The 57,671-nt window shown below is 51.9% G+C and carries 49 protein-coding genes (2 of these 49 running past the window's edge); 24 read left to right on the top strand and 25 right to left on the bottom strand.

Annotated elements, in window-relative coordinates; genetic code table 11:
• From kdpA to ACZ481_RS15380, 5 genes are all read right to left on the bottom strand, one after another.
• A protein-coding gene (gene kdpA, locus ACZ481_RS15360) for a potassium-transporting ATPase subunit KdpA (RefSeq protein ID WP_464766227.1) crosses the window boundary here: on the bottom strand, nucleotides 1-228 show its 5' portion. Its footprint begins 1,479 nt before the window's first position; the window shows 228 of its 1,707 coding nt (coding positions 1-228); it begins with the start codon at nucleotides 226-228; the stop codon falls past the left edge of the window.
• A gap of 1 nt (nucleotide 229) precedes the next feature.
• The gene (locus tag ACZ481_RS15365) at nucleotides 230-316 is read right to left on the bottom strand and encodes a potassium-transporting ATPase subunit F (protein WP_464770638.1); all 87 of its coding nucleotides are present in this window, start codon (nucleotides 314-316) and stop codon (nucleotides 230-232) included.
• Between the two features lie 187 nt (nucleotides 317-503).
• Complete coding sequence (locus tag ACZ481_RS15370; RefSeq protein WP_464766228.1) at nucleotides 504-1,193, bottom strand: response regulator; 690 nt, start codon at nucleotides 1,191-1,193, stop codon at nucleotides 504-506.
• On the bottom strand, nucleotides 1,159-3,918 hold the full coding sequence (locus ACZ481_RS15375; protein ID WP_464766229.1) for an ATP-binding protein: 2,760 nt from the start codon (nucleotides 3,916-3,918) through the stop codon (nucleotides 1,159-1,161). The genes ACZ481_RS15370 and ACZ481_RS15375 overlap by 35 nt, the downstream gene beginning before the upstream one ends.
• 262 nt (nucleotides 3,919-4,180) lie before the next feature.
• Nucleotides 4,181-4,735, bottom strand: a complete 555-nt coding sequence (locus ACZ481_RS15380) for a lytic transglycosylase domain-containing protein (RefSeq protein WP_464766230.1) — start codon at nucleotides 4,733-4,735, stop codon at nucleotides 4,181-4,183.
• 334 nt (nucleotides 4,736-5,069) lie between these two features.
• On the opposite strand from ACZ481_RS15380, the gene ACZ481_RS15385 reads away from it, so the two are divergent.
• On the top strand, nucleotides 5,070-6,554 hold the full coding sequence (locus ACZ481_RS15385) for an MFS transporter (RefSeq protein ID WP_464766231.1): 1,485 nt from the start codon (nucleotides 5,070-5,072) through the stop codon (nucleotides 6,552-6,554).
• On the opposite strand, the gene ACZ481_RS15390 is transcribed toward ACZ481_RS15385, so the two are convergent.
• Nucleotides 6,541-7,434, bottom strand: coding sequence for a MerR family transcriptional regulator (locus ACZ481_RS15390; protein WP_464766232.1), 894 nt, complete (start codon nucleotides 7,432-7,434; stop codon nucleotides 6,541-6,543). The genes ACZ481_RS15385 and ACZ481_RS15390 overlap by 14 nt on opposite strands.
• A 597-nt stretch (nucleotides 7,435-8,031) precedes the next feature.
• On the opposite strand from ACZ481_RS15390, the gene ACZ481_RS15395 reads away from it, so the two are divergent.
• The 5 genes from ACZ481_RS15395 to ACZ481_RS15415 all read left to right on the top strand — a co-directional run bounded on the left by ACZ481_RS15395 (nucleotide 8,032) and on the right by ACZ481_RS15415 (nucleotide 12,430).
• Entirely contained in the window at nucleotides 8,032-9,243 is a 1,212-nt protein-coding gene (locus ACZ481_RS15395) for a GNAT family N-acetyltransferase (RefSeq protein ID WP_464766233.1), read from the top strand.
• A 132-nt stretch (nucleotides 9,244-9,375) separates the two neighbouring features.
• Nucleotides 9,376-9,453, top strand: a complete 78-nt coding sequence (locus ACZ481_RS15400) for a CxxC-x17-CxxC domain-containing protein (protein WP_464770639.1) — start codon at nucleotides 9,376-9,378, stop codon at nucleotides 9,451-9,453.
• 162 nt (nucleotides 9,454-9,615) lie between these two features.
• Nucleotides 9,616-10,674 carry a permease gene (locus tag ACZ481_RS15405; RefSeq protein ID WP_464766234.1) on the top strand — a complete coding sequence of 353 codons (1,059 nt, stop codon included), beginning with the start codon at nucleotides 9,616-9,618 and terminating at the stop codon, nucleotides 10,672-10,674.
• The gene (locus ACZ481_RS15410; RefSeq protein WP_464766235.1) at nucleotides 10,667-11,521 is read left to right on the top strand and encodes a TIGR03943 family putative permease subunit; all 855 of its coding nucleotides are present in this window, start codon (nucleotides 10,667-10,669) and stop codon (nucleotides 11,519-11,521) included. Before ACZ481_RS15405 ends, ACZ481_RS15410 begins: the two co-directional genes overlap by 8 nt.
• Before the next feature lie 387 nt (nucleotides 11,522-11,908).
• Nucleotides 11,909-12,430, top strand: a complete 522-nt coding sequence (locus ACZ481_RS15415; RefSeq protein WP_464766236.1) for a metal-dependent transcriptional regulator — start codon at nucleotides 11,909-11,911, stop codon at nucleotides 12,428-12,430.
• Between the two features lie 93 nt (nucleotides 12,431-12,523).
• Here ACZ481_RS15415 and ACZ481_RS15420 read toward each other — a convergent pair whose 3' ends face one another.
• From ACZ481_RS15420 to ACZ481_RS15435, 4 genes are all read right to left on the bottom strand, one after another.
• Nucleotides 12,524-13,648 carry a metal ABC transporter permease gene (locus tag ACZ481_RS15420; RefSeq protein ID WP_464766237.1) on the bottom strand — a complete coding sequence of 375 codons (1,125 nt, stop codon included), beginning with the start codon at nucleotides 13,646-13,648 and terminating at the stop codon, nucleotides 12,524-12,526.
• Nucleotides 13,542-14,549 carry a metal ABC transporter permease gene (locus tag ACZ481_RS15425; RefSeq protein WP_464766238.1) on the bottom strand — a complete coding sequence of 336 codons (1,008 nt, stop codon included), beginning with the start codon at nucleotides 14,547-14,549 and terminating at the stop codon, nucleotides 13,542-13,544. The genes ACZ481_RS15420 and ACZ481_RS15425 overlap by 107 nt, the downstream gene beginning before the upstream one ends.
• 165 nt (nucleotides 14,550-14,714) lie before the next feature.
• Nucleotides 14,715-15,425: a metal ABC transporter ATP-binding protein gene (locus tag ACZ481_RS15430; protein WP_464766239.1), complete on the bottom strand. Its 711-nt coding sequence runs from the start codon at nucleotides 15,423-15,425 to the stop codon at nucleotides 14,715-14,717.
• A gap of 8 nt (nucleotides 15,426-15,433) precedes the next feature.
• Nucleotides 15,434-16,381 carry a metal ABC transporter solute-binding protein, Zn/Mn family gene (locus ACZ481_RS15435; protein ID WP_464766240.1) on the bottom strand — a complete coding sequence of 316 codons (948 nt, stop codon included), beginning with the start codon at nucleotides 16,379-16,381 and terminating at the stop codon, nucleotides 15,434-15,436.
• 474 nt (nucleotides 16,382-16,855) lie between these two features.
• On the opposite strand from ACZ481_RS15435, the gene ACZ481_RS15440 reads away from it, so the two are divergent.
• The 3 genes from ACZ481_RS15440 to ACZ481_RS15450 all read left to right on the top strand — a co-directional run bounded on the left by ACZ481_RS15440 (nucleotide 16,856) and on the right by ACZ481_RS15450 (nucleotide 21,917).
• Nucleotides 16,856-17,482: a TetR/AcrR family transcriptional regulator gene (locus ACZ481_RS15440; protein WP_464766241.1), complete on the top strand. Its 627-nt coding sequence runs from the start codon at nucleotides 16,856-16,858 to the stop codon at nucleotides 17,480-17,482.
• Nucleotides 17,483-17,700: 218 nt separating this feature from the next.
• Entirely contained in the window at nucleotides 17,701-18,831 is a 1,131-nt protein-coding gene (locus tag ACZ481_RS15445) for an efflux RND transporter periplasmic adaptor subunit (protein WP_464766242.1), read from the top strand.
• Nucleotides 18,828-21,917, top strand: a complete 3,090-nt coding sequence (locus ACZ481_RS15450) for an efflux RND transporter permease subunit (RefSeq protein WP_464766243.1) — start codon at nucleotides 18,828-18,830, stop codon at nucleotides 21,915-21,917. Before ACZ481_RS15445 ends, ACZ481_RS15450 begins: the two co-directional genes overlap by 4 nt.
• A 94-nt stretch (nucleotides 21,918-22,011) precedes the next feature.
• Here the strand turns inward: ACZ481_RS15450 and ACZ481_RS15455 are convergent, their stop codons facing one another.
• The 5 genes from ACZ481_RS15455 to ACZ481_RS15475 all read right to left on the bottom strand — a co-directional run bounded on the left by ACZ481_RS15455 (nucleotide 22,012) and on the right by ACZ481_RS15475 (nucleotide 25,499).
• On the bottom strand, nucleotides 22,012-22,365 hold the full coding sequence (locus tag ACZ481_RS15455; RefSeq protein ID WP_464766244.1) for a hypothetical protein: 354 nt from the start codon (nucleotides 22,363-22,365) through the stop codon (nucleotides 22,012-22,014).
• A 133-nt stretch (nucleotides 22,366-22,498) separates the two neighbouring features.
• On the bottom strand, nucleotides 22,499-22,912 hold the full coding sequence (locus ACZ481_RS15460; protein WP_464766245.1) for a hypothetical protein: 414 nt from the start codon (nucleotides 22,910-22,912) through the stop codon (nucleotides 22,499-22,501).
• 24 nt (nucleotides 22,913-22,936) lie between these two features.
• Nucleotides 22,937-23,467 (bottom strand): RNA polymerase sigma factor, encoded by a 531-nt coding sequence (locus ACZ481_RS15465; RefSeq protein WP_464766246.1) that lies wholly within the window; start codon nucleotides 23,465-23,467, stop codon nucleotides 22,937-22,939.
• A gap of 660 nt (nucleotides 23,468-24,127) precedes the next feature.
• Nucleotides 24,128-24,523 (bottom strand): sirohydrochlorin cobaltochelatase, encoded by a 396-nt coding sequence (locus ACZ481_RS15470; RefSeq protein ID WP_464766247.1) that lies wholly within the window; start codon nucleotides 24,521-24,523, stop codon nucleotides 24,128-24,130.
• A 46-nt stretch (nucleotides 24,524-24,569) separates the two neighbouring features.
• Nucleotides 24,570-25,499 (bottom strand): NAD-dependent epimerase/dehydratase family protein, encoded by a 930-nt coding sequence (locus ACZ481_RS15475; RefSeq protein ID WP_464766248.1) that lies wholly within the window; start codon nucleotides 25,497-25,499, stop codon nucleotides 24,570-24,572.
• Between the two features lie 214 nt (nucleotides 25,500-25,713).
• Here ACZ481_RS15475 and ACZ481_RS15480 point away from each other — a divergent pair, with 214 nt between their 5' ends.
• The 9 genes from ACZ481_RS15480 to ACZ481_RS15520 all read left to right on the top strand — a co-directional run bounded on the left by ACZ481_RS15480 (nucleotide 25,714) and on the right by ACZ481_RS15520 (nucleotide 38,008).
• Nucleotides 25,714-26,364, top strand: coding sequence for a TetR/AcrR family transcriptional regulator (locus ACZ481_RS15480; RefSeq protein WP_464766249.1), 651 nt, complete (start codon nucleotides 25,714-25,716; stop codon nucleotides 26,362-26,364).
• 161 nt (nucleotides 26,365-26,525) lie between these two features.
• Nucleotides 26,526-26,759, top strand: a complete 234-nt coding sequence (locus ACZ481_RS15485; protein ID WP_464766250.1) for a hypothetical protein — start codon at nucleotides 26,526-26,528, stop codon at nucleotides 26,757-26,759.
• 123 nt (nucleotides 26,760-26,882) lie between these two features.
• Nucleotides 26,883-28,199 (top strand): lipase family protein, encoded by a 1,317-nt coding sequence (locus tag ACZ481_RS15490; protein ID WP_464766251.1) that lies wholly within the window; start codon nucleotides 26,883-26,885, stop codon nucleotides 28,197-28,199.
• A 369-nt stretch (nucleotides 28,200-28,568) separates the two neighbouring features.
• Nucleotides 28,569-29,132, top strand: a complete 564-nt coding sequence (locus ACZ481_RS15495) for a TetR/AcrR family transcriptional regulator (RefSeq protein ID WP_464766252.1) — start codon at nucleotides 28,569-28,571, stop codon at nucleotides 29,130-29,132.
• A gap of 162 nt (nucleotides 29,133-29,294) precedes the next feature.
• Entirely contained in the window at nucleotides 29,295-29,516 is a 222-nt protein-coding gene (locus tag ACZ481_RS15500) for a hypothetical protein (protein ID WP_464766253.1), read from the top strand.
• Between the two features lie 4 nt (nucleotides 29,517-29,520).
• A complete protein-coding gene (locus ACZ481_RS15505; RefSeq protein WP_464766254.1) occupies nucleotides 29,521-30,648 on the top strand; it encodes an efflux RND transporter periplasmic adaptor subunit in 1,128 nt (375 codons plus the stop codon).
• Entirely contained in the window at nucleotides 30,645-33,749 is a 3,105-nt protein-coding gene (locus tag ACZ481_RS15510) for an efflux RND transporter permease subunit (protein WP_464766255.1), read from the top strand. Before ACZ481_RS15505 ends, ACZ481_RS15510 begins: the two co-directional genes overlap by 4 nt.
• A 383-nt stretch (nucleotides 33,750-34,132) precedes the next feature.
• A complete protein-coding gene (gene glgA / locus ACZ481_RS15515) occupies nucleotides 34,133-35,569 on the top strand; it encodes a glycogen synthase GlgA (protein WP_464766256.1) in 1,437 nt (478 codons plus the stop codon).
• A 48-nt stretch (nucleotides 35,570-35,617) separates the two neighbouring features.
• Nucleotides 35,618-38,008 carry a glycogen/starch/alpha-glucan phosphorylase gene (locus ACZ481_RS15520; RefSeq protein ID WP_464766257.1) on the top strand — a complete coding sequence of 797 codons (2,391 nt, stop codon included), beginning with the start codon at nucleotides 35,618-35,620 and terminating at the stop codon, nucleotides 38,006-38,008.
• A 247-nt stretch (nucleotides 38,009-38,255) separates the two neighbouring features.
• On the opposite strand, the gene ACZ481_RS15525 is transcribed toward ACZ481_RS15520, so the two are convergent.
• Nucleotides 38,256-39,083 (bottom strand): MerR family transcriptional regulator, encoded by an 828-nt coding sequence (locus tag ACZ481_RS15525; protein WP_464766258.1) that lies wholly within the window; start codon nucleotides 39,081-39,083, stop codon nucleotides 38,256-38,258.
• 184 nt (nucleotides 39,084-39,267) lie between these two features.
• On the opposite strand from ACZ481_RS15525, the gene ACZ481_RS15530 reads away from it, so the two are divergent.
• From ACZ481_RS15530 to ACZ481_RS15555, 6 genes are all read left to right on the top strand, one after another.
• Nucleotides 39,268-40,512: an MATE family efflux transporter gene (locus tag ACZ481_RS15530; protein WP_464770640.1), complete on the top strand. Its 1,245-nt coding sequence runs from the start codon at nucleotides 39,268-39,270 to the stop codon at nucleotides 40,510-40,512.
• Nucleotides 40,513-40,723: 211 nt separating this feature from the next.
• Nucleotides 40,724-41,905, top strand: a complete 1,182-nt coding sequence (locus tag ACZ481_RS15535) for a class I SAM-dependent methyltransferase (protein WP_464766259.1) — start codon at nucleotides 40,724-40,726, stop codon at nucleotides 41,903-41,905.
• Nucleotides 41,906-41,957: 52 nt separating this feature from the next.
• On the top strand, nucleotides 41,958-42,413 hold the full coding sequence (locus tag ACZ481_RS15540; RefSeq protein WP_464766260.1) for a NanQ anomerase/TabA/YiaL family protein: 456 nt from the start codon (nucleotides 41,958-41,960) through the stop codon (nucleotides 42,411-42,413).
• 406 nt (nucleotides 42,414-42,819) lie between these two features.
• Entirely contained in the window at nucleotides 42,820-43,278 is a 459-nt protein-coding gene (locus ACZ481_RS15545; protein WP_464766261.1) for a MarR family winged helix-turn-helix transcriptional regulator, read from the top strand.
• A complete protein-coding gene (locus tag ACZ481_RS15550) occupies nucleotides 43,265-43,741 on the top strand; it encodes a DUF169 domain-containing protein (protein WP_464766262.1) in 477 nt (158 codons plus the stop codon). The genes ACZ481_RS15545 and ACZ481_RS15550 overlap by 14 nt, the downstream gene beginning before the upstream one ends.
• A gap of 445 nt (nucleotides 43,742-44,186) precedes the next feature.
• On the top strand, nucleotides 44,187-45,410 hold the full coding sequence (locus ACZ481_RS15555) for a metallophosphoesterase (RefSeq protein WP_464766263.1): 1,224 nt from the start codon (nucleotides 44,187-44,189) through the stop codon (nucleotides 45,408-45,410).
• Between the two features lie 144 nt (nucleotides 45,411-45,554).
• Here ACZ481_RS15555 and ACZ481_RS15560 read toward each other — a convergent pair whose 3' ends face one another.
• The 9 genes from ACZ481_RS15560 to ACZ481_RS15600 all read right to left on the bottom strand — a co-directional run.
• The gene (locus tag ACZ481_RS15560; RefSeq protein ID WP_464766264.1) at nucleotides 45,555-46,853 is read right to left on the bottom strand and encodes a nitrogenase component 1; all 1,299 of its coding nucleotides are present in this window, start codon (nucleotides 46,851-46,853) and stop codon (nucleotides 45,555-45,557) included.
• A complete protein-coding gene (locus ACZ481_RS15565; protein WP_464766265.1) occupies nucleotides 46,843-48,150 on the bottom strand; it encodes a nitrogenase component 1 in 1,308 nt (435 codons plus the stop codon). Before ACZ481_RS15565 ends, ACZ481_RS15560 begins: the two co-directional genes overlap by 11 nt.
• 134 nt (nucleotides 48,151-48,284) lie before the next feature.
• Complete coding sequence (locus ACZ481_RS15570; protein ID WP_464766266.1) at nucleotides 48,285-49,223, bottom strand: GGDEF domain-containing protein; 939 nt, start codon at nucleotides 49,221-49,223, stop codon at nucleotides 48,285-48,287.
• Complete coding sequence (locus ACZ481_RS15575) at nucleotides 49,220-49,729, bottom strand: V4R domain-containing protein (protein WP_464766267.1); 510 nt, start codon at nucleotides 49,727-49,729, stop codon at nucleotides 49,220-49,222. The genes ACZ481_RS15570 and ACZ481_RS15575 overlap by 4 nt, the downstream gene beginning before the upstream one ends.
• A gap of 127 nt (nucleotides 49,730-49,856) precedes the next feature.
• Nucleotides 49,857-50,378, bottom strand: coding sequence for a poly-beta-1,6-N-acetyl-D-glucosamine biosynthesis protein PgaD (gene pgaD / locus ACZ481_RS15580; protein ID WP_464766268.1), 522 nt, complete (start codon nucleotides 50,376-50,378; stop codon nucleotides 49,857-49,859).
• Between the two features lie 18 nt (nucleotides 50,379-50,396).
• Nucleotides 50,397-51,629, bottom strand: a complete 1,233-nt coding sequence (pgaC, locus tag ACZ481_RS15585; protein WP_464766269.1) for a poly-beta-1,6-N-acetyl-D-glucosamine synthase — start codon at nucleotides 51,627-51,629, stop codon at nucleotides 50,397-50,399.
• 45 nt (nucleotides 51,630-51,674) lie between these two features.
• On the bottom strand, nucleotides 51,675-53,531 hold the full coding sequence (gene pgaB / locus ACZ481_RS15590) for a poly-beta-1,6-N-acetyl-D-glucosamine N-deacetylase PgaB (protein ID WP_464766270.1): 1,857 nt from the start codon (nucleotides 53,529-53,531) through the stop codon (nucleotides 51,675-51,677).
• A 16-nt stretch (nucleotides 53,532-53,547) separates the two neighbouring features.
• The gene (locus ACZ481_RS15595) at nucleotides 53,548-55,803 is read right to left on the bottom strand and encodes a tetratricopeptide repeat protein (RefSeq protein WP_464766271.1); all 2,256 of its coding nucleotides are present in this window, start codon (nucleotides 55,801-55,803) and stop codon (nucleotides 53,548-53,550) included.
• A gap of 478 nt (nucleotides 55,804-56,281) precedes the next feature.
• Nucleotides 56,282-57,671, bottom strand: the 3' portion of a protein-coding gene (locus ACZ481_RS15600; RefSeq protein WP_464766272.1) for a PAS domain-containing protein. 1,061 nt of this gene lie beyond the right edge of the window; the window shows 1,390 of its 2,451 coding nt (coding positions 1,062-2,451); the start codon falls outside the window, past its right edge; its stop codon occupies nucleotides 56,282-56,284.

The raw sequence follows: 57,671 nt of genomic DNA on the forward strand, positions 1-57,671 counted from the left end.
CCCCATAATATGAAAGCAGATAAGCGCTGCGGCATATTGTCGCCAATTCATTTCCTGTGCCGGAGTGATCCCCGCCAGCCGATAAAGCAGCCCTTCCAACGGCTGCAGCACTCGATCAAGGAAGGTCTTTTCCATTGCAAACACTTTTGCCAGGTACTTGCTCAACGGCCAAGCCAGCAGCAATACCACAGCGATGAACAAGCCAAACAGTACAATATCTGTGATCATGTTAAAATCCCTCCGGTTTCCACAAAGCGTAAAGTAAGTATATCAGTACTAGGACGGCAGTGATTCCTGCCAGCCATAAGTCAGCCATTTGCTTTTCCTCCTATTGCCTTTGGACTTCAAGCTTATTGTATCCCCAATGGAGGTAAAGATGTCGCTAAAAGATTGGCCCAAGGCATAAAGAAAAAGTAAAGATCAGGCCCCGCTGCTTACTTGGCACCAATAAGAAACAGACTGCTTGCCATAAGCAGTCTGTTTCTTATTGGCAGCAAGACCGTCTAACGCCCCATCAGCCGGTAGCCAATGCCCGATTCGGTGACAATATAATGGGGCTGAGCCGGGTCCTGCTCAATTTTGCGCCGCAACTGACTAATGTAGATGCGGATGTAGTGCGTATCCTCCCCGTAGGAATTGCCCCACCCCGCCTTTAGCAATTGCTTATGCGTCAGCACCCGTCCGGCGTGCTGGATCATAAACTTGATCAATTCATACTCTGTCGGCGTCAGTTTAATTTCCCGGTCATCCACAGTGACCCGCCGCTGCAGCAGGTCGACAGCCAAACCACCGCAGCGCAATACCGGTTCGTTGTCGCTGGCTGCTATCCGCCGCAGGCAGACCCGCAGCCGGGCCATGAGTTCGCCTATGCCAAACGGCTTGGTAATATAGTCATCGGCACCGGCATCCAGGGCAGAAATTTTTTCCTGTTCCTGATCACGGGCTGTCAGTATAATAATGGGCATTACCGACCAGTCACGGATTTGCCGGATGACTTCTTTGCCGTCCATATCGGGCAGCCCCAGATCCACAATCGCCAGATCAGGTTTAAAAGCCGCCGCCTGCTGAATTCCTTCCCGGCCAGTTGCCGCCTCGCTTATTTGATAGCCATGGGCCTGTAGGGAAACATTCAGCAGTTTTCGTATTTGCGGCTCATCATCAATCACCAAAATTCTGAGACCCTTTTCTGTCATTCCACTCACCCTCCTTTACCACAGTCCGATTGTCGCTATCCGGGACAGGTATAGCAAAGATAACACTTGCTCCGCCACCCGGATTATTCTTGGCCCAAATCCGTCCGCGGTGGGCTTCCACGATACTCTTGCAAATGGATAAACCCAGGCCTGTGCCGGCAATCTGCACTGCCTGCTGCGGCGTACGGTAAAATTTCTCAAAAATTTTTGCCAGATCCTGCAGGGGAATACCGCAGCCCCTGTCCTTCACCGCCACAATAATTTCCGGCCCGTTTTGCTCGGCGGCAATCGTGATTTCCGTGCCTGGAGGCGAATACTTAATCGCGTTATCCAGCAAATTGACTAAGACATGCTCTAATAAGACGCAATCGGCCCGCAGCAGCGGTAATTCGGGGGTTAGCCGGGTCCGCAGGACATGATTTTTTGTTATCTCGCCCATGCGGCGAATCGCCGTGCCCACAATATCCTCCACATCACACCAGTCGATTTTCAGTTGCAGCATCCCGCTTTCCAACCGGGCCGTATCCAGCAAATTGGCCACTACCCGTTCCATTCGGTCGGCGCTGTCTTTGACTGTCTCCAGCAGTTCCCGCCGGATTTCGGCGCTATATTGCGCCCCCGTATCCAGTAAGGTGGCAACGGCCGCACTAATCGCCGCCAGCGGTGTCCTAAGTTCGTGCGATACCGAATTAAACAGCGCTGTGCGCAACTGATCGGATTCTTTTAATAGTGCCGCCTGGCGGGCATCTTCCGTTAGCTTTCCCCGTTCCACGGCAATGGCCGCCAATCCTGCCCAGGCATAAATGAGCCGCCGTTCTTCCTGCGTCATTTTTTGCTGGCCCAGTTCAATGCCAAACACCCCCACCGTCCGGCGGTCGACGGTCAGCGGTACGAATAAAAAGTCGGCCCCCGGCAACGTCTCGGTGGATCGTCCCGCTACCTGGCCATTGGCCCACACCCAGTTGGCCACAGCATGTTCTGCGGCTGGCAGTTCCAATCGGCCGCCCCGGCCATCCGGTGCAGCGGCATCATACCGTGCTTCTACTTTTAGCTGTCCCTGCGCCTCCGGCAAAAGCAGTACGGTATTGCGGCCAATCGCTGCGCCGGTGTGTTTCACAAACGTCCAGGCAATCTGGTTTACGTCAATAATCGCTGCAATCTGGCTGCTAAAATCATACAAGGTTCTTACGCTGGTTTCCCGCTGCCGGGTAAGCCGCACTTCTTTTTTCAGCATTTCCGTCCGGCCGCCGATCACAAAGGAAATGACCAGAAAAATGATAAAACTCCATAAATAGCGGATATCGCTCACCGTAAACGTCAATAGCGGCGAAATAAACAAAAAATCGAAGGTTAGAACACTGGCCACGGCTGTAATATAGGAGGGCCAACGCCCCCACCGGACGGCACTGAACAAAACCGGCAGCAAGTACAGCAGGGCAATATTCACCTGCTCCAGTTGCTCCCGCCCAAGCCAGCCTACCGCCGTTACCGACGTCGTCATTAACAGACCCTCAAGAATAGGCAGCCAGGGTATCGCCGGCACGTCATTCCGGGCCGTACTGATGGCGGAATGCGCTTCCGCTTCGGCCTTGCTTTGAATGACATAGACGTTAATGCCCTCACTCTGCCGGATTAGCTTATCCACCAGCGATCCCTGCCAAAATTCCCGCCAGCGGCTGTGGCGCGGTTTGCCAATCACAACAGCCGTTACATTTTCATTGCGGGCAACCGTTATCATTTCCTCGACAATGTCGTTGCCGACCACCGTGACAATTTTCCCGCCCAGTTCCTCTGCCAGGCGCAAATTACGCCAAACCCGGTCCCGCTCCTTCTCGCCCATCGGAAAACGGCGGGCCGGGGTGTCCACATAGACAGCCAGGAAATCAGCCCGTAATCCTTTTGCCAGCCGGTGGGCCGCCCGGATAAGCTGAGCCGAAAATGGACTGGCGCTGACGCAAACCATCACCCGGCCAGCAGCCGGCCAGGGACCGTCAATATGATTCTGCCGCATGTATTCCGCCATATCCTGATCGACCCGGCTGGCGGTAAACCGCAGGGCCAGTTCGCGCAGGGCATTGATATTGCCCGGACGAAAGAAGCTTTTTAATGCCTGCTGGGCCTGACCGGAAATATAGACCTTGCCATCCTTTAGGCGTTTAATCAGGTCTTCCGGCGGTATATCAATCAATTGAATATTATCGGCCTGCTCAACAAACGAATCAGGCACCGTTTCCCGGACAATGACACCGGTAATCTGGGCAACCACATCGTTTAGACTTTCTATATGCTGAATATTCAGCGTCGTATACACGTCGATCCCGGCGTTTAATAGCTCCTCTACATCCTGAAAGCGCCGCACATGACGGGAGCCTGACACATTGGTATGGGCCAGTTCATCCACCAAAACCAGTTCCGGTTTTTGGTCCAGGATGACATCGATATCCATTTCCATTAGATTTTTGCCACGGTATGTTAGCGTTTTAGGAGCAATGCGGGGCAAACCTGCCACCAGTTTCTCCGTCTCCATTCGTCCATGCGTTTCCACCCAGCCAATGGCTACCCGCACTCCTTCTGCCAGACGGTCATGGGCGGCTTCCAGCATGGTGTAGGTTTTGCCGACCCCGGCGGCCGCCCCCAGAAAAATCGTCAACTTGCCGCGATGTTCTTTATGAAATTGCAGCAGCAGCTCTTCCGGATCAGGCCGATGGTCCTCCTCTTTTTTCATGTATTATACCAACTCCTTATCGACAGACACTTATACTATTCCCAATATATTCAATCTCATCTTTGCCGTCAAAGCACAGTCATGTATTATTGTACCTCTAATCGTTGTAAAAACGATATAAAAAAACAGCAACCCGCTATCAGCAAAAAGTAAAAAGTGCATGGATAGATCATTTTCTACACATGCAGCTTAAAAACCATTTTGTATTGTATTTTATTTATTTTGGCAAAACAAGAGAACTGTGGCAACGGCCACAGTTTTATTATAAATCACGGTCGTGCAATTCCTGGTATCTTTTTTTATTCCAAAGTACTTCACCGATAAATTCTCTGGTTTCGGGAAAAGGAATTTGCTCTGAATCACGGAAGGACATTGTCCAGCCGTATTGTTCCATCCATTGTTTTACAGTGCCTCTGCCGGCATTGTAAGCAGCTAACATCAGCACTTCATTCCCATTAAACTCTTGTGTTAATGATGCCAAATACCAAGTACCAAACCGGATATTAACTGCCGGAGTTTCTAAATCATTTAGCTGAAAATCAGGGTATTCCAGCTGGTCCGCAATCCACTCGGCAGTTTCAGGCATTAGCTGCATTAAACCTATTGCGCCTACGGGTGACCTAGCCGCTAACAAAAACTTGCTTTCTGCCTTGATTACGCCAGCTACCAGCCACGGATCCAAGTCATATTCATCGGCATACTTAAACACTAATCCTTTATAAAGCAAAGGATAAGCATATTTTTTTTGAAACCACTCGCCCGTATATATAAAACTCGCCCCAAACGTTAGTAACAAACTGACTACCAGGACCTTCATCCAGGTATAATACACTATAATATCACTCCGTTGCTAAGACTTACAGCCAAGAAAAGCAGCCGGCACTTTCTGGTCGGCTATGAATTCTGTACCTGCTATGAAAGATTGGCAAACGACGAACTCCGCAATGAAACAACCGCTTACTGTATTGCTAATAGAGCAGCAACACTGTTATTCTACCCTTAAACACTGTAAAAACGTTGTTAAGAAACAGCCTATTACTGTAAAAAAACAGTAAAGATGTTGACTATATTCTAAAAATATAGTTTACACTAAAAGCTGTCAAAAAACGCCACTGGCGGTGTTTATGCATCCGGCTTATTAAGGAGGAACTATGCTCACACAACTGCAACGCTGGCTGATTCTCGCCATCGTTTCCAGTGCACTTTTCCTGATTACCATCGATATGACCGTACTGTATACGGCCTTGCCACGGCTGACGCACGATCTGGCCGCTACCGCCTCAGAAAAGCTCTGGATTGTCAATGCCTATCCGTTAGTTATGGCAGGTTTGCTGCCGCCCTTTGGCACACTGGGAGATCACTTGGGTTACAAGCGACTGTTTGTTGCCGGTCTGGCCGTCTTCGGCACCGCATCGGCGGCGGCGGCTTACGCGCCGACGGCGTATGCCCTGATTGCCGCCCGTGTCCTGCTGGCTGTAGGGGCGGCAATGATGATGCCGGCGACACTTTCGATCATCCGGGTCACCTTTGCCGACGAGCGCGAGCGGTCCATGGCGATTGGCATCTGGGCTGCAGTGTCTTCGGGCGGCGCGGGCATCGGCCCTCTTATTGGCGGTGCTTTGCTGGAGCATTATTGGTGGGGATCGGTATTTCTGATTAATATTCCCGTGGTTTTGGCCGCCCTGGCCTGTGCCCTACCCCTTATTCCCCCCGGTTCGGTGCAAACAGGCAAGCAGTGGGACTGCCTTGGCTCGGCCCAAATTATGACCGGTCTGGTTGCGCTTGTTTACGCGATCAAGGAAATGGGCAGGCGCAATGGCTCTGTTGAAACGGCACTGGCTACTGCTGTTATCGGCCTGATAGCCATAACCATTTTCGTCCGCCGCCAAAACCGGCAAGCCGATCCCTTGATTGATTTTTCCCTTTTTCGCAACCTCCGCTTTAGTCTGGGAACGCTGACAGCCCTTGTGTCAATGTTCGTACTGGCCGGTTCGGAACTGGCCTTTACTCAGCAATTTCAACTTGTCCGCGGCCTTTCGCCTTTAGAAGCCGGCCTATTCACCATGCCGCTGCCGGTCGCCGCCTTTTTCTCCGGCTTATTGGCCGGCTGGATTGTGCATCGAGTCGATACCCTAACCATTCAATGGGTCTCGCTGCTGACTGCGGGAGTAGGAATAGCGGGCTTTCTGCTCGCTCACAATGCGGAACAAAGTGTGCAGGTCGGCTGCTTGCTAATTATCGGCACCGGTATTGGTGGCGCAATGACCGCCGCTTCCAACGCGATTATGAATAATGCTCCGCTGGCCAAAGCAGGCACGGCAGCTTCCATTGAAGAAGTATCCTATGAACTCGGCAGTACCATCGGTATTGCCGTTTTGGGCAGTCTCCTGGCAGCGGTCTATACCACGACGCTAACGCCCGGGGATTTGTCCGTCCCCGCGGTCGTACGCGACAGTTTGGACGAGGCGCTGGTAATTGCTGAAAGCCTGCCTGCTGTTGCTGCTTCAGTCCTGATAGCGGCAGCGAAAGCCGCGTTTAACCAGGCTTTTCTGGCTGTCCTCGCCGCCGCGGCCGGCATTCTGTTTTTGAGCGCCCTGATAATCAGCCTGGCAGCCCAGCAGACTAAAACCCCCTAATGCCTGACACATCAGCCCGGTGGCTTCGCGGCCGGTTATTGCCAGGCTTTAAGTTGTCCGGCAGCGACTCTGCGCAATTGACGATTGCGACCGAAATCTCTGTAATATAGCTATTTTCATCCTCGGTGGCGAGGCTGTTGATGATGTAGTTTTCATAGATATCGCCTATCCGAATTAAGTGATTTGATTTTATACAGGCAAACAGCTTATCATAAGTAGTGTTAAGAGTATCATAAAGTCCGTAATGATAAGTACACAGGTAGTTGCCGGCCGGCTTCAATTTAACATATTGATCCGCTATCGCGCTGTCTAAAACAACGAACATTTCCTCTTTGCCGTCTTCCGGCGGTTCAAGTGCTGTTATACAGCCTACTTTCCATGAAAACGGCGTGGAATGATTGGCCATACGCTCTGTTATTTTCAATAGTGTTAAATTATAATCGGGAAACCCGTCGACATACTGAACAGGCATTGCCAACAGCTGCTGCGCAGGTACAGCCTGCACCCTAAATTCTGCAAAATCTTTGACTGCGCCGATCTCTTTAATTTGTGCAAGGTTTTTATCCAATCTGTTTTTAGCTGTCTGGAGATTCACAATTTTGTTTTGAATTTCAGTGATTTGATTTGCCAGGATAGTAATCGTTTTATTTACCGTGCGCTGCGCCAGAAGGCTTTTGATCTCCCTTAGCGGTACTCCGGTTTCCCGGAGTGAAAGAATTAAATATAAAAGGTCGAACTGGCCTAGCGTATAGTAACGGTATCCATTGCTCCTGTTTATATATCTTGGCTTCAGGATATCGGTCTTATCGTAAAAAAGCAGCGTCTGTTTGGTAATCCCAAATATTTTGCATATCTGACCTGATGTAAATCGCAATTCCATTTTGTTCTCCCATCGTTTCCTAAACAACATTGACTATATTCTAACAATATAGTTTATACTCAATCATGTCAATACAAAGCTAGTACCTTGGCAAAGTTAGATATTAGTTTTAGACAGCGTAGATTTTTTCGCAATGCAAGGCGGAGGAGCCGCGCAGATCGGCAATCTGTAAGGTGACGACAACGAAGCAGTGCGGGAAAAGATGCGCTGTATAACCTAATATTTGACTTTGTCAAGGTACTAGTACCTTGGCAAAGTAAGATGTTAGTTGTAGGGCGAGACAAAATGGCCAAGGGCAAGGAAGCACCGACGACGCATACTGGAAGGGGTCTGCTAGGAGGGGCTGACGCCGCCATTTGCCATTTTGGCCGTCATCAAACTAAAAAGATAATGTGGTCAAGTCACTAGGGCTGTGTTAGACTGATGCCGTAAGATACAGGAATAAAGCAAATGAATATAGAAATCAAGCAAAATCAAGGAAACTGCCATTCCTATTTCATTTCATAGCTAAGTGCAAATAAAAGGCTTATTATTGACTCAGTCCGGCAATGCCTGGCAGACGCGCCGCAATAAAAGTCTTTTGCAAAGGAGATTTATATGGGCAAACGAAGACAATTAAAGATGAAAAAAGTCGGCCTGGAGCATCTTGAGCAGTACAATCAGCTGCTGCGCTATGTTTTTCAGGTAACTGACGACGACCTGCGCAAGGTTGGCTGGGAAGAACGGGATATAGTGCATGACAAATCACCCTCTTTGGAGCAGGCAGATGTTTGGGGCTGGTTTGACGGCGATAAACTAGTGTCCCAGGCAGCAGTTTATCCTTTTCAGGTAAGGATATTCAATAAAACCTACGACATGGGAGGCCTTACCGGCGTCGGCACTTTCCCCGAATATTCCAATCAGGGTCTGATGCACAAGCTGCTGTACCAGGCATTGGAAAAGATGCGGGAAAAAAAGCAGTCTATTTCTTACCTGTATCCCTACTCCATCCCCTATTATCGCCGTAAGGGCTGGGAAATCATTTCCGACAAAATATTTTTCGAAGTGAAGGATTATCAATTGCCGAAAAACAAACAGGTTCCCGGCGAAGTCGAACGGGTGGGCAGCGAGAGTAATGATGTAAAACAAGCGTATATGAGATTCGCCCTCCAAACCCACGGGGCCATGCTGCGCGGTGATTTGGCCTGGAATGAGTACTGGCGGTGGGATCTGGATGACCTGATGGCCGCTGTATATTACAATGATGACCGACAGCCGGACGGCTATGTCCTATACTGGATCGCAGACGAGATTTTCCACATCAAGGATATGATATTTGTAAATGAAGAAGCCCGCAGCGGGCTCTGGAATTTTATCAGCGCCCACTTTTCCATGATCGCCAAGGTCGTAGGCAATATTCATACCGATGAGCCGCTGGCGTTTCTGCTGGAGGACGCTGATATCAGAGAAGTCATCTCCCCTTATTACATGGCCCGCATAGTGGACCTGGATCTGTTTATTGCCCAATATCCCTTTAAACCGGATACCAAAGAGCGGGAATGGACATTTACCCTGGATGACCCGCTGCTTTCCTGGAACCAGGGAACCTTTACCTTACGCATCTCGCCTGAGGGCAAAGGCGAAGTCGTTCGCACGGCAGACCGCAGCGAGGCAAGAATAAATATCCAAACCATGACAACAATGCTATTGGGCTACAAGCGGCCAGATTACCTGCATAAAATCGGCCGCATTGCCTGCAGTCCGGAAACGGTGGATATGCTGGAGGATGCGATTGAGCAGCAGACCCCTTATTTCTCGGACTATTTCTAGGGTATGCGGTGAATAAAAGCAGTGGAAAACAGATGAGCAATGATTGGGAGAAAAGAAAACAATCCGGGACGATCTTAGCCCCACAGAGCAAGCACCAACTTCGGGCCAATTGGTCCGAAGTTGGTTTGTGAGATGCAGGTCCCTTTCTGCCCTAACGGTGATCGCCCTGTGTATTGCAGAGATTGCTTTTATAAACAGAAATTCAACTAATCAGCACCACCCGCTGGACGGGTGGTGCTGATTAGTTGAATGTACTGCGGGGCCTTAGGTACAATAATTTTTACACTTGCATTTAATAATAATTTTATTTACTAGTAATAATCTCATTTAGCTATCATAGTTATTTATAGAGACCTAAAATTGGAGGTTGCAATGGAGACAGGCATAAAATCCAACTTGAGAAAGCTTTCCCTCCTATCGCTCCTGCTTATTACGGGTGTAGTAACGCCCGATAACTGGCTTGCAGGAGTACTGACCGGAAGTCAGACAGCCTTTTTACAGGAAACGACTGCTATTTTTCTCAGTATTATCATCGAAGCCTTTCCCTTAGTATTGATCGGGGTGCTGGTGTCTTCGTTTATCCATATTTTTGTTTCCGATAAAATAATTCAGCGGGTATTGCCGAAAAGCAGTATGCTTGGCATTGCTTGCGGCAGCTTGCTGGGCATCTTTTTCCCCTTATGCGAGTGCGGCATCATCCCAATTGTCCGCCGGCTAATGCAAAAGGGGGTCCCTGCCTATATCGCGGTCCCCTTTATGTTATCGGCCCCGATTATCAATCCGCTAGTTGCTTTTTCCACCTATCTTGCCTTTAATTCTTCCGCCGCTATGCTGACATACCGGTTTGCCGGCGCTTTTGTCTGCGCCAACCTCATCGGCCTCCTGTTATATGTTAACAGGACAAAGTCGCCGGTACTCAATCTTTATACGGCAGACCATAGCTGCTGCCACCATGGCTGTGGCTGTGATCACGGGCATGCCCAGCCTCCGCCGGGATTGATAAAACGCTTGCGGGATATGCTGTACCATACGTGTGACGAATTCTTTGATATGGGGCGTTTCCTGCTAATCGGCTCATTTTTCGCAGCAGTTATTCAGGTAACTGTTCCCCGGGCCCTGTTGTTAAGCGTAGGGCAGGAACCGGTTGTATCGATTTTGGGAATGATGGGTTTTGCTTTCGTTATTTCTGTCTGCTCCCAGGCCGACGCTTTTATCGCGGCTCCCTTTGCCGCCGCGTTCACACCAGGCGCAATTGCCTCCTTTTTGATCTATGGGCCTATGCTGGATATCAAGAATGTGATTATGATGTTCCATGCTTTTAGGGCATATTACGTAATTAAGCTTATTTTCCTGATTACGGCTACCGTATTTCTGCTTTCACTCCTGATCAACTATCTTCCTTATCTCGGGGAGGTGCTCGCGCTTGTATAGGCTTTCACGGGCAATCGAAAATGTACTGCGGCTCCTGATTCTTGTCTGTTTCACGCTCTTATTTTACCGCGTGATAACCAACAGTGATCTGTTGCAATTAATCCACCCGCAATTCACTTATAATGCTAAAATTGGCTTGATCATTCTGGTCCTGCTGGTTATCGTGCAGACCATCCGGTTAGTAAGTGATATGCTGACAAGCGGCTCCGGCCAGCAAGATCATCGGTTTGCCAGTTGTTTCTATTATGTCTTTATCGCCACCCTGGCCATAGGTTTTCTCATACCAGCCAAATCCCTGGGATCAATAACCGCTGAGCAAAAAGGCCTGAAGTATCTTAACGGTCCCGGCATTGCCGCATCAATCGCTGCCGATGACAAGGAACCCCCGCTTTTGTTCAACACCCAAATTCAACAGCAGCTGCCAGCAGCTGCCCCCCAAGAAGCTCCCGTTCTCTATATCGATGATTCCAACCATATCCGTTTGATTACGGCCATGTACGAGGCCACTGCGAACTTTATCAGCCGGGAAGTCCAAATGAAAGGCTTTGTTTATCGGCCGGCAGGTCTCAAGGACAATCAGTTCATGGTGGTACGGTTTGAAATTTCCTGCTGTGCTGCCGATGCAATGCCTAGCGGCTTAATCGTGGAGTGGCCTGAAAACGCCCAGTATAAAAATGACACCTGGGTAGAGGTACGGGGTGAACTCCAGCAGGGAAACTATGAAGGGGTAGATGTTCCCTTGTTGAAAGCCCTCGCGGTTTCCCGTATAGAACCTCTGCCTAACCCTTATGTTTATACCGGAGATCCTGTTATGCCGCAAAATTATGAACAACACGTTCCCCGGTAGCCGCCGACTAGGTAATTTAGAAGCACACGCCAATATGAAATACTAATCAAATCATTGACAACGGACATTTCGTCTCACTCTAAACGATAATCTAACATGGTCAAGGCACTAGTACCTCATCTCCCTTAAAACCAAGGATAGTTTGCGCATCTTTTCCCGCACTGCTCCGTTGTCGTCGCCTTACATATGTCCGATATGCGCGGCTTCTCCGCCTTGCATTGCGAGAAAATCTACGCAAACTATTCCCTCGCTTTTAAGAAAGATGAGGTACTAGAATATTCACAGATGGCCTGCATAAACTCAATACTGAACACTCTTTGTTTTTTCACATTCTTTTCCTTAATAAGTGTTCCTATTTTTAAATATAAGGATTTAGGAAGTGTTATTATGAAAAGCGATTTCCACACCTTCCGCGGCTATCAGCTGTTACTGCAAAAACATCATGCATTGACGCCAAGTATGGAAGATTATCTGGAAATGATTTATCGTACTTGTGTGCAAGAGGGCCATGTCCGGATTAATCAACTGGCCGCCCAGCTTAATGTCCGTTCTTCCTCAGCAACCAAAATTGTTCAAAAACTGGCTGAATTAAACTTCCTAATTTATCGTCCATACGGAATTATCCAAATGACCGAACAAGGAATAACTATGGGCAAATTCCTTTTGCAGCGTCATAATGTGATGAAAGAATTTTTAGAAAAACTGGGCCTGACAGATACCCTGCTTCAGGATACCGAAATGCTGGAACATCATATCAGCTTGGCATTGCTTGAAACAATTGGCATCTTTCTGTTGTTTTTAGAAAACCAACCGGTGTTTTTACAGTCCCTTACCGAGTTTCGCCAAACATTTGCCAAATCGGCTTTGGCTACCGCCGACGCAGTAACCGACACTAAAAATCCCTGCTAAACCGTTGTCGTCAGTCGTTATACGTCCGGTTGCCTCCCTCCCCCGCCTTGCCTTGCGAAAAATCCCGCGAATTCATTTACGCTTTCAATGTAGTCATACCATTAGCTGCCGGTATAGCTTACTTTGCTGGACATAGCGTCTGCCGGCGTTCGTAATGCGCAGTTCATTTGCCTGTAATTCGGCATATTGCCGGCTAACCAGCCGGTCAAGTACCTTGCGGAAAAAGGGCGGTGGCCATTGCAGCTGATTGATGAGGTTTCCCACTTGGCCCGGCAAATTCCCTGACCCTTGCGCTTCATGCTTTAACAGATAAATGAGCAGCGACAAGCCGGCGAACTCATATTTTTGCTGCCGGGACCGCCTGATTAGCACAATAATCCCTTTCCGGGGCGCGGCCATGACCACGGCTAAAAAGATTAAGCCGCTCATCGTCGCCATCGAGCCTGCAATCGAGACATCCAGCCAAAAAGATACTGCATACCCAGTCACAGCACTGAGACTGCCAAAAAATACACTGGCAAAAATCATATGCCCCAGTTTCTCCGTAATAAAATAGGCAGTAGCCGGCGGTCCAACCATTAAAGCAACAACTAAAATCGCCCCCACTGCATTAAAAGCCCCTACGGCAGTAATCGAGACGATTGTCATCAGAGAGTAATGGACTGCAGCCGGTGAAATCCCCAGAACACCTGCCAACAGGGGATCGAAAGTAACTATTTTCAATTCTTTGTAAAACAAACAGATATAGCACAAATTGAGGATCAGGATGCCTGTCAGAACGTAAATTGATTTAGGTCCGAGATCAATATTATTTACCATTAACCGGTCAAAGGGAGCAAATGCCAGTTCCCCCAGCAAAACAGCGTCTGTATCTAAATGAACGTCGCCGGCATAGCGGCTGATGAGCAATACACCAATACTAAACAACAGGGGAAACACCAGGCCAATGGATGAATCTTCACTAATTTTTTTGGCCTTTTGCAGGAATTCGACCAAATATACAGTCATAATTCCCATTAAGGCGGCACCGATTAATAGCACTGGCGAGTTCAAGTCATGGGTGATAAAAAAGGCGATAACAATCCCCAATAAGATGGTATGGCTGATAGCATCACTCATCATCGCCATTTTTCTTAAAATCAGGAATACACCTGGCAGGGAACAAGCGGCAGCGGTCACAATGGCAATGGTCAATATTTCCAATTGGGCCTGGTTCATACGACTCCTCTCCTTTCGCTAAGTTTCCGGCCTTGGCGTTCGGTTGCAGTCGCTTCCGGATTTCTTCACAATTACGCCACAACCAGCCCCGTTTGGGAGCTGCCAGCAGGGAAACAAGCACAATACAGGCTGCGGCAATCACAATCACCGGTCCGGTTGGCACCCGGGAGCCCAGCGAACTGAGCATTGTCCCCACGATACCGGCGGCTGCACCGAACAAGGCCGCCAATAAGGTCATCACGGACAAGCGATCTGTCCATTGCCTGGCAGCAACCGCAGGCGAAATCAGCATAGCGCTCATCAATACCACCCCCACGCTCTGCAGACCAATAACAATGGATAACACGACCAGCCCTGTCAAAAAAACATCGATCAGCCTTACGGAAAACCCAAGACTGGCAGCATATTCATAGTCGAAGCACAAGATTTTAAATTCTTTCCAAAAAAGAACCACCAACAGGAGCACAATAACGGCTATGGCTGCCATCATTTGGATGTCACGGCTCAACAGGGTTGCAGCCTGGCCGAACAGAAATTTTTCTAACCCGGCCTGATTCGCATTGGGAGTTTTCTGTATATAGGTGAGCAGAACCAGGCCAAACCCAAAAAATACTGACAGGATCATTCCCAGCGAGGTATCATATTTAACCTTTGTATAACGGGAGACGGCCAATACGGCCAGCGCCGCCAGCCACCCCGACACTAAAGCGCCTATTAACAGGGTGGATGTTGCTTTGGTATTTGTCAAAATAAAAGCCAGACAGATGCCGGGTAAAGCCGCGTGGGAAATTGCATCGCCAATTAAACTTCGTTTACGCAGCACTTCATAAACCCCCAGGGTACCGCTTAACAAGCCGAATATGGCTGACCCCAGAGCTACGGTCGCAAAAGTATAATCCATATTCAGTATGGTCTGCAAGGGCATAGTATCACTTCCATTATTTCTTTCTTCTTGTCTGCGAATTCAGCAAGGGGCGTGCAGCGCAGAGCGCTGTGCGCCCCGCTGAATCCCGGTTCCGGATTTGCGCCGGGAAAACTTTTTAGGCGCGGGAAACTTTGGGGTACGTTAAGACCGGTAAGTTAATTTAATGAGCTCATCGGTAAATACAGCTTGAATCGGGCCGCTGGCAATCAGTTTGACATTTAATAATGCTACCCAGTCAAAGTATTCCGGCACAGTCTGCAAATCATGATGCACCACAACGACGGTTTTCCCTTCCGTCCGCAGCGTTTGCAGCAATTTTACAATCGTTTTTTCCGTCTTGGCATCTACGCCTTGAAAAGGTTCATCCATAAAGTAAATTTCCGCATCCTGCGCTAATGCTCTGGCTAAAAAGACGCGTTGCTGCTGCCCCCCGGACAATTGACTGATTTGCCGCTCAGCCAAGCTTTCCATGCCAACTTGCTCCAGTGCCCGCATTGCCAATTGCCGGTCATAATCCCGCGGGCGGCGCAGCCAGCCTAATGAACCATACCGCCCCATTAAAGCAACATCAAACACACTGGCAGGGAAATCCCAGTCGACACTGCCCCGCTGCGGTACATAGCTGACCTTTTTCCGTTGCTCCTGATACGGTTTGTTCCAGAAAGAAACTTTGCCGCTGGCAGAGCGAACCAGCCCGAGCACGGTTTTAATCAACGTCGATTTTCCCGCACCATTAGGCCCTACAATCGCCATTAAAATGCCGGAAGGTATTTCCAGATTAACACTCCAGATGACCGGCCGCTCCTGATAGGCGACTGTTAAGTCTTCTATTTTTAGTGCTGCTGCCTGCATATGTCCCCCTATCCCGCCAATAGCGCTTTCACTATGGTATTGATGTTGTGCTCAATGGTACCGGTATAAGTACCGGCAGGCGTCCCGGGTTCTCCCAATGAGTCGGAGAACAATTCACCGCCGATCTGCACCTGATAACCCCGCGCCTGTACTGCTTCCTGCAAGGCCTCAATTGTTTTTTTCGGAACAGAAGTCTCCACAAAAATTGCCGCAATTTTGTGTTGCACAATAAAATCGGCCAATTCCCGCACATCGGCAGTGCCGGCTTCTGCTGCCGTGCTGATGCCCTGTAAGCCTTTAACCGTAAAACCGTAAGCTCTGCCAAAATAATTAAACGCATCGTGAGCGGTAATTAAAACCCGCGACTGTTCCGGCACCAGCTCTGCTTGCGCCTGCACATAGCTATGTAGCGCATGAAGCTTGCTAATATAGGCGGCGGCATTTTTTTCAAACTGTTCTTTATGTGCCGGTTCCAGTGCAATTAAGGCTTCTTTTACTTTTTCCGCAGCCAGAATCCAATTTTCTACATCAAACCAGATATGGGGATCATAGTTTCCGTCAAACTCTTCCGACTCAAGCAGCCTGGACCTTTCAATCGCTTCGCCTACTGCCAGCGTAGCAACACCGGACTTTTGCATTTGCGCAAATATATCACTCATTTTCCCCTCTAAATGCAAACCATTATAAATAATTAAACGGGCTTTGCTCATCTTATTAACATCCCCGGCGCTTGGTTTGTATAAATGGGGATCGATACCGGCTCCCATTAAGCCCTCAACTGTCACATAGTCGCCGCCAACAACCTGCACCAAATCAGTTAACATGGTAGTTGTTGCAACAATATGGGATTTAGTATGAACAGGCTCAGCCACATGCTGCGCATCTGAACTGCAGGCAGCAGTAAGCAGACTAAACATAAACAATACCACCAACACCCATGTTGTTTTTATTTTCATTGACACGAACCCCCTCACCAAATTCATAGGAAATTTTGTTTTGCAAGTAATATTCGCAAATAATCACAGTAACCTTAAATAAGCGCCACACTCCTTATTTGGCTGCTAAGCCGGCCGGCCGTTTGCAGACCTGAAGCATTCACTGAACTAGGTCGGTGCACCGATGGAATATATTATGCGATCAGTTATAAATTGTTCCTGTGGCTAACTTTTAAAATAAACAGCTAAACGACTCAGGGGGACAGTTCTTGTGCGTCGTTAGATTGTTTTTTATCCCCTTTAATACAACGGGAATAAAAAAAGGACAGGCTCCTGTGCCTGGCCTTGTCCTGCCGGTCCGTTTATGGCAGGTAAGGAAAACAACTCTTGCCGGTGCAAGGCTTTACTTTGCCGGAGAAAATCTGCTTGACAAAATAATCCATTCACACTATAATTTGAATTGTTCAATTAATTTGCATAATGGAGGTAATTCTTTTGGCCAGGCCACCGCAAGACCCCAAAATCAAAATGGATGAAATCCTAGATGTGGCTGAACCGTTGTTTGCCGCCAATGGCTACCGGAAAACCACCATCAGCGACATTGCCAAGGAAATCGGCGGCGCGCGGGGACTGCTCTATTATTACTTTAAATCTAAAGAAGAAATCCTGGAAGCACTTATCAATCGCCAAATCGCTCATTTTCTCAGCGATATCAGCAGTATGACTTCATCTGCCGACATGCTGCCGCCCCGTAAAATTGAATTCGTGGTACATGCCTTTTTTCGCACGGCGTACTACAAAGACGGCCTCTTTCTTGACTTTCTCTATGATGAAAAACATATACATATAAAAAACAAAATCTTCCGCCAGGCGGCTCTGTTACTAAAGCCCTGGCTGTTGAAGATTATTGAGGAGGGAGTCCGCAAGCAATATTTTCATGTCTCTTATCTGCCGGCCGCTCTGACATTTATTATGTCCATTATGTTATGTCTGGGCGACACCTTGTGTGAAAAAATCCCGGATGAAGAAATGCCCTGTCACTTGCAGCTGGCTGCGGCGCTCATCGAACGAACCCTGGGAATGCCGGAGAATACCTTGCATTTATCGTTGTCCACTGCCTAACTGCCTGAACAATAATCGCCAACAGGTTACTGTTGGGATATTTTTTACCCATTAATTGAACTATTCAAAAAATAATTACCTTGGCCCGTCTGTATGCATTTTATAGCTCATCCAAGTGCACTATTTGGATGCTTTTTCAAAATCATTATTTGAACAGTTCATTTTATTCAACAACGCCGAGCGTCCCCCCAGCGAATCCTATACAAGGAGTGAAAACCATGCAACCGTTACATCGACTAATAAAATTATCAAGAAAAAAATGGTATTACAGCGTAGCGGCGGTGGTAACCGGGCTGTGCATCATTGGCGCCGGGATCTGGCAATTCCACAGCCAGCCCCCGACCGCCGTGGAAGACGTGCCGCTGGTGCGCACGGTCGTGATCGGCGCCGCCAATACACCACAAAGCTATTTCTATGCCGGCGAAGTCCGCGGCCGCTATGAAAGCCAGCTGGCCTTTCAGGTCACCGGTAAAATCAGCAAGCGCAATGTAGAACTCGGCCAGGCGGTAAAAGCCGGCGATATGCTCATGCAGCTGGATGCGCGCGACCTGCAGCAAACAGTACACAGTACCTCCGCGCAAGTCTACTCTGCCGAGGCGCAGCTTAAGCTGGCCGAAAGCAATCTGCACCGTTACCGGCAGCTGTATGGGGAAAACGCCATTAGCCGGGCCCAGTTGGACCAGTTTGAAACTGCTTACGAAGTCGCCCGGGCAGGAGTAGAGCAGGCAGCCGCTCAATATGCGCAGGGTGCCAACCAATTGAATTACAGCTTGCTCTATGCCGATCAAGCCGGTGTCGTTGCCGCGATTGCCGCCGAAGCCGGCCAGGTGGTCAGTGCCGGTCAGACCGTCATCACCATCGTGCAGGACGAGGAGCGGGAAATCGAAATTAGCGTACCCGAAAACCGGCTGGAGGAACTACGCAATGCGCAACAGCTGACAGCAACGTTCTGGGCTCTGCCCCAGGTCACTGCAGAAGGCCGGGTCAGAGAAATCGCCCCCATGGCCGACGCGGTAACGCGCACCTATAAGGTCCGCATCAGTTTAATCAATCCTCCGCCCCAAATCAAGCTGGGGATGACGGCCCGGGTCAGTCTGGCCGGGGCGGGCGGTTCGGATCAGGCCGTCATCATGGTTCCCCTTGCGGCTATTTATCAAACCAATGACACCCCTCACGTCTGGGTAATTACCGACCATGTGGCTGCCCTGCGCCCGGTGCAGGTCGGCAGTTTCGGCAATACGCAGGTTCAGATCGTCGCCGGCCTTAATTCCGGTGAGACCATCGTCACCGCCGGCGTACATAAACTGCGGGCAGGGCAGACGGTGAGAGTGATGGAGGCTACCCCATGAAAGCGTTTAACTTGACTGAATGGGCGCTGAATCATAAACAAATCGTATATTTTATTATTGCCCTGCTGGTTATTGGCGGGATTTTCTCGTATCAAAACCTCGGCCGCATGGAAGATCCTGACTTTTCGATCCGGCAGATGGTGGTGACGGTAAACTGGCCCGGGGCGACCGCCAGCCAGGTGGAAGAACAGGTCACCGACAAAATTGAAAAAAAGCTCCAGGATACCCCGGGGTTGGATTTTCTGCGCAGCTATTCACGGCCGGGGCAGGCCATTATTTACGTCAATTTAAAATATGATGTGGTTACCAGCGCCCAACTCCGGCCCACCTGGCTGGAAGTGCGCAACATGGTCAACGATATTAAGCCCACTTTGCCGGCAGGCGTCCAGGGACCGTATTTCAATGACCGCTTTGACGATGTCTTCGGCTGCATTTACGCCCTGACCGGTGATGGCTACAGCTATGAAGACCTGCGGGCAAAGGCGGAGACCAGCCGCCGCATTTTCCTCGGCGTGCCGAATGTGCGCAAAGCGGACCTCATCGGGGTCCAGGCCGAAAAAATCTTTATCGAAATTGAGAATGCCAAACTGGCGCAATTAGGCCTGGCCCCTGCGGATATCACCGGTGCCGTCCGGGCGCAAAATGCCATGGCCGCCGCCGGCATGGTGGAAACGGTCGCCGACAATGTCTACTTGCGTATTTCCGGTATGTTTGAAAATACTGAGGACCTGAAAACGCTGCCGATCCGGGCCGGCGGCCGAACCTTCCGGCTGGGGGATATCGCCAGGATTGAACGCAGTTACAGCGATCCGTCAGAGCCGAAATTATTTTACAATGGTCAGCCGGCCATCGGCATTGCGTTGTCGATGGAACCTGGCGGCAATATCCTTACCCTTGGCGAGGACTTAGACAAGACCGCGGCGCAAATCCGACAGGATCTGCCGCTGGGTCTGGAGCTTAATACTGTTTCCAACCAGCCGAAGGTCGTGAAGGAATCCATTAACGAATTTGTGAAGTCGCTGGCGGAAGCCGTGGCCATTGTCCTGATCGTCAGTTTCTTAAGCCTGGGGCTGCGTTCCGGCCTGGTTGTCGCCTTTTGTATCCCGTTGGTCATTATGGGCACCTTCATCTTCATGCACATCTTCGGCATCGACCTGCACAAGATTTCGCTCGGCGCACTCATTATCGCCCTGGGGCTGTTAGTGGATGATGCGATTATCGCCATTGAAATGATGATTGTAAAACTGGAGCAGGGCTGGAGCCGTTTTGACGCCGCCTGCTACGCCTATACCTCCACCGCCAGCCCCCGTCTGACCGGCGCGCTGATCACCTGCGCCGGCTTTGTACCGGTCGGCTTCTCTAAAGGCAGTGCCTCGGAATATGTAGGCAGTATTTTCTCAGTGGTAACCATTGCCCTGTTACTGTCCTGGGTGGTGGCGGGCATGGTGACACCGCTGTTCGGCTACCAGTTGGTAACCGTCGCCCCGGCCGCACCGGGCCATGATATTTACGACACGAAATTTTACCGGAAATTCAAGCAGGTATTGAGTTGGTGCCTGGTGCACCGCCGCCTTGTCCTGGGAATTACCGCCGGCCTGTTTATAGGATCTTTACTCTTGCTGACTGCCATTAAACAGGAATTCTTCCCGCCGTCAACCCGGCCGGAATTACTGGTGGAACTCCGCCTGCCGCCGGGCTCTTCCCTGCAGGCAACCGAGGAAGAGGCCAAGCGCTTCGCCGCGCAGTTTACCCAGGATGACACTATCGTCAATTTCACTTATTATACCGGCCAGGCAGCGCCGCGCTTCGTGCTCACGGCTTTTCCGCCTGACGCCGACACGAATTTTGCTCATTTTGTCTTTGTCGGCCAAGATGTAAAAGCCCGCGAACTCCTGCGGGAGAAAGTCGATAAACTCCTGGCAACGCAGTTTCCCAATGTGCGCGGCAATGTCAAGGTTGTGACCACCGGTCCGTCCGACCCGTATCCGGTCATGCTCCGGGTCAGCGGCTATGACCATGACAAAGTGCGCGCCATTGCCAACCAGGCCCGGGACATACTTGCTGCCAATCCCCATATGGCTGATGTCAATCTGGAGTGGAATGAAAAGACCAAAGTCATGCATTTGGCCATCGACCAGGATAAAGCGCAGATGCTGGGCCTGGACAGCCAGGCATTGGCCTCTGGCCTGGAGTCCCTGTTGTCCGGCACAGCCGTATCCGAATTTCGTGAACAAGACAAAACGGTCGCCATTGTGTTCCGGGTCGCCGCGCAGGATCGCAGCGATCTTGCGCAGATTAAGGATTTAACCATCCATACCGGCAACGGAAAATCCATTCCCCTGGACCAAATTGCCAAAATCAGCTATAACGCTGAGGAGGGGGGTATCTGGCGGCGGGATTTAAAGCCGACGATTATTGTCCAGGCCAATATCGTGAATGAAATTACCGGTAACGATGCAACCTATGAAGCTTACGACAGCTTAAGGGAACTGCGCGCTGCCCTGCCGCCCGGCTACACCATAGAGATCGGCGGCACTACGGAACTAAGCGACAAGGCTACCCGCTGGCTGCTGCAGCCGGTGCCGGCTATGGTGATTATTATTGTTTCGTTACTGATGTTCCAACTGCAGAATATCCCGAAAATGGTTCTAACCCTTTTAACTGCGCCGCTGGGCATTATCGGCGCCAGTGTCGCCCTGTTACTGACAGGCCAGGCAATCGGCTTTGTTGTCCAATTAGGCCTGTTGGCATTGGCCGGTATCATCATGCGCAACTCGGTGATCCTCATCGATCAGATCGAGCAGCATCAAAAGGCCGGCGAACCTGTATGGGAATCGATTATTCATGCCACCGTTACCCGTTTCCGCCCCATCATGCTGACAGCAGCCGCCGCTATTCTGGGCATGGTCCCCCTGGTATCCAGCATTTTCTGGGGCCCCATGGCAGTCGCCATCGCCGGTGGGTTGCTGGGCGCTACGCTATTAACCCTGTTGGTACTGCCGGTAATGTATGCGGCCTGGTATCAGGTTGCCCCACCGCCTGCTCACCGGGATATGCCGGTGAAGGGACAACAGCTGCATAGATAAGCAGACCCTATAATAAACAGCCATAGTGCACCACTATGGCTGTTTTACTGTCAATATGGGAAACGGAATAGGGAAAGGGAAGCGGCCCCTGGCACTACTTTGCTGCTGCGGCCGGATACTGGTCATAGTCAATCATAGTGCCGACACCCAGGTGCACGTAGATCTCGGGATGACCGGCCACCGGCAGCCAGTAGCCGATGAAGGCTTTGCCGTTGGCCTCCCCCTTGGCATAGGTAGCCTGCTGAGAGGCCAGCGCCTGATTCGCCAGGCAGCCCCGGTGCCGCCCCGGCTCACCGATGGAAGAACACTTGATGCCCGGCCTGCCCCCCGCTTTACGGCAGGCCTCATTTATGGCCAGGATGTCCCGGCTTTTATGCACCAGCATAACGGGCTCAGGAAAATTCCCCCACATCATTTGAAACGCTTCGATAACTTTCTCATCTGTCATAAAATATTCCTCCTCTTTTTTCACCACCGGCGCTATGGTTTATAGCCACCATTACCGCTTAATCGTCCCGGCTCCACCCTCCCACCCTATCATTACAGGCGGCCCCGCCTCACGGTTGAAGGCATCTGAACGGTTACTGCCTCTTATTTTGCTGCAACGTCTCTTGTTCTAATAGCCTCTGCGTGTATTTTTCCAAAGAAGCTTCCCCTTCTTCCTCCCACCATTTTTCAAAATGCCTGTTGCCCTTATCGGCGGCACAAGCTGCACCTGCCGGGGAAACTGCGCTCTGGCAGCCGGCTTGCGGCTGGTTTGCCCCCTTATGATAACCCTGGCTGCCAAACAGCAGCCGTGCCAGGATGACAAGTCCTGCTCCCTGCCAATACGTGATTTTCTGCCAGCCCCAGATATCAGGCAGCAGGCTGTTCCATAGCAGCATGACAAAAAAGCCGAAGCCAAGGCCAAACAATATGGATAATACCAGGCCGAGACAAATCTGAACAAGGACATGCCTTGTTTTCGTTATACAAAAATTACACTGCCATTGCATAGCATATCACCTCTATCAATACAATCATTCCTCCTGCAGCAGCTTGCGCAGCGCCTGGGTCGCCCGGCTTTTCCGCGACAGCAGCGTGCCGATGGGCTCCTCCCATTTCACCGACAATTCTTTGAAGGTGTAACCTTCCAGTTCGGTAGCCGCCCAAACGGCACGCTGTTTGGGCTCTAACTTCAGCAACGCCTGCTTTAAACGCCGGGCAAATTCTTTTTTTTCTATCATGCTTTCCACATCGCCGGCCGTGTCAATCAGGCTCCCGCCTCGGGGAAAACCAGTGTCCCTGTCCAAGGCATCCAAGGATAAGGGCGCCTTGGCCTGCCGGAAGCGGTCCCATATTTTATGTTTTACCGACTGGTACAGATAAGCAGCCAGATTTTCCACATGGCCGTCAGTTGTCATCCGGTTATATACATTAAAAAGTACATCGGCCACAATGTCTTCCGCATCCATAGCGGAGATGCCGGTCAGCCTTTGCCGCACATAGCGCAGCAATTTCGGCTGCTCTTTTTTTATAACACTGACAAAGTCATTTTGTTGTTTGCGCACAATAAAAACATTCCTCTAATACAATTTCAGCCATCATTCCCATTCATTTTCATTGCGGTAATGCCTGTTCCACTGCAGCACCCGGCCCCTGCCCTGGGCAGCACCGCATTGCCTTGGCCTCAATGGCCAGCGCCGCCTAAAAAGGCTGCCCTTTCTAGTTGTCTTGTCAATTCTGCTGCTTATAAGTAAGCGGGCTATCCTACAGTCGCCCGGGATTAGCTTTCATAAAATGTAAGGAAACATAAAATAACCCCAAAACTCCCCACACTAAATGGCATTGTTTCCTCCAGCCGGTCTTTGCTTTAAAATACAGGGAACAACCGGTAATAGCCGCGCCGGCAAGCGACCCGCGGAACGGTAAATCCCAAACAGCCCCAGCCATGCCCTTCTCCTTTGTTTTTTAATTTTGCTTCTATTTATTATGATGGAGTAAATCCTGTTTTATTGCAGTAAAAAATACTTTTTTTTTGAAAGTCGGCAAAAACTATGGTCAATGCCCAATATAGTAAAGGCAATTTATGTTGTCCTAAAAAAGTGTATATGCAAAAAAAGCTCAATTGCAGCTATAAATTGCTAACTGAGCTTTCTATATACATTATCCCCTTCGTGGAACCGCCTTATTAGTTTTGTTTTATCCCCAACGCTGCCGGCGGTGACAATTCAGTTTATGATTTGGGGCTCCTGCTTAACCCATATGCCCACACACGGCAGGATTTCCGTCTTGTCGAAACCCATTCCCGCAACACATCCCTGGACCATTTCTCTGACTTTTTCATACTCTTCGCCGGCGAATAACTGAAAGGGCTGGACGATAATCTCGGTAAACCCCTCTGCTTGCAGGCGTTCTAACGCCTGTTTTTCATTATCGACCTGAATCCCGTCGGCTGCCGCCAGTTTCTCGATTAGGGGGCGGGAAGCAAAGGCTTGACGCACTTCATATTGGGGGAACTCCGACTGGATTTTATGATCAATGCCGGCTATGGCCAAGCGCCGGGCTTCCTGGTAGGCGGTGCCTATCCCCACCATCAAAAAGGCTTTTTTCTCTCTCTTTTCCAAGTGATCCACCCTCTCAACTTGATAGGAAACGGTGCGTTCTAATGTATTAACCCATTTGTTCAAGTTCCCATTGAATGGTATCTGCAAGCCCTTCCTGCAGGGTGAATCGTTCCTGATACCCTAAATGCCTGCGTATTTTAGCTGTATCTATAACCAAATCCTGCTGTAGATTATATCCTGCTAATGGCGAAGACGCCTGGCCGGTAACAAGCTCACCAGCCCAGGCCAGCAGTGTTGCAATTTGTTGATACCATTCCCTTTCGGTTAACGCTTCCTGCGCTGCCAGATTATAAATTTCTCCCGCCAGACCATGTTCTGCTGCCAGTTTGATTCCGTAGGCAGCATCGCCAACATAGCACTTAGACATTCTGCAATTTGCCATAGCCGCTGCTAGTGTAATCTGTTTATCGCCTGTGCGCATTTTTTGTATTGGCTCTAAAAAACGATGGTTCGGATCGTTTCTGCCGTAGACCATGCCTAAGCGTACAACAATAGCATCAATTACGGAACTTTGCCTAGCCGTCTTTTCTACCAGTATTTTTTCGTAATCGTGGGCAAAATCCGCGTCAAGTCGATCTCGATACAAATATAGCACATCACGGAGCGGTGATTGCTCATTAAGCGGTCCGGAAACAACGGGGGTATTGGCCAAATTGCTAAAAACCTCATACGCTTTATATACATCAATGCTGGAGAGGATAACAGTGCGCGTTCTCTTGCCTTGAAGGGCTTGTTCTAACATCTTTATATGGCTTTGAAACATTGCCGTCATGTGGATAATTGCATCTGGTTCTACCGCTTCGATTGCTCTAATAAGATCATTGACGTTATTGCAGTCACCTTGGATTTGCCTATGGTGAACGGCAGGGCTAAAGTTCCTGTGGAATAAAGCAACGGCATGTCCGGTTTGTGCCAATTGCGCTGTCAAAACCGGGCCAATAAAATTCGTGCCCCCAATCAAGAGAATTTTCATCATGCCCCTCCCTTTTCCTTATTAAATGCCGGCCGGTTCATAGCAGTTTGTGTTATGGTTCTATATTCGAGTCAAATATCCTTCCCTGTTCCCCACCGTTAACCAGCGCGCAAAGGCGAATTAAGTATCTGCGACTAAGCCCAATGCCATAAGCATCCCTGCTGTATCAAGAAAGGAAAATTAATCCTTGACAAAAATCCCCAGCAGGACTTATAATTTGACCAATTCAATTATTGAGGTGAATCTCATGTCCCGAACCCCCCAGGATCCCCAAATCAGAATCGATGAAATTTTAGATACGGCTGAGCCTCTTTTTGCAGCCAACGGCTACCGGAAAACGACCATCCTTGATATTACTAAACAAATGGGTGTCGCTAAAGGAATGGTATATTATTACTTTAAATCCAAAGAGGAAATACTGGAAGCGGCGGTGAACCGTCAAATCTCCGCCCTGTTGGCTGATATCAAACAGATGGCGTATTCCGACGATATTACCCCGCCTCGTAAGATTGAATTAATCGTAACCGCCATCTTCCATACGACACAATATAAAGACGGTTTGCTGTTGGATCTTCTGTCTGATGAAAAGAACATACACCTCAGAAATAAAATTGCCTGGCAAGCTACGCTCATACTAAAACCTTTTTTGTTAAAAATCATTGAAGATGGAGCTGAGAAACAATGGTTCCAGGTTTCTCAGCCCGATATTGCCGTACATTTTATCCTGTCCACGCTGCAATGCATAACAGATGCCTTGGCAGAAAAGGTTTCCAACGAGCGGATGGCCGCCTATTTAAAAATGGCTGAGATCCTTATCGCCAAAGTGCTGGCAATGCCGGAGAATTCTTTGCATTTGTCGCTTGCATAAACCCAATTCCAGCAGATCCTGTTGGATGGTTTTTTTTAAGTTTTAATTGAACCGGTCAAAGAATCCGGATGATTTTCGCTCTTTAATTTCAACTGGTCATTCTTACCGTGTCCTGTTTACGGGCCGGGCTGATTTACTAAATAAACAGGAGGAGCAAACAAATGTATTGCCATTTAAACGACCTAACGATTGCCGGTATCCCCGTAGGGGCAGATCCTTCCTTATCACTGGAAGAAATCAAACAACTGGTTTACGACATTGTTCAAGCCTGGGCCTGGGAAGGGCGGCAACTGGGAAAAGTTGAGCTGATCCGCGCCGGACAATGGGTGCATATCTGCTCGTATGAGAAGCCTGTTACCCAGCTTGTCCCTGTAAAACTTCCAGCCAAGGAGTGAAATGCAGCCGCTTCCTTGGTTCAGGCAACGCTTCCACCGCCTGCCATCGCTCAAAAAAGCGGCTGGGGACAGAAATAGAACACTTGTCGTCCACCACCGGAAATACGAATGAGGTGATATCTGGTGAAACGCTTCCTGTTGCTGTTACTTGTTGCCGGTATGCTGGCCTGGATCCCGGCTATAAGCGCTGCCGGACCAAAAGAAGACTACGAGGAAGCCTACAAACTCTATCTTACCGCAGGCGCCAGCGCAGCCGCCTATAGCGGGCGGCTGGGCGAGCTGGCCAACCGCTACCTGGAGCAAGACGGCTGGCAAATTGATCACTATGGCCAAGCCCAGGGACGTACCGGCGCCCGGTACCTAATTGGCCGGAAAGAAGGGTTCCCTTACTATATTGTCGCCATTGTCGGCACAGAAAACAAAAAGGACATAAAGACCGACCTCAGAGTCAGCAAAGTCTATTTCGCCGGCAGCACCCCCGAAGAATTCACCGCCAATGCCGCCAAAAAAGATATTCCCAACACCGAACCAAAGGTTCATAAAGGCTTTAACGAATTTGTCCAGGCCGGGCCGGCAGCCGTCTTACGCAATCCCCGGCGGGTAAGTCTCGCTCTGCCCGATCTGCTCCGGACTGACAAAGCCCGCAAGCTGCTCCTGACCGGCCACAGCCTCGGCGGCGCAGCCGCTACGCTCAGCGGGGCAAGACTGTTAAGCACAGGTGTCAGCCCGGAACAGCTGGAGGTCATTACCTTCGGCGCCCCTGCCGTAGGCAATGCGGCTTTTGCCGCCAAATACGGACCCCTCCTCCCCCTGACCCGGATCGTCCATGCCGGCGATCCGGTTACCGGCGTCCTGCAATCCCTGGTCGGCGGCTACCGGCAGTTTGGCCGGGAAGTAAAATGGAAACCTGCCGGCACCGTGCGCGATGCCCATCAATTAACAGGCTACATGGATTCCGCCCTGAAAAATTACTACGATAAACGCCGCCTGGCTGTGGAAGCCGGCATACAACTGCCTGCAATGCCTGTAAAAACACAGGCAGCCCGTAAGCAGCGCGTCTACGTTCTGCCGCTTACCAACCAGTTGCCGGCAAATCTGGCCGCTGAATTTTGGTATATGCAAGAAGCATTGCAGGATGTACACGCGAATACGCTGCCCGGCTATGTCGCAGCTGCTGCCCGGCCGGCCTCCTGGCGGCAAGCGGCGCTTGCCGCCGGCTGCCGCTGGGCTGTTGCATCAGAAGTAAACGCCAGCCGCGTTAAAGAGCAGCAAAATACTTATTATATCACAGTACATCAGACCGTGTATGACACACAGACCGGCGCTGTCGCCGGCACCGCAATTTTTTCCACCGGCACCTACAGGCTGACTCCCCTGACGGCTTTTATTCATGCCTTGCGGGGAATAAGCGACCACCTGAACACCGTCATGACCAAATAGCCACAAAAGGATTACCCTCTTTAACGCCCTTTGCGGTGATGCCTACGGTTGCGTCCATGCCTGGACCGGCGGCGGTTATACTATGCGGAACCGTGGGCAAAGGCGGAAACCATCCGCCGGACCTTGCTCGGCCTGCCGAGCATAAAAAAATGAACTAATCAAGGGTTCAAACCGATAAAAGCTCTAGCAGCTATATGAATTGGAAACCGGCAAACTAGCCAAATTGGGCATCGCCCCGGCTGACATTACCGCTGACGTGCAGGCGCAGAAGACCATATTGACAAGGGACAAAAAATGGAATAATATAACATTAAAAATATCAGTACTTATTTTGTCAAATTGGTACTACACAAAACCGAGGTGTTTTTTTTGCGTGACCGTATTTTGCTGGCAGCCATTGAAGAAATAAATTACCATGGCGTCCGGTTTACCATGAGCGATCTTGCCAAACGGCTGAGTGTCAGTAAAACATCTTTATATGAACACTTTTCTTCGAAGAGCGAGTTGATTCACAGTATCTTAATGGCAGGCATTGAAGATGTTCAGCAGCAGGAACAAGCGATCTATACTAACGCCGCGTTGACTTTGGCGGAAAAAATAGCGGCCGTACTGAAAGTTGCACCGGCGGTATTAGGATCTCTCAATAATTATCGGCTGCAGGACGACCTCCAGCTCTATTATCCCGAAGAAATTCAGATCATAGAAAAATTTAAAGCGGAACGACAAGAGCGCTTTTTATCCCTTATTGTTCAGGGAATCGAAACGAATGCGCTCCGGCCTATCAATACCAATGTGCTTCGCCAAATCATTGCCAGCGCTTTCAATGATTTATTCTCTTACCGGTTTCTCTCGGAAAACAATATGACCATCCCCGATGCCTTGAGCGCCATGTCAGATATTCTCGTCAACGGCTTGCTGCTAAGAAAAGAATAAGTGGATTACATTTTTAAAATTGCGGGTTGGCACGCGATTTTAAAATACCTCCTTCGACCATCAGTACCCAAAAAGAAAATTCGGTACTAAAGCCTTTATTCTCGTGCTTGCTAAAAAACTTACTTCTGTTAATTTGCTAGTTCACAGGAAGGAGGTACAGGCATGTACACCATCATACAGGGGGTCTCCGTTTTCGCCGATCCGGCTCTCCCCCGCGCTGCAACCCGCGCAATTGCCCTGGAGTTAATACAGACGTGGAACTGGGAAGGCAGAGCGCTCGGTAAAATTGAACTCATTTATGGCAATGATCAGATCCATGTGCAGGCTTATGAAAAACCGTTCAGCAAAGTCATCCCCTGGAAAAACCGCAGTCAGGAGGAGTGAAATAATGAAATTTATAAACTCGTTCAGCCAGTTATCCGGAAAAAAATTGTACTATGTTTTGGCAGCCGCACTGGCCGTCATGGGCATCAGCGGCGGCATTCTCTGGCAACAGCACAGTCAGCCGCCTGCGGCTGCGGAGGCGATCCCGTTCGTACGCACAGCGGTAATTGACGCCGTCGCCGCTTCCCAGGGCTATACCTACGCCGGCGAAGTGCGCGGCCGCTACGAAAGCCAGCTGGCCTTTCAGGTCGGCGGCAAAATTATCAAAAGAAACGTCCAGCTGGGGAGTACGGTACAAGCCGGCGATGTGCTTCTGCAAATCGACGCCAAGGATGTGGCCCAAACGGTCAATAATTATTCCGCGCAGGTGGCTTCGGCCGAGTCAAGGCTGCAACTGGCGGAAAGTGATCTCAAACGGTACCGGGAATTACTGGCTGGCGGCGCGGTCAGCCAGTCTCAATACGATCAGTACGAAAGCGCCTATAACGTAGCCCTCGCCGGGGTGCGGCAGGCTCAGGCACAGTATACGCAAGGCTTTAACCAGCTTGACTATACCCTGCTGACAGCCGACAAGCCGGGAGTGATAGCCAGCATCGCAGCGGAAATAGGGCAAGTGGTCAGCGCCGGCCAAACGATTGTGACCATCGTGCAGGACGGCGAACGGGAAGTCGAAATCAGCGTGCCGGAAAACCGCATCGAAGAGCTGCGCCATGCGGCTAAGCTAACTGTCGCTTTTTGGGCGCTGCCCCATTTGACAGTGGACGGCACGGTAAGGGAAATTGCGCCCATGGCCGATGCGATCACGCGGACCTTCAAAGTCCGCGTCAGTCTGGCAGACCTGCCTCCGGAAATCAAATTAGGCATGACCGCCACCGTTACCGTCCGCGGCGACAAAGCCCAGCAGGCTGTGAATATTCCCCTGGCGGCGATATACCAGGAAACCGGCGATACCCCCGCTGTTTGGGTGGTAAAAGACGAGGCGCTGACCCTGCGTCCGGTTACTGTCGGCCGTTTCGGCAACGGGACCGTTGAAGTCCTCAGCGGCCTGCAGCCCGGCGACCGCATTGTGACCGCCGGCGTCCACAAGCTGAAGGAAGGCCAACGGGTAAAACCAGGCGGTGATTCGCTGTGAAAAACTTCAACCTCACCGAATGGTCGCTTAATCACAAACAATTTATTTATTTTTTCATCGCCCTCTTCTTTGCCGCCGGCATTTTTTCCTATAAAAACCTGGGACGAATGGAAGATCCTGATTTCACCATCAAGCAAATGATCGTCAGCGCTGCCTGGCCGGGAGCCACCGCCCGCCAGATGGAAGAACAGGTTACCGATAAGATTGAAAAAAAACTGCAGGACCTGCCTGGGCTTAAGTATCTCAAAAGTTACTCCACGCCCGGCCAGACTGTTATTTATGTTCATTTAAAGGACACCGTGCCGCAAGAAGAGATCCGCGCCCGCTGGCTGGAAGCCCGCAATATGGTCAACGACATGAAAGGCACGCTGCCCGACGGTGTAACCGAGCCGGCATTTAACGACCGGTTCGACGAGGTGTACGGTGTTGTTTATGCGTTAACCGGCGACGGCTACACCTATGAAGAAATGCGGGAAAAAGCGGAAAAGATCCGCCGAATTCTGCTGGATGTCCCCAGCGTCAAAAAAGTCCAGCTGCTGGGAGTGCAAACTGAAAAAATTTATATTGAAATCGAAAATAGCAAAATGGCGCAGTTGGGCATCGACCCCGGTATCGTCACTGCCACACTGCAGGCGCAAAACGCCATGGCCGCGTCCGGCATGCTGGAAACCGCCTCTGACAATATGTATTTACGGGTTACCGGCATGTTCGAGAATCTGGGGGATATCAAGAGTCTTCCCATTCAGGCCAATGAACGCACCTTCCGTTTGGCGGATATTGCGAAAGTCACCCGGGCCTACGCCGAACCGACCGACCCTCAATTTTATTATAACGGCCAGCCGGCGCTTGGCATTTCACTGGCCATGGAGCCGGGCGGCAATATTCTCACGCTGGGCGAAAATCTGGAAAAAACACTTGCCAAAATTGAACAGGATTTGCCGGCCGGGCTGGAGCTCCACCAGACGGTCAATCAGCCGAAGGTCGTGGAAAACTCGATTGACGAGTTCGTTAAATCCCTGGCCGAAGCCATCGTCATTGTCCTGATTGTCAGCTTTATCAGCCTGGGGGTACAGTCGGGCCTCATTGTCGCCCTGTGCATTCCCCTGGTTATCGCCATTGTTTTTACGTTTATGAATCTCCTGGGCATCGACCTGCAAAGAATTTCGCTGGGTGCGCTCATTATCGCCCTGGGGCTGCTAGTGGATGACGCCATTATCACCATCGAAAGCATGGTGGTCAAACTGGAACAGGGCTGGACCCGGTTCAATGCCGCCTGCTACGCCTACACCTCCACCGCCTATCCCCGCTTAACCGGGGAACTGGTGACCTGCGCCGGTTTTATCCCGGTCGGCTTTGCCCAAGGCAGCGCGTCCGAGTTTTGCGAAACCATCTTTTCGGTGGTAACCATCGCTTTGCTCGCGTCCTGGATCGTAGCCGGCACGGCCACGCCCCTGCTGGGGTATCTGTTTATTAAAATCAAACCGAAAGCAGACGGAGCGGACGAACATGCCCTATACGACACTAAATTCTACCGTATGTTTAAACAGGCGCTGACCTGGTGCCTGCTGCACCGTAAAGTCGTACTCATCGCCACCGCGGCTGCTTTTATCGGCGGCATTGGCTTACTGGGCTTGGTAAAGCAGGAATTCTTCCCCGCCTCTTCCCGGCCGGAACTCGTCATTCAGTTGACCCTGCAGGAAGGCGCATCAATAAAAAACACCGAAGAGGTGGCCCGGCTGTTTGCCGAAAAAATTCAGGACGACCCGCGGATTGCTTATTACACCTATCATGTCGGCGAAGGGGCACCCCGCTTTGTCCTGACCTTCGAACCGACCTTCAATAAGCCGAACTTCTCCGAATTTATCATTGTCGCCAAGGACCACACCGCCCGGGACGAACTGCACGCTGACCTCAGCCAGCTGTTAAACGAGCAGTTTCCCACTGTCCACGCCCATACCAAGGTCATCGCGCTCGGCCCTTCGGCCGATTATCCGGTCATGCTGCGCGTAATGGGCTATGACCACGATACCGTCCGGGAATTGGCAAAGAAGGTCGCGACCGCTATGGAAGGCAATCCCGGAACAAAAAATGTCAACCTGAACTGGTCGGAAAAAAGCAAAGTCATGCATCTTAACATTGACCAGGACAAGGCCCGCAAACTAGGCGTCACCTCCCGGGCGTTAGCGACGGCACTGCAAACCCAGTTGTCCGGAGCCCCGATCGCCGAATTCCGGGAAAATGACAAAACCGTCAGCCTGGTCTTCCGCTATGACGCCGGCGACCGCAATGACCCGTCCCGGATGAAGGACCTGAATATCCATATCGGCAACGGCAGCTATGTGCCGCTCGATCAAATTGCCGATATTAGTTTTGCGACCGAGGACGGCCTGGTTTACCGCCGTGATTTGAAGCCGATGATTCTCGTACAGTCCGAAATCAAGCCAGGTGTTACCGGCGATGATGTGGCCGAGCAGGTTTATAACAGCCTGGCCGAGCTGCGCGCCAGCCTGCCGCCGGGGTATAGCATCGAGTACGACGGTCCGAAGGAAAGCAGCATTGAGGGAGTTGGATATATTGCGGAGCCGGTACCGGCCATGCTGATTACCATTATGATTTTATTGATGTTCCAACTGCAAAGCATCCCCAAAATGGTGCTGACTCTGCTGACCGCGCCGCTTGGCATCATCGGCGTGGCTGCCGGTCTCTTCCTGACCGGACGGCCTATGGGCTTTGTCGTACAGTTGGGCATCCTGGCTCTGGCCGGTATCATCATGCGCAACTCGGTCATTTTAATGGATCAGATTGACCAGCAGCTGGCAGCCGGGGAAACACTCTGGAATGCCATCATTAACGCAACGGTCATCCGCTTCCGCCCCATCCTGCTGACGGCGGCGGCGGCCATCTTAGGCATGATTCCGCTGGTGTCCAGCATCTTCTGGGGTCCCATGGCGGTAGCCATCGCCAGCGGCCTGTTCGGCGCCACCGTGTTGACGCTGATTGTGCTCCCGGTTATGTATGCCGCCTGGTATAAAGCCGAGCCCAGCCATACGCCGCCGCAGGGTACGCCGGCAAAATCCGGCGGGCAGCCAGCGAATTCATAGACAACAGATAAACCCGAACCTCTTTCGAAATAAAAAGACGGTAACCGCCGGATCAAAGTCAATAGCCATAGTATGCCTGCGTGCTATGGCTATTTTAGCCACTTTCGGCATTATTTGCCGGGAAGCCGGCGGCCCCCTGCTCACGCGCCTCCCTAACCGGGGCTAAGAAAAGAGGTGAATTATGAACAAGCAGGCAAGTTCCTGGTTTCTGTATCAACTATTTCCGACCACGTATTTCTCCCTGCTTTGCTCGCGCTCCTGCTTCCTGCCGGGCTCTGTCTCCCTGCCAGACCAGCCCGTTTGTCTGTAAAACCAGTAAAGAAACGAGCGCTAATCCGCCGTTTATAATATACAAATATGTTAAGAAAGCGCAGGTGACTCCAATGAAACCGGTTCTCCTCATCGCGACAGAAAGCTTTCCCTTTGTCAAGTCCGGCGGCATGGGCGACATGATTGGCTCGCTGGCCCGGGAACTAAGCCGGCAAGGCGTGGATGCGCGGGTCATTCTTCCCAAATTCAGCGCTATCCCGGCCGCCTGGCAGCAGGCCATGACGCTGCTCTCAGGCTTTGATATTGAGCTTGGCTGGCGCAAACAACCCTACCGCCTCTGGACGCTGGAACACGGCGGCGTGATCTTTTATTTCGTGGATAATGACTACTATTTTAACCGTCAGGAGCTCTATGGCTGGCCAGATGACGCCGAACGCTTCACTTACTTCTGCCGGGCGGTTTTGGCTGCCCTGCCCCGGCTTGACTTTACGCCCCATGTCCTGCACTGCCACGACTGGCACACCGCCATCCTGCCCCTGCTGCTAAAGGCCAGATATGCCGGCCTGGACGGCTATTCGCAGCTGAAGACGCTACTAACCATCCATAACATTGAATACCAGGGCTGCTTTGACCGCTCGGTGCTCGCCGATCTACTGGAGTTGGACACTGAATACTATTTCACCAGCGATCTGCTGGAATTTCACGGCGCCGTCAGCTATTTAAAGGCTGGTATCGTCTTTGCCGACGCCCTGACGACCGTCAGTCCCACTTACGCCTGGGAAATCACCACCCCTGAAGGCGGCCGGGGCCTCGACAGCATCCTCCGCGAGCGGCAGGCCGACCTGACCGGCATTGTAAACGGAATTGATTATGACATCTATAACCCCGGCAGCGATGCACTGATTGACACGCCCTACACCTGGCGGTCAGCAAAACGCAAACGACAGAATAAAACGAAACTGCAGGAATTTTTCGGCCTGCCGGTCCAGCCGGAACTCCCCCTGATTGGCATGATATCCCGCCTCGTTCCCGCCAAAGGTCTGGACATCCTGCTGGAAGCTCTGCCCGCTATGATGGATTATAACGCGCAATGGGTCATCCTGGGCTCCGGCGAGGAATATTATGAAACGCGGCTCCGGGAAATGGCTCGCCAGTATCCCGACCGGCTGTATGTCCAGACTCACTTTGATGAAATTACTGCCCACCGGCTTTATGCCGGCAGCGACCTCTACTTGCAGCCGTCCCTGTCGGAGCCGTGCGGCACCAGCCAGTTAGTGGCCATGCAGTACGGCAGCGTGCCCCTGGTCCGCGCCACCGGCGGCCTGAAGGATACGGTCATTCCCTACAACGAAACGACCGGCGACGGCAATGGCTTTGTTTTTGTCACAGCGAACGCCCAGGAGTTCGCAGCGGCTCTAAGACAGGCCCTCGCACTCTATCGCCATGAGACGAACTGGCTAAAACTTGTCAAAAAGGTGATGAAAGCCGATTACAGCTGGCGGCGCTCGGTGGACGGCTATCTGGCTGTCTACCGCCGCCTGCAGCCATAATAGGCCAAAAAAGAAGATTCTGCGTGTTTATTAAAGGAGGCGAATGAATTGTTAACCAAAGAGGAGTGCAAAACTGCCTTACAAGCCCGGCTATTAACGCTGGCGGGAACAAGCCTGGAGGAAGCCTCAACGCACGACCAGTACGCCGCGCTGGCCAGCCTGGTCCGGGACGCCATCGGCCAGCGCTGGGTAGACACCACCCGCCGCTACGACGAGCAACGACAGAAACAGGTTTACTATTTCTCCATTGAATTCTTGCCGGGCCGCCTGCTGGATACCAATCTCCGCCATCTCGGCCTCCGGGAGGTCTGGCGGGAAGCCCTGGCTGAGCTTGGCATCGATTACACCGAACTGACAAACGCCGAACACGATGCCGGCCTCGGCAACGGCGGCCTGGGGCGGCTGGCCGCCTGCTTTCTCGATTCCCTGGCCGCCCTCGGCCTGCCCGGCCACGGCTGCGGCATCCGCTATACCTACGGCCTGTTTGAACAGGCCATTGTCGACGGCGTGCAGGTGGAAAAACCGGATACCTGGCTGAAGGAACTGAATATCTGGGAATACCGCAAAGCGGCCAAAGCCGTTTTGGTAGAGTTCGGCCCGCCCCTGGGAGCTGTCAAGGCCGTCCCTTATGACATCCCCGTCATCGGCTTTGACAACCGGACCGTCAACACCCTGCGCTTATGGAGCGCCGAGGTGCGGGACGGCTTCAGCGTGAATTATTCCAGCTTAACGCCGGCTGATATTCGCAACCTGCTGGAATATAAAAACTGGGTGGAAGCCATTTCCAAAATCCTCTACCCTGACGACCGGTATGAAGAAGGCCGCCAGCTGCGCCTTGTCCAGGAGTATTTCCTGGTGTCGGCCGGATTGCAAAGCATTGTCCGCCATATCAAGCGCAAACAGGGCCCCGACCTGTCGCGGCTGGCCGACCAGATTGCCATCCACATTAATGACACCCATCCCGCTTTGGCCATTCCCGAACTGATGCGCCTGCTCATGGATGAAGAAGGCCTGGGCTGGGATGAGGCCTGGGAGATCACAACCCATACCATTTCTTACACCAATCACACCGTCATGCCGGAGGCACTGGAAAAATGGCCTGTGGGCCAGTTCCAAAGCCTGCTGCCCCGTATCTATGAAATTGTCCATGAAATCAACGAACGTTTCTGCGCCGGGCTGTGGCAGCGCTACCCTGGCGACTGGGACCGCATTGCCGCTATGGCCGTCATTGCCGACGGCTTTGTCAGGATGGCCCACCTGGCAGTGGCGGGCAGCCACAGCGTTAACGGCGTGGCCGCCCTGCACAGCGATATCCTCAAACACGACCTGCTGAATCTGTTTTACCAGCATACACCGCAAAAATTCAACAACAAAACCAACGGCATCACCCACCGGCGCTGGCTGCTCGCCGCCAATCCCGGCCTGGCCGGCTTAATCACCGGCACCATCGGCCCCGGCTGGCTGCACCGGCCGGACACGCTGGCCAAGCTGCTGCCTTTTGCAAGAAGCACCTCCTTCCAGCAAAAGCTGGCGGCAGTGAAACAGGAACGGAAAGAGGCCCTGGCCAAATTCATTTTTGACACGCAGCACCTGGCCCTTGACCCCCGTTCTCTGTTCGATGTACAGGTTAAACGGATCCATGCCTATAAGCGCCAGCTTTTAAACGCGCTCCGGATTATGGAACTTTACCAGCGGCTGAAAGCCAATCCCGGTCTGGCCATGCTGCCCCGCACCTTTATCTTTGCCGGCAAGGCCGCCCCCGGCTATTATCTGGCCAAAAAAGTTATCCAGTTGATCGTGACCCTGGCCAAGCAAATCAACAACGATCCTGCCATTCACGATAAGCTAAAGGTCGTATTTTTGGAAAACTATAATGTATCGTTAGCGGAACGGATTATTCCCGCCGCCGATATCAGCGAGCAGATTTCCACCGCCGGCAAGGAAGCCTCCGGCACCGGCAATATGAAATTCATGATGAACGGCGCGATCACGGTCGGCACCCTGGACGGCGCCAATGTGGAGATCCGCGAGGCGGTGGGCGATGAGAATATTGTCATTTTCGGCCTGAACGCCGGGGAAGCGGCGGCCTGCTATCAAACAGGCCAGTGCGATCCGCTCATCATCTATAACCAGGATGAACGGGTCAGAAATTGTGTCAATCAGTTGATCGACGGCAGCCTGCCCGTCATTGGCGACGAATTTAAACCGCTGTACGACTATTTGCTGCATCCAAACGGCGCTTTTTTGGAGCTGCAGGATTTTGCTGCTTATCTGGAAGCACAGGAGCGGATTGACCGGCTGTTCCGCAACGAACATGTCCGCTGGCGGGCGGCGGTCACAAATATTGCTCATTCGGGCCGTTTTTCCAGCGACCGCACAGTCGGGGAATATGCCGATACGATTTGGCATATCCGGCCGTCTGAGCCCCTCCCCCGTTAATGCAGGCGGAGCCCTGCCGACGTTGCCTTGGCTGCATTGATAAGGAGACTGAACCGGCCGGCTTTTATTCCGGGCAGGGTGCGATATGCCCCAGAATGCCAAAATCGAAATAGCAAAGCGATGATAGCGGCTGCTACCGGCAAGCAGCAGCCACAACGCAGCATTTTCCACAGCCCTTGCAGCCAGGCAATGCCTGGCTGCAAGGGCTGTGGTTCTTCACTGTGGAAGCACTTCCTGCAACGGGTTTCTATTTTTCGACATGTATCGCTATTTGCAAGAGATAGTGCTTGGTGTCGATCGTAGATATTTCATCAAGCAAATATTCCTCATAGGCATTACCGCAAATTTTTAGACCGGCATCCTGAATATACTTAAAAAGACGATTGTATAGATTACTGCTCATACCATACTCCGCCTGTTCCTGGCCGATGATATACAAGCCTCCTGGTTTTTGCGCATTGCTGGGATAGCTGCTGCCGGATACAGGACGATAGTAGTAGTGGGTCGGGTGCAGAGAAATTCCCTGTATCAAATCTGTATGGGAAATGATGACCCCTGTTGGCAAACCGCGAATCACCTTGTTTTCCCTGCAAAACTCATAAAAATCTATGAGATAGTCCCACCCCTTCGATATGTGGCTATCCGCCGGCAGCTCCGGCCCTAACAACATCGGCGTTGCTTCACACTCCTTTAGGGTAATGGAATCTATCTTCCTATTCGCAGCAAGCCCCTTTTTGGTCAAATCAAGCCGGGTATCCAACATATCGCTGATTTGTAGCAGTACCTTAATTTTTTCCTGCACGATCTTCTTCTGCCTGTCCAGCATACAAATCAGTTTTTCCGGTGAGCGTCCGCACAAATAGGCTTTAATTTCTTTCAGCGGCATATTAATTTCCCGTAACACGGTAATGACATTTGCGGTATCAATCTGCTGATAAGTATAATAACGGTAATTATTCTGCCTATCTACCCTTGTGGGCGATAGAAGCCCTATCTTGTCATAGAATATGAGATTCTTGCGGGTAATTCCGGTTACCTGGGCAAACTCGCTGATTTTCATATAATGATTTCTCATATTTTCCCCTTTTATTTGCTTGCAAGAGTTGACTGTATAGTATATATACAGCTTATAATACTTTCTTGTATATATCAACCAAGTCAACGTTATTGCGGGAGGGGAGCAGATGTTAGGTCAAGTCACAGATTTGAGGCAGATTAACAAGCAATTTATCAAATATGTAATTCCATCCGTTATCGCTATGAGCGTCGAAGCCTTTTACACGGTTCTAAATGGTATTATCGCCGGTCAGGGGCTCGGTGAAATTGCGCTCGGGGCGGTAAATATCGCGCTGCCTTTCAATATGGTGATAATTGCTTTGTCCATGCTTGTCGGCATAGGCGGCGCCAATGTGTATTCCTTTTATAAAGGCGAGGGAGATACCGACAAAGCAAACAATATTTTTTGTCAATGCCTGGCATTATTGGTCCTCATCGGTCTTGCGCTGGCTCTGGCGGGGTTCGTTTTCCGGGAAAATCTGGCCTGGTTTTTGGGTGCGAATCAAGAATTATTTCCTGCTGTCACCGCCTACCTGAAATGGCTGGCGCCTTCTGCGCTGGTACAGCTAATCGTATTCGGGCTGATTATTTTTATCCGCAATGATGACGCGCCTAAGCTGGTCATGGTGGTTTCTATTGCAGGCGCGGCAATTAACATAATTCTTGACGTTATTTTGATTTTCGTTCTGCATTATGGAATCGAAATGATCGCCCTGGCAAACGGTATAGCCGTTCTGATCCAAGGCCTACTCTTCATCCCTCATTTTGCGAGCAAAAAAGGGTTGCTGCGGATCCGCAAACCAATATTTCAATTTGGTGATATAAAGAGAGTGTTAAGCAACGGCCTTGCTTCCTTCCTGATGGAATTTTGGCTGTCAACAATCTCGTTCAGCTTCAATCTGGCGTTAGTTCATTCGGCAGGAACAATTGGCGTTTCAGCCTATTCTATCGTTACCTATGTTTGCGCGCTCATCCAAATGATCCTGGTCGGCGTTACCCAGGGCGCACAGCCTATCATGAGCTATTATCACGGCAAGGGAGATACACAGCTTTTTCTTCATGTCTATCGTCTTGGCATGCGTACCAGCATAATTATCCCCATTGTCTGGACCGCTGCTTGCCTCCTTTTTGGCAGCGAGATCATTTCCCTGTTTCATGCAGGCGATCCCGAGTTAACGGCATTAGCCATCCATATGTTCCGCCTGTACCCCTTGGGCTTTATTTTTGCGGGGCCTGTACTAATGAACATTCTCTACTTCCAAACCACTGAACAGAATGCCTGGGCAACGCTGATCTCTTCCTTGCGCTGTGTAGGTTTTGTACAGGTATTTTTACTGCTTTCCATAATGGTATTTAATGCGAAAGGCCTCTATCTTACTTTCCTAGCCGGCGAACTGTGTCATTTTATCATTTCTAAAATATTGGTAAGCAGAGCAAGGAAAGTGTAACCGCCGGGACGAAAGAAACACTGACTGCCTTAATTAGACAGGATAAAAACTATTACTCGCTCTGGTCATGCGGGCGCTTCCACTGGCAACGCCTGCACCGTCGGCGGGAACCGGCACAATCGGCACTGCGGCGACGGGTGTTCCTTTACAGCGAACCCCGAAAATAGCGGCGCGTCTTTTATTGCCGAATTATTCTGAGGAGGGAAAACCTATGTTAAAGAAAATGGCTTTAAAATTACTGTTACACAAATGGAAACAAGGAGGTTTTGAAGTCGTATTTTGGGATGGCGACCGAGAGACGTACGGCAACGAGCCACCGTCATTTACAATTACATTTAAACAGGAACCTCCTTTCAGGCTCAGCAGTGATGATGCCGTGCTGCTGTTCGGGGAAGCTTACATGGATGGCCTCATTGAAATTGAAGGCTCAATGGACGATGTTTTGCGCGTCATTACCCTTAACACGCAGCCCCGGGCAAACCTTATTACTACAGATGAAAAAGCGAAGGCCAAATCAGATTCCGCCGCCCAACAAAGAAATATCCATCATCATTATGACCTGGGTAATGACTTCTTCAAACTATGGCTGGATGAGACCATGAGTTATTCGTGCGCCTATTTTAAAACTCCTGACGATTCCCTAACCCAGGCCCAATTGCAAAAAATTGATCATATCCTGAAAAAAATAAATCTCAAGGCGGGAGACCGTCTATTGGACATAGGCAGCGGCTGGGGCTGGCTTATTATTAAAGCGGCCCAGCAATATCACGTGCAGGCTACCGGGATTACCCTGAGCACAGAGCAATACCACGGTACCAGGCAGCGTATCAAGGATCTGGGGTTGGAGCAGCAGGTGGATGTCCACTTAATAAACTACCAGGAGCTTGAATCAAGCCAGCCATGCTTTGATAAAATAGTCAGTGTGGGGATGTTTGAACACGTAGGCCGGGAAAACCTGGCAAACTATATGCGTAAGGTGTATGAGCTTCTGGCACCTGGCGGAGTATCGCTATTACATACGATAACCGGCCTGCTTGAAGAAACCAGTAATGCCTGGATAGGTAAATACATCTTCCCCGGGGGGTATGTGCCGTCATTAAGAGAAACCGTCTGGTTATTGCCTCAATTTGATTTTCACTTGCTGCACGCCGAAAGCCTGCGGCTGCACTATGCGCTGACGCTTGACCGGTGGCATAAAAACTTCGCCGGACAGCTTGCGGCTGTCCGGTCCAAGTATGATGAACGCTTTATCCGCATGTGGAGTTTGTATTTACGCGGCTGCGCTGCTGCCTTCCGGGTTTCCGGCCTGGATGTCTATCAGTTATTGTTCACCAAAGGCTTAAATAATAACCTGCCTTTAACTTATCAGCATCTGTGTGACGATACAATATAACATAAATTGTGCTATGTTAATATCTCAAACCAACCACAAGGAGGCCGTTCAATTGATAATTGACAAATTGGAAAGCATTGCAAATTACAAGGGCATCAACAAGAATTTAGATAAAGCTATTGACTATATACAAGCAACTGATCTCGCCGGGCTTTCAGCCGGTTCGCATGAGATTGACGGCGATAATGTATTCGCAGTAGTGCTGACAGTGAAGACAAGGCCAAGAGAAAATGGCCGCTGGGAAAGCCATAAAACTTTTATCGAAATTCCAATCGTCATTGCTGGCCAGGAGCTGATGCTTGGCCAACATACTGCTGATTTAGGCAATATACAGGCCTATGATGTAAATCAAGACAATATATCTTACCAAGATAACGGCAAGGGCGTAATTATAAACATGTCTCCCGGTGTTTTTACTATCTTCTTTCCCACTGACGCCCATATGCCGTGCATAATGGCTTCAAGTCCTGAAAACGTAAAAAAAGTCATCATTAAGGTAAAAGTTTAATACCGCAGCAACTATCCCCGGAATGCCGCTGAGACTATTCCCAAAACTGTATAAACCGCCAGGTTGATGTAATAAATAGGCGTATGACCAAAACCCCTCTCAAGCAATTAAACTTCCATTCCCAACCAGCCGGGTACAGTATAGCACAGACCTGTCAGACCACCGAAAAAAAGGCACTTCACCATGCGTAAGGTGCCTTTTTTCAGTGAGTGAAAGCAAGGCTGTCTGCTAGGTATACGGAATAGTTTGCCCGCTGACGGCGCTGGCTTACAGTGTGACCAACTCCGGCCTCCCGCTCGGTCTTACATTGGCGGCAACAAATATTGCTTGACAAATCATTCACCTGGTGTACAATATTCTCATAGCAATTTTAACCAGATATTTGTTAACGACATGAGGTCTAAAAATGGCAGAACAAAGAAAAAAATTCCTGGATTCCCTCTTCAAGTTATCCATGAAACTGTCGGCCGTGTTAAAGCAGCCAAAGAAATACGGTACAGACAGCATCTTGTACCCATCGGAGATTCATACCCTCGAAATGATTGGCAAGTATCCAGGCATAACCGTTACCGAACTGGCCGAGCGGCAGGGGATTTCCAAAAGCGCCCTGCCCAAGATCATCCGTAAGCTCGTACAAAAAGATCTGATCTACCGTTATCAGGCAGCCAACAATAAAAAAAATATTCTCTTGGAACTGACGGACAAAGGACGAAGCGCTTTTCAGCAGCACTCTGAATTTCACCAAACCTTCGATATCCGCATTATGAAAAAAATTGACTCATTAACGCAGGAGGAATATCTATTTCTCATTGATATGCTGGCAGAACTGGAACAGTACGCTGACCAAATGGGTGAGGAGGAATAAAATTCCCCTCATCGTTCACCTGGTTAACCATTTTACCCCCCAGAAACGTCTGTTGATACGATTTGGCAACGCTTCCGGTTCCTCATCGCCTCAGTTTCAAGAATGTTCTGAAACAGAAGGCGAAGTGCCGAAATCTGTGATTTTCACTGTAAACCCTTTGGAGCTTACAGCCTTAATAACATTAGCCGGTTCCATTCATGACGGTATCAATATGACCATCACTCCGCAGGGTTCGGCTTGTCAAATGCTTGGTGCCTATGTTTTCCGCCAAGCGGAAGCAGAAACACCGTGTGCTGTTTTAGGTTTTCTCGATCTGTCAGCGCGCTTATTCACCAGAAAGATAATTCCCGATGAATATTTCACCTATGCAGTGCCCTGGAAGTTATTTTTGCAATTGGAAGAAGAGGCGAAAGACGGAGTTTTTTTGTTCACCAATATGGAAAGATCTCCAATAGCAATATAGCAATATGGCAATAAGGGGTGTATCTAGGTTCAAGATGCAATTTAATCAGCCGGAGAAATTGCGGTTATGCTCTGGCTGTCAATAAGCATCATCTAATGAAAAATATGCTTCTTAAATTACCGACAGGCCCCCCCCCCAGCCCAGGACCCAGGCTCAGTCTGGCTTCATGGGTTGTTTTCTTTTCAGTAGAACCGGGCACTCTACGTGCGCCAGCAAGCTGAGCACGGAAAGCAAGACTTCGCCTTTGTCCTATTTCACGCTCGCTGATGTTCGTTCAGATAGAGTGGGAATTCCTTCCGAGCTGTGGATCGAAATAATATCCGAGGGGAACCTTAAGATTGTAATAAAAAGCGGGAAAAAATCGACCGCGGACGGCCGGCGCGCGCAATGCAGAACTCGGCCGGCAAGCGGCCGACGAACTTGGCGCCCGGTTGCCCTTCTCGCTGTGACGGATAACGACTCTGTCAATGCCGCCGCAGCTGAAATCATAAAAAATCTCTCAAATAGGCGGATTACAATGAACGGATCAATGATATTCTTTATTACTATCTTCACGGTAATATATGGAATTCTGAATTATTATATCGGCATACGCGCATGGACGGCCCTACATCATTTGCTTCCTAATGTGAGACCTCTCTGGTTCTGGCTAACATTGGGAATGCTGGCCATTTTTTATCCAGGCGGACGTTTTATCGAAAGTGTTGCGCCTACCGTGGGGAATTTTCTTATCATTATCGGCTCGTATTGGTTGGCCGCCTTTTATTACCTCCTGCTGCTCACGTTGCTGGCCGATGCGATCTTTTTCCTGGGGCGGCTTAGCGGACTATTTAAAATAAATAATCGTGCGTTGCCAGAGATACTGGTAATATGTCTTACCCTGACCCTGGTGCTGTACGGTATTTGGAACGCAAGGATGCCTGTTGTTAGAAATTACGAAGTGCAAATCCCCAAAACTGCCGGCACTTTAACCGAGCTGCATATCGTCATGGTTTCTGATATCCATCTGGGAAAAATCGTTGATACTCCGCGCTTGCTTTCACTAGTAAATCAAATTAATGAGCTAAATCCAGATATTATTCTCTTCGCGGGCGACACTATTGATGAGGATGTTGACTTATTCATTGAAAAAAAAATGTCTGAGGTGTTGCAAAAATTACAGCCGCCCTACGGTATGTATGCTGTACTTGGCAATCATGAGTACATCGGGGGAAAACCGCAACTGGCACGAGAGCAGTTAAACCTGGGCGGTGTAAAAGTATTATCTGATGAGTTTATTCTGGTTAATAATTCCTTTTATATCGTTGGGCGGGATGATCCCTCCCGTTTAAACTTCTCGGGGACGCCACGGCAAGAACTAGCCGCGATCATGCAAAACATAGATCGTAATCGTCCAATCTTTTTAATCGATCACCAGCCGCTGTCTTTACAAGAAGCGGCAGACCAAGGCGTAGATCTTCAGTTATCGGGTCATACGCATCATGGGCAATTTTTTCTGAATAGCCTGGTGACGGGCAGGATATATGAGCTTGATTGGGGGTATCTCCGAAAAAACTCTCTGCAAGTGATTGTCTCCTGCGGATATGGAACCTGGGGCCCACCGATACGCATTGGCAGCCAGCCAGAGATTATCAGTGTTCATGTTACTTTTTCTCCGGCAACTGAGTAATGAAAAGGCTTTGGTTTTATCAGCTTGACCCGGAAGAATGCAAGGCCAAATTGATATTTAGCAGGTCAAAATCCACAATCCCTACTCTCCGCCTTGCATTTTCCGGAGTACCTCATGTTGCAGCAAGGGGGAGAATTTTTTGTATTACTTGTTTCGCTGGCAAAAACGGATATAGTGGTTCCACAGCCGTTCCGTCATATGGCAGGCGCCGTGCAGGCCCATAAACGGCAGCCCCGTCAAAATGACCTCGTCGTATACAGGCATGGCGATGGTCTGGCAAACCACAGCCGCTGCCGGGCGCTGCTGCAGGATAGCTTTCTCATTGCTGCTGGCCAGAAGCAGTCCTGCCGTCATTTCCGCCAGCAGCCGCTCCATCGCGCAGCTGTCGGTTTGCCCGTTTACCACGGCGTCCAGGCAGGACGGGACTGGGTAAGGCGCTGCCCCGTCCTGCAGCACGGCGGTAAGCGGACCGGTATCCGCCCACTCGGCGGCCAGCGCCTGCGCCAGGCCCAGGGCGACGGAAGAAGGTGCGGCTATCAGGGTGCGTTCAAACCACAGTTCGCCCCATTGCCGCTGCAATTCCCGCGCAGCCGGGCGGAGCCGGCCATACAGGCCGTCGATTTCCCGCAGCACAGCTTGGAGGTTCTGTTCCCCCATCCCCAGCGTCTGGCCGATTGTTTTCAGCCAGTGCAGCGAACCTTCCACTCCGTATGGCGGCAACAGCGACAAATAGGGCATGCCGTATTCCCGCTGCAAAAACAGGGCCATCTCCTGCCCCAGTTCCGGATGGATAACCAGATTTATCTCCGCTCGCGTCATGAACGCTATTTCTTCTGTGCTGCTGCCCGCTCCCGGGCACGCCAGCACGCGGTACCCGGCCAGGGCCAGCAGGCGTTTGAGTTCCTGCAGGTCGTTGGCCGCATTATAATAGCCGACGCTGCTCCCCAGAATATTCACAGTGGAGGGCGCTATTTCCCCGCGCGGCCGGGGCGGCAAGACGGCCAGATACGCCTTGGCGGCCGCCCGGTATCCCTCCCAAAAGCCGCCGGCCAAACCACCGCTGTCGATGCATACCACCGGACAGGGCAGATCCGCCTGCGCGGCAATGCCGGCAAGATCATCGCCAATCAGACTGACGGCGCAGCTATTTTCAATGAACAGCACCGACGGACGGGATGACTGGCGTAGGGAATGCAATACCTCCAGCAGGTACTCTTCCGTGCCGTACACGATAGCCGTATGGCCGGGCTGGGTACAAAAGAGCCGGCTGCTTATCGTCGGGCAGGACTTTTCCAGATACCGGAGCGCGTAAAAATAGCACCACAGCGGCCCATTGACCACCATCGCAGCCCCGGGAATACCAGCAAAAAAAGCCGCCGCGCCGGTTAACGCACAGGTGTTGTCCTCGGTGCACACATTGTTCCATTGTTCGTTACCAGCCATAAATAACCCCTCCCTGCTGCCCGGACCGTTTCGCCAGCCGCGCCAGTTTGCCCAACAGGGAAATCAGACCGCCCACTCCCAGGGGCGGCAGCATAGGCAGAAACAGCTGCCGCTTGGTTTCATCCTCCAGTTCGTGGGTCGTAACCAGGAGGTCTGCCGCTTGGAGCAGGGGCCCGCCCGCCTGTTCCCCGGCCAGGGGCAGGGCCGCATACGCAGGATATTGGCTGAGTTCCTGCCGCAGCGTGTTTTCCTGTTCGGCGCTAAGGCTGCTGAACAGGACCACGCCGGTCAGCTTCACCCCAGCCAATTCCAGTAGTTCGGTGATCCACGCCAATTCGGCGGCAAAGAGTGGCCGGCCAATGCAGAACACCACCTTCACGCCCTGCAACGCCGGACGGCACTGGGCGACATGTCCTTGCAGCCGCTCATTCTGTTCGGCTTCGGCCTGTGCTAGTTTCCCTTCCTGGCCCAGCCTGGCCGCCAGCTCCTTGAGCCAGATTTTCGTACCCTGCCAGCCTACAGGATAATCGCGGTCAAGAAAGGGAATCGCAAACTGTTCCTGCAAATTGGCAGCCAGGCGGCGCATATAGGAATACCCATGCGGGCTTCCTCCCAGCGGCAGGCACAGCGCCGAGGCCGGCACGCGCCGTATCTCTGCCAGCGAGGCATAGCCCGGAAACCGGCAGTGAACCTGAAGGCCGAAAGGGCTAAGCAGGCCCGTGATTTCCTTGGCATACGCACCATAGGGACCGCCGCAGTCCCCCAAAAGGGTGATCTGGTCCGGACAGGTTGGCTGCGTCTGCATAAACCGGTCCACCAGGGCCTGGGCTGCATGGTAAAAACTGCCATGATATTCGCCGTCCAAAAAACCGCTGCCGGCAATAGGCAGCATGGGTATCCCCCATTTCCGCTCCGCCTCGCGGGCGATAGCCTGGGTATCGTCACCGATCACACCGGCCACGCAGGAGTTGGCAATCATAATATACGCAGGCTTGTACCGTTCCACAACATGGTCAAGACACTGGCGCAATTGGTCCGTACCGCCGAAGATGGAGTGCTCTTCCCGTAAATTGCTCGTAATCAAGGGTGCCGTATACGGCACCGGCCCTGCGTGCCGGCGGGCCAGCGAGTAGTAATAGCCGCCTACCTCCATCTGGCGGGCGATGTGGCCGCAGGCTTTGGGACTGTGATACACGACCACGGCGCCTTCGTTATGCGCCACAGCGCGCCATACCCCCGGCAGGCTGCAACTGTAGCTGTATTCCCGTTTCGTCGTTACCATATACCGCTTACTCATCGCCATCGTGCAATACCAGCTCCTCTAATTCTGCAAAAGGGATGGGATCGGCACCGTCAGGATGCCTATTCCCATTATTCATTTATCTTCATCCTAACACACCCAGAATATGGCGGTCAATCTTCGACCCTATGTCAGGAATGCAGTTTCTTTTTTAACAGCCGCCTGTCGTTTCCCGCCAATACGCACAACCGATTCCTGCCACTATTTTTCGCTTCGTATAAAGCGGCATCGCTCCGTTTGACAATCGCCTCGAAACTTCGGTCCGCCGGGGTTACGCAGCTAATGCCAATGCTAACCGTAACGGCTAACTGCCGTTCGTCATCAAGCTGAAAACTAGCGTTCCGCACGGCTTCCAAAACCCGGTTGCCGATTTTTACGGCCTGATCAATACCGGTTTTCGGCTGGACAACCATAAATTCTTCGCCGCCATAGCGGGCCAGCATGTCCGTGGTCCGAAACTGTTTTTTTAACACTTCACTGAACTGGGCCAGGACCCGGTCCCCGGCATGATGGCCATATTGATCATTCACCTTTTTAAAATGATCAATATCAATCATCAAAATACTGAGATCATCGGCCTGCTCCCGGGCCCGGGCGAAAGCTTCGCCCAGAAACTGATCCAGGGCCAGCCGGTTCGCAAGCTGGGTCAGGCTGTCCAAACTGGCCAGTTTCTGTAATTGCCGGTTCATATTCTTCAGATTGTCCGTCATCTCATTAAAAGCCTCGGAAAACTCGCCGAGAAAATCCACCTTTTGCGAGAAATCGCCTTTGGCAACCCTTTTGGTCTGCCAGGTTAAATGCCGCAAATTCGCCTGCAGCGCTTTCAGGTTGCCCAGGATAAACCCTTTGCCGTCCACAAACAACTGTAAATTCCCGTTGCGCAGGGCCAAGCTTAACTCCCGCAAAGCCAAAATATACGCATATAACTGTTGAAACTCCGGATCTTTGGCAAGGTCCTGTCTGATAGTTAATTCTGCCGGCAAGCGCGGACTGCAAAGCAAGGTCTGCAGCAGTTGCACTAATTCCCTGTCAACAGTCGTTTCCTGGTTTTCGGTGCTAGGCTGAATCATTCTGTTTCTTCGACCATGAACCGGCAGGTCCTGGCTCCCGTGCACCAGCAATCGATCTCTTTCGCCCGCCACTTTTTCCGGGTAAATTGTTCAAACAAAGCCGAAATAAAGCCTTCATCATAGATGCAGGTTTCATAATCGGTTTCAGGCAGACCCGAACAATCCAGGTCTTCATCTATTGTCAGCAGCACCCTGCCATGCTCCACCAAATCCTCTTCTATTTTTAAAATGCCGATGTTTTTCTCTTTCAGGGCCTGTTGCGTCTTGTTAATAAACTCATCCAGGCCGGCAACCGGCTCAATATAATGGCTGTAAAACTCGGCTCCGGCCAGTTTACCGGCTGCAAAAAAGACCTCGTCCGCTGCCGCTCTGCCGAATTTGTCCTCAAGCACATCCCGCAGGGTAAAGTGCATCAGCCGGTATAATTCCAAATCAACTGCTGTCCCCAAATTCGGCCGGCCGTCCTCCACGCCAAGCAAATCCCAGAAAAATTTATATTTTTTCATGATTACACCCCTTTTCGTTATTACAAGGTACAGCTGCCAGCCGGTATGACTGCCTGCTTAGACCGGCATTCCACCACGATACCGCCTTGCATATATCAGGTGCCGGATTTGCTTGAAAAGAGCGCCGTCAATCCTTAATTTCCATAAGCACCTCCAGCGTCAGCCCCGACAGCTGCGGCAAGATCCTCGCCAGCTTCGCCCGGCGCGCCTGCTGCACCACGTCGATAGAAACCTCCATATACCCGGCCACCGTTTCATCTGCCACCGGCGGCCGCGGCCTGCGGCGCTCGAGGCGCCCATACCGCCAGTAGTTCCAGTTCGCCCAGATCCACAACACGCCAAAGACCGCCGCCGCATAGGCCGTAATGGCGGTTAACAGCGTTTTCAGCTCCTGTCGCCCGGCCGGAGTCGGGGCCAGTGTCTGCTCATATAGCAAAACCCCTCCGGCCAGCCAAGCCAGGGAGGTAACAAATATCTGCAATAAATAGAGAAAAACCAGCCACATCCCGGCAGAAACAAGCATCTCCACGCTTCTGATCAGCGGTTTCTGCAAATTCGGCTGGTCAATCACGGGCCGCGCCTCCGTTACGGGAGCGGCCGCTGCCGTTTCCTCTTCAGGTGGCTGCCTGTCCAAAGGATTTTTATCCATGCCACCCCTCTTTTCCCCTTATAATTTTGTATGCAGTCCCCGATCCGGACTGGTCCAGACGGCCGGTTTGCCCATCTTGCGCAGCAGCGCTTTCGGCGTAGCCCAGACGGTGGTCAGCGCGATTAGCAGCCAGTAAAGGAACGGATACCAGATCACCCAAAATAAATAGCGCGTAAGGTTCTGTTCATAGCGCCGGTCAAGGACCAGGGCGACGGTAAACTGCAGCAGGCAGATCAGCATGAGCAGGGAACCGTGCCACTCCGGTACGAATTTAATCCCCGGCAGGCCCAGCGGCAACACCAGGTTGATGAGCCAGGCGGCGGTAAATCCCACAAAGGCGTACGACCAGCACACCGAAATCACGTATTCCAGATATACCGGCCACAGGCGGCGCTGCTTCCAGCTTGCCCAGATGTCCCCATGCCGGCGGATGACCTCGCCGCCGCCCTGGGCCCAGCGAACCCGCTGGCGCCACAGGCCTTTAACCGTTTCAGGCACCAGTATCCAGCACAGCGCCCGGGGTTCATAGCGGATATCCCAGAAACGTTTTTCCAGCTTCCAGGTAATGTTGATATCATCGGTAATCATATCCGTATCCCACAGCCCGACGTCAAACAAGGCCTCCCGGCGAAAAGCCGCGATCACGCCGGAAACAGTCAGTACCTTGCCCAAAATCCGCTGGGTCCGCTTGATCATGCCAATGATGGAGGAGTATTCGCCCACCTGGATTTTAGCCAGCAAGGAAGTCCGGTTGCGCACCCGGGGATTGCCGGTGACCGCTCCGACACGGGGACTGGCGAAATGGCGGACAAGCCAGGAAATAGCCGCCGGGTCCAGGCTGGCATCAGCGTCAATAGTAACCAGGATATCGCTGTTGCCGGCCAGGACACCGCAGCGCAGGGCATAGGGTTTTCCCATGTTTTTTTCTAGATACAGTACCCTTACCCGGGGATCGGCAGCCGCCATGGCCTGCAGGAGAATGCCCGTCTGGTCGGTACTGCAGTCGTCCACCACAATTACTTCCAGACAGGGATAGTCTGACGCCAGCACACTGGCAACCGTGCTTTCGATGGCGTCAGCCTCATTGCGGGCCGGGATGATTACCGATACCAGCCTGGCCCCGGTCAAAGGCGGCAGCCCGGCGCCCCGCTCGCGGCGCACAAAAAAATACAGCGCCCCGATCGCCCAGACAATACTCATAGCCAGCGGATAATAAAAAATAAAATATTCGATACCTGTCACGATCTCCATCGGTCCCAGCTTAGGCGCACCTCCTTATCCAGCTTTTCACAGCAATTACTGTGAGCCAAAAATAGCCAAACCGGCCTCCGGATAATAGGCCAGGTGCAGCGCCCCCTGCCGCTGCAGCGCCTTGACCTGTTCTCTCAGTTCCCTGGCGGCCAGCCAGCGCCCGCTTTGCCAGTCATAGCTTTGCAGCTTGAACACAGTTTTTGCCGCATGCCCTCTATCCTGCAGCGCCAGTTGCGTCAGCATGGTCAACCATCCGGCGGGTTTTTCCCCCGCCCCTTCCAGATACGGATAGGCCATGACCACCGTATAATCATACGACTGTAGGTACTGCGCATATTCCTGGGCAAACCATGCCTGCGCTTCAGGCTCGGTGATCAGCCGGGCGTATAGATTGCGGGCCGTCCGGGCGTCGGGCCGATAGCGCCGGACCTCGGCGGCCAGGCTCTGGGTCAAAGTGGTTAGGGCATCGGTTTTCAGCCTGACCCAGCGTTCCCGCACGGCCGGCTCCCGCAGGGCCTGTTCGGTGAGGTCCAGGCCGGTTTCGCGGTAAAAAGCCGCCTGGGCCGCCGGGGAATAGTCTTCAAAATCATTCAAATATAAATCATCCTGAAACAAAATGCCGTCAATAAAGCTGTAGGCGGCCAAGTCGGCATACAAAGCCTGCAGGCGTTCCCGGACCACCGGGCTGAACGGCGTCGCCCGCCGGTACCAGCCCAGCCGGTCCGGCGGTGAAGCGGCAACCGCATCCTCCGGCCGGTCGCTTGTCAGCCACTGGGCCGACAAAGTCGGCATCCAGGCATAAACCTGAAAACCGGCGGCTTTGAGTTTCAGCGCGGCGTGGCTAAACAAATCTGCCTTTACCGGCGCCGCCGCTGTCGCAAAATACACGCTCTCGATATTGCCGTCACCCTTGCTGTCGCTAAAAGCCTGCAAATAAACGGTGTTCGCGCCGGAGGCCAGCAGCCGTTCAATAACTGCAGCCAGATTTTGTTCGGTTTGCGCCGGGCTTTGCGCATTATAAATCTGGTCCAGATCGACCTGTACTGCCCGAACCGGCGCCGTCCGGCTTCCTGCGGCCTTCAGAAATTTCGCAAATTCCTTACGGGAAGGATTATTGGTAACAATGCCCCGTTTGATTTGCCGCAGACTCGCCGCGTCCGCCCCATTCAGCCCGCCATTATTCAAAATGAAGCTGGCGGTGAATCCTTCAGCGCCAGCGATATCGACGCTCATCTGGGTGTAAGCGCCGTAAGGCCAGACAATGGCCTCAACCGGATGCCCCAGTTCTTCGGCGAACACCGCCTGGGCTGCCCGCAGATCAGCCTGCACCCGCCGGCTATAGCTGACCGCTGTTTCATACTGCCCGTTGTGATAGCGGCGCATCTCGGTCAAGCCGCGGCCATCCCCTTGCGGATTAACCACCGTGTACCGGTGGCTCTGGTGGGTATGGGATGCCAGTGTAACCAGCCCCGAAGCTTCCAGCTCGCGCATTTGCTGCCAGGTAAGCATTTCCCCCACTCCCGGCGGTGCATATTCGAGCCAGCCGGTAACAATCGACATCAGCGCCGGGTATTGATATTCCTTTAGCAGCGGCAATACCTGTGTGTAAAAAGAGGCATAGCCGTCGTCAAAGGTCAGCATGACCGGCTTGGCAGGCAGTTCTGCCTCGCCCCTGGCGGCAGCCAGATAAGCGGCAAGCGAAATCGGCGTATACCCGTTAGCGCGCAAATGGTCAAAATGCGCCCGCAGTCGGCGGGGCGTAACCATCCATTCGTTCGTAACGGGTTCACCCACGTCATGGTAGCACAGCACCGCAACCCCGGCAGCAGTCGCCGGCACCATCCCGGACAGCAGCCAGACAGCCGCCGCCAATAGACCGAACCAATAGCGAATCGCTTTCATACGCGCTCCTTTCCCTTTACCATTGCAAGTGATACCTGACGTCATATTGCCGGTAGCCGAAATGCAGGCCCGAACCGGCCTTGGCCGACCGGCCGGTCCGGGCGCCATACGCCAGCCCGGCCGTGAGGACGCCGGCGGCGGAAGTCTGCCAGCCGTACTCCAGGCGGGCATAGGGCGAAAGATCCGTGGGCTCCGGCCGGTCCCGGCCCCACTCGATAGCTAAGGTCCCCTCCCAGTATCCAGGGGGCCTTAGCCATCGGTGCTTAATCCCCCCGCCATAGCTTTCCCGCAGTTCCGGGCTTTCGTAACCGGTCGCCTCGCCGTTGATCTGTTGGTGATCAAACGCCGTGCCGGCCGCATAAACAAACCAAGAAAACTCCCGCCGGCTGTCGCTGTGCAGGTAATGGGCCCAAAAGGCGTCATAAGACAGGCTGGCATTGCCGTCACTGTAGGCGGCAGCGCTCAACCCGAGCGTATAGAAATCATTGTCCCCCACCTGCCTGCCCCAGACCAAACGGCTTGCCGTCTGCATGATCCCGGCCGTCAGCGCCTGCACATCATAAACCGGCAGCTTCTCCCGGGAAAACGTAAGACTGCTGCGCTCGCCGAAATAATGCCGGTACGCCAGGCCATAACCGGTGCCGGCGCCGCTATGGCCTGGCCATTCGCCCCATGCTTCAACCGCCTGCCGCAGATCGGCATAACGGAGACCGCTGCGAAAAGCCTTCAGCCTGATCCAGTCAGCACTGTCTTTTATCCGCCGCTCCTCTTGTCCGCCAAGAAAGACAAGGCGGTCGCCAAGCCGCTGTTCGCCGGCCAACTGTCTGAGCAGGACGTCATTGCCCTTGTAATCGCTGGTGTGGCTAAAGCCCATCTCCAGTTCCCCCAGCGGGCGGTCGTCAAACAGAGCCGCAGCATGAGCGGCGGCGGCGCCCGGCGGAGACTCGGCCGCCAAAAACGCCACGGCCCGGCGGGCCGCCCGGTAATCGCCCGCTTGCGTCGCCATGGCCGCCATACCGGCGGCGCCTGTCAGCCGGAAGCCGGGCTGCCGCTGCAACGCTTCATACTGTTCCCAGGCTTCCCGGTACAGGCCTTTGGCCGCCAGCCGGCCGGCATAGCGCTGCCGCAGCAGGCTTTCTTCAGGATAGCGGTCTAGAATCAATTGAAACAATTGCCGGCCGGCGGCATACTGCCCCCGGGTTAACAGCGCCTCGCCATCATAAGCAAGCAAGCCCGCCCGCTCCGTTCCCAGGTCCAGCAGTTCTTCATACCGTCTCAGCGCCGGACCGTGTTTGCCTGCCAGTAAACAGGAAAACGCCAGGCTTTGATGATCGGCGGCGCTGAATTCCGGGTCGCCGGCCATGCTTTGATATAACTTCATCGCTGCCGCCGGCCGGCCGGCGCGCAAATAGGCATCGGCTAGGGCCCGGCGGCCATAGACCGGCACCAAACCCGGCTGCGGCCATAATGCTTTGCCGGCGTCAATCGCGCCGGCATAATCACCATTGCTGGTCAAAGCCAGCAAATAGTCGCATTCCATCAGCAACGTCGCCGTCCGGGCGTCAATAGCCGGTTTTAAGAGAACAATCGCCGGGCTGTAATCGCCGCTGCGAATCAGGGCGGCGGCGATTACAGCCCGAATTTCAGCCGTTCCTGCCGTCTCCCCGCCGTCGGCCGCCAGTGACAGAGCTATGCGGGTGTCCTGCATGGCGCTGACAGTGTCATGGCCCCGGATATAGGCCAGCGCCCGGCTGATATAAAGCTGGCTGTCGCCTTTCCCGCCTGCCAGCAATTCATCGAAAATACGCAGCGCCTGCCCGGTATCGCCCAGTTCGGTCAGGCACTCCGCTTCCCACAGCCTGGCTTGCGCATGGCCGGCGGCCGCCAGTTGCTGATACATGGCCTGCGCCGTCCGGAACCGCCCCAGCCGGAAATAGGCTTCCGCCACACTAACGGTTACATAAACGGGCACGTCAGGTTCCAGCGGTAAAATACCGGTTTCATAAACCTGCACCGCCCGGCTATATTCGCCGGCCCAAACCGCCACGGCCGCATAGTCAAACAAGACTTCAGGCAGCGGGCAGGGTTGCCCGGCCAGTTTTGCCAGCAAGGCCAGAGCTGCCGGATACTGACCGCTGCGGGCCAGGGAAACCGCGGTCGCATGTCCTCCCAGTTCCCCAGGGGCAGGACTATCTAACTCCTGCCCCTGGCCAGTACCTGTCGCAAAAAAAACCAGGATACCCCAGAGCAACGCTTGCTTGATGAGACGCACCGTATATACCTCCTAATGCCGGACCGCCGGTAGACTGCTCCCGCCAGGCCGGCTGGGCGCAGACTCCGGACCGTAAAGGGGCGCTGGCCCAGTTCGTCCTGCAGCCTGAAAGACATCCATACTATTTTGCTTAAAGGCAGCTATAATGTGACCGGACATTTGCTGTTCCGGCCTTGCCGGAACGCAGGCTATATTTATATATAGCAGAACAATTTTTTCATCCGCTGGCATAGTCTATTGTAATTTGAAATCTTATTAGCTTCCACCCAGCATCAATCATAATCGTTATAAAATAATTATTTTTCAACAAGTAATTCTCGCGTTTAAAATATAACATCCAGAAAAGGTCATTTCAATTGAGTAGTCAGTATAAATAAACGCGGCTGAGATTATACTTCGCACTATAATAAAAACAGCAGGCAGCGGAATACAGCTCCGCTGCCTGCTGTTTTTTTGTTGCCCGCTCCGGCCTACCGCTTCATATCTCTTCACTGTACGCTTGCCGGAATTTAAGCGCCATCCCCAAAGTCAGTCTCGTCTCAAAACGATCCAAAGAAACTCCGAGCACAGCTTCTATGCGCTGCTTGCGGAACAGGATCGTCTGGCGGTGAACATAAAGCTGTTTGGCCACTGTAGTCAGATTGTCTGTATGCAATATGGTTGCCAGCGTGTTCATTAACTCAGTTCCTTGGATACGGTCATATTCAATCAGCCGCCCCAGCGTTCGCTGTACGAAATCTTTGGCATAGCGGCTGTTGAGGACAGCGGGGAAAAACTGAAAAACACCAATATCCAGGTAATGGTGGATTGTCTGCTGCGGCACCAGTTTTTGTCCCAGCTCCACGGCTAGCCGCGCCTGCTCATATACCTCGGCCAGCTTCCAGAATGTGCCGGCCTGAAACTCGGCAATCCCTATGCGGCAACTGCTTCCCGGCAAGAATTGGCACACTAATTCCTGCCAGCGGGTGGCTTGCGCAATTTCCTGCATTTTATCGGCCTGCGCCTCCGGCCCAACAGGTGCCAAAAGGGCAATTCCCTCCCGGCTTTCCCAGACGATCGCCTTTTGCGCCCCTGCTAATTTAAGCAGCAGCGAATCCACCACTGCCTGCTGCTCTTCCCCCCGTTCGTGTCCCAGGCCCGGGTGATTTTTATTGCCTGCAGCGGGTTCCAATACCAGCAAATAACAGGAAAAGTCCTGCGCCAAGTTGAGATTCACCTGCCAGGCCTGATCCAGAACTTCTGGCGAAGGCGGCAGCTTTCCTTCGGCGAGATCATTTAACAGCTCGCGCTGCCGTCGTTTTTCAAAGGTCGCTTCAAGCAATTCCTTAGTACGCCGCTGTTCAGTCGTATCAGTCAAATAGCAGGCGGCCGTCGGCCGTTCCTCCTGCAGATAGCTCAGCGGCGCAATCCGGACATCGAAGGTTCTTTGGCCGTGGCTTAGCGCCAGCGTGTATTCGCCAAATTGCAGCCGGCCCTGACTAATCGCATAGCCAATGGCCTGAAGCAGGTTCCCGGCTGGCTTGGGCGGAATCAGGCAGTCAATCTTCCGGCCCGGCCAGCTTATCGCCGCATCTGCGGCCAGCAAGCCGTTGTCATCAAAGACTTCGACCACCATACCCTCGACATCGACAATCATCCCGGCCCCGGGCATTGTCCGCGAAAACTCGCGCAACCGCAGCAACGCTTGCTCCCGGGCCTCTTCCAGTGCCCGCCGTTCCGTAACATCGGTAACGGTCCCGTAAATCTCGGCCGGACAGCCGGCGGCATCGGTGCGCACATTTCCATTCACCCATACCAGCCGTGTGGCAGCGTCAGGCAGCAACAGCCGTACTTCAAGCTCCAAATTTTTTTGCCTGGCCAGCCAGTCC

It is taken from the genome of Sporomusa intestinalis, from assembly GCF_055383785.1.

Bases quoted from the DNA above. Each gene is read 5' to 3' on its own strand.
- ACZ481_RS15365 (WP_464770638.1), bottom strand. From the start codon at position 316: ATGGCTGACTTATGGCTGGCAGGAATCACTGCCGTCCTAGTACTGATA.
- ACZ481_RS15370 (WP_464766228.1), bottom strand. From the start codon at position 1,193: ATGACAGAAAAGGGTCTCAGAATTTTGGTGATTGATGATGAGCCGCAA.
- ACZ481_RS15375 (WP_464766229.1), bottom strand. From the start codon at position 3,918: ATGAAAAAAGAGGAGGACCATCGGCCTGATCCGGAAGAGCTGCTGCTG.
- ACZ481_RS15380 (WP_464766230.1), bottom strand. From the start codon at position 4,735: ATGAAGGTCCTGGTAGTCAGTTTGTTACTAACGTTTGGGGCGAGTTTT.
- ACZ481_RS15385 (WP_464766231.1), top strand. From the start codon at position 5,070: ATGCTCACACAACTGCAACGCTGGCTGATTCTCGCCATCGTTTCCAGT.
- ACZ481_RS15390 (WP_464766232.1), bottom strand. From the start codon at position 7,434: ATGGAATTGCGATTTACATCAGGTCAGATATGCAAAATATTTGGGATT.
- ACZ481_RS15395 (WP_464766233.1), top strand. From the start codon at position 8,032: ATGGGCAAACGAAGACAATTAAAGATGAAAAAAGTCGGCCTGGAGCAT.
- ACZ481_RS15400 (WP_464770639.1), top strand. From the start codon at position 9,376: ATGCAGGTCCCTTTCTGCCCTAACGGTGATCGCCCTGTGTATTGCAGA.
- ACZ481_RS15405 (WP_464766234.1), top strand. From the start codon at position 9,616: ATGGAGACAGGCATAAAATCCAACTTGAGAAAGCTTTCCCTCCTATCG.
- ACZ481_RS15415 (WP_464766236.1), top strand. From the start codon at position 11,909: ATGAAAAGCGATTTCCACACCTTCCGCGGCTATCAGCTGTTACTGCAA.
- ACZ481_RS15420 (WP_464766237.1), bottom strand. From the start codon at position 13,648: ATGAACCAGGCCCAATTGGAAATATTGACCATTGCCATTGTGACCGCT.
- ACZ481_RS15425 (WP_464766238.1), bottom strand. From the start codon at position 14,549: ATGGATTATACTTTTGCGACCGTAGCTCTGGGGTCAGCCATATTCGGC.
- ACZ481_RS15430 (WP_464766239.1), bottom strand. From the start codon at position 15,425: ATGCAGGCAGCAGCACTAAAAATAGAAGACTTAACAGTCGCCTATCAG.
- ACZ481_RS15435 (WP_464766240.1), bottom strand. From the start codon at position 16,381: ATGAAAATAAAAACAACATGGGTGTTGGTGGTATTGTTTATGTTTAGT.
- ACZ481_RS15445 (WP_464766242.1), top strand. From the start codon at position 17,701: ATGCAACCGTTACATCGACTAATAAAATTATCAAGAAAAAAATGGTAT.
- ACZ481_RS15450 (WP_464766243.1), top strand. From the start codon at position 18,828: ATGAAAGCGTTTAACTTGACTGAATGGGCGCTGAATCATAAACAAATC.
- ACZ481_RS15455 (WP_464766244.1), bottom strand. From the start codon at position 22,365: ATGACAGATGAGAAAGTTATCGAAGCGTTTCAAATGATGTGGGGGAAT.
- ACZ481_RS15460 (WP_464766245.1), bottom strand. From the start codon at position 22,912: ATGCAATGGCAGTGTAATTTTTGTATAACGAAAACAAGGCATGTCCTT.
- ACZ481_RS15475 (WP_464766248.1), bottom strand. From the start codon at position 25,499: ATGATGAAAATTCTCTTGATTGGGGGCACGAATTTTATTGGCCCGGTT.
- ACZ481_RS15485 (WP_464766250.1), top strand. From the start codon at position 26,526: ATGTATTGCCATTTAAACGACCTAACGATTGCCGGTATCCCCGTAGGG.
- ACZ481_RS15500 (WP_464766253.1), top strand. From the start codon at position 29,295: ATGTACACCATCATACAGGGGGTCTCCGTTTTCGCCGATCCGGCTCTC.
- ACZ481_RS15505 (WP_464766254.1), top strand. From the start codon at position 29,521: ATGAAATTTATAAACTCGTTCAGCCAGTTATCCGGAAAAAAATTGTAC.
- glgA (WP_464766256.1), top strand. From the start codon at position 34,133: ATGAAACCGGTTCTCCTCATCGCGACAGAAAGCTTTCCCTTTGTCAAG.
- ACZ481_RS15525 (WP_464766258.1), bottom strand. From the start codon at position 39,083: ATGAGAAATCATTATATGAAAATCAGCGAGTTTGCCCAGGTAACCGGA.
- ACZ481_RS15530 (WP_464770640.1), top strand. From the start codon at position 39,268: ATGAGCGTCGAAGCCTTTTACACGGTTCTAAATGGTATTATCGCCGGT.
- ACZ481_RS15535 (WP_464766259.1), top strand. From the start codon at position 40,724: ATGTTAAAGAAAATGGCTTTAAAATTACTGTTACACAAATGGAAACAA.
- ACZ481_RS15545 (WP_464766261.1), top strand. From the start codon at position 42,820: ATGGCAGAACAAAGAAAAAAATTCCTGGATTCCCTCTTCAAGTTATCC.
- ACZ481_RS15560 (WP_464766264.1), bottom strand. From the start codon at position 46,853: ATGGCTGGTAACGAACAATGGAACAATGTGTGCACCGAGGACAACACC.
- ACZ481_RS15565 (WP_464766265.1), bottom strand. From the start codon at position 48,150: ATGAGTAAGCGGTATATGGTAACGACGAAACGGGAATACAGCTACAGT.
- ACZ481_RS15570 (WP_464766266.1), bottom strand. From the start codon at position 49,223: ATGATTCAGCCTAGCACCGAAAACCAGGAAACGACTGTTGACAGGGAA.
- ACZ481_RS15575 (WP_464766267.1), bottom strand. From the start codon at position 49,729: ATGAAAAAATATAAATTTTTCTGGGATTTGCTTGGCGTGGAGGACGGC.
- pgaD (WP_464766268.1), bottom strand. From the start codon at position 50,378: ATGGATAAAAATCCTTTGGACAGGCAGCCACCTGAAGAGGAAACGGCA.
- pgaC (WP_464766269.1), bottom strand. From the start codon at position 51,629: ATGGAGATCGTGACAGGTATCGAATATTTTATTTTTTATTATCCGCTG.
- pgaB (WP_464766270.1), bottom strand. From the start codon at position 53,531: ATGAAAGCGATTCGCTATTGGTTCGGTCTATTGGCGGCGGCTGTCTGG.